This is a genomic window from Winogradskyella sp. A2 (assembly GCF_046762865.1).
In the GTDB taxonomy this organism is placed as follows: domain Bacteria; phylum Bacteroidota; class Bacteroidia; order Flavobacteriales; family Flavobacteriaceae; genus Winogradskyella.
This window is the reverse complement of the sequence record NZ_JBKQXM010000002.1, coordinates 1-57,671: the sequence shown is the minus strand read 5'-3', so window position 1 is coordinate 57,671 and position 57,671 is coordinate 1. Positions and strand designations below refer to the sequence as shown.

The following is a 57,671-nucleotide window of genomic DNA, read 5'->3' as shown; positions in this document are numbered from 1 at the left end:
TTAATCGTGGATTTTCAAATAAGCGTTTTTCTAACATTAGTTCAGAAATTTTATCCTTCCAAATCACATAATCTTTTTCACCTTCATTTAAAGGGTCATTTTCTACTACGGTTTTAGAAATACCTTCGTAAAAAACATTAATGGTTTTTAATTTTTCGCCTTCTAAGGTTATTTGCTTAATAATATTGCTATAACCATTAATGGCGATATAATAAAACACAAATGAAAATGCAATATAGTGCCAGAATTGACTACCGAATTCGCCCCAATCTGGGTTTAGTATAAAGAATAGAACACGAAGAACAAGAATGCCTAAAAAAGCAATCATAAAATTTCGAATCCATTTAAACAACAACGTATCGGCATAACTTACAGTATCAAAAAGGAGTTTCTTATAATTAGAATAATACTTAAGACTTAAGACTAAATAAAATGCCATAGATAACAACCCAGTAGCTTGATACCAATTGGCTAAATCCTTATCTCTGCCATCGGCATAAAAATAGTATTCATCTAAAATCAATTTATCTGTTATAAAAACAACTAAACTGTAAATTGCATATAGTATTGAAGGTATAAAATGGATATAATCTTTTTTTGCAAGTTTAAAGTTTGTGTTCAACAAGCTTTTAGTGTAAAAAAAGACCACTGGGCCAATTAATAATACTTGCATAAAAGGAATAAAAAATAAAATATCTGCCGTTAACTTGTCGGAATACCAATTTGCATAGCCCAGCATGTATGGTGTAATGTACATTGCATAAAGAAACAAAAGTAGACTTAACCATTTACTTGCCTTATTATTATTAATTAGACCTTTACGCAATACCAAAAATGAGAATACTATTCCATGAAAAAAGAATATTAAAAGTAAAGAGCTTTTTTGCCCAAAGCTAAATGGAAAGTCAAATATTGAATTGAAGAATCTCAACATAAATTATATTACTTAAATGTAATATTATTTTCTATTTTCAAGGTATGGCACAACACAATGATCTTGGTAAAAAGGGAGAACAATTAGCGGTAGATTTTTTAATTAAAAACGGCTATGACATCTTAGAACGCAATTACCGTTTTGATAGAGCAGAAGTAGACATTATTGCAAGAAAAGAAGGAATTCTATCAATTATTGAAGTTAAGACTAGAACGACTGTAGATTTTGGTAATCCACAAGATTTTGTGAAACCTAAACAGATTAAGAACTTAGTAAAGGCCGTGAATGAATATATAACAGAAGATCAATTAGATTTAGAGGTTAGGTTTGATATTATCGCAATTGTACAGGAAAATCAATCTTTTAAATTAGAACATCTTAAAGATGCTTTTTATCATTTCTGATTTGTTAAATTAAACTGCATTACAACGAATAAATTAGCATATTATCGACATTTTACTTATTCTTGATAGTAATTAACCCCAAATTTCTCATGATTATGAAACCTAACACAACTTTATTACTTATTTGTATAATTTCAATTTTCTATTTTTCTTGCGATAAAAGTGAATTAAATTATTCATCAAACGAACAAAGCTTTTTTATAATTAAAGAATCTACAAAAAAGAATAGTATAGCTAAAAGATCATCATTGGATGAACCATGTATAAGTGTAGATTTGGTTGCAGGACAAAATGAAGTAGTTGGTTCTGTATCAATTGATAGAAATGAAACACATTTAATACTAACATACTCCACAATTGAAGATTGGGACATAGATTTAACTCATATGAGTATTGGTGACTGTAATGAACAATGGGCGCCTCAAACAGGTTCAGGTAACCCCAAAATAGGTCGCTTTGAACATACAGAGCCACATACACAGAATATTAGCGAAGTGGTATATTTTGTAGATTTAAATGCATTACCTGATTATACAGATACCTATTGTTTTGCGGCTCATGCAGAGGTAAGCGGACCTAATGGTGGCGAAACAGCTTGGGCAGGTCAAGTAGGTGGGCAAGTTGCCAACTTAGATTCAAGCTCTGGAGAGTATACTGTTAAAGATTTTGAAGGGAATAGTTGGGCAATGTATGTTGAGGCCTCTAAAACATCATGTGATGTCGTTGATATCGATACACCTGAAGATGATGGAGGTGTAAGGTAAAGTATCTTGATTAATAAATATTTTGAAAAGGACAACCATAAAAAGTTGTCCTTTTATTTATAGTAATAAAATTGAACTCATAATGTCTTAGGAAGACATAATAACATCAAAATACTAGATTACACTTTTAAATTTTAGAAGTATATGTTGGTAACAACGAATAAAAGACTGTAGAATAAAACATTCACTACCTTATCTTTTAATTCTAATGTTTTAAACCTCTTAAATTCTGACTTTAAAATATCAAAAGATAAAACAGAAACGACAAAAACAACACTCAATCCAATAAACCAATATAGGGACTTAGGATAAGGCAATGTTATATTGGTTATAAAGAAGATAATAATCAATACACTCGATATAATTAACCTTTTCTCACTTTTAGCATTTAAATTGTTTCTTACAGAAATGCTTCTTGTTTTATTGAGAATAAAGGCAGAAAGTATAGATAAAATGGTTATGGATAATATCATATTTTCAAATCAGATTTTGCTTAAATAAAAATAATTAATACGGAGAACAAATTGAAATTTAATCGAATTTTAACAAAGAATTATTTATAAAAATTCATTTCGTCTATATAATGCCACACTTTATCGGGGAGCATTGGCCTGACGTTATTCCCAGCCTTAATATTTCTCCTTATAAACGTAGAAGATAGTTCCATTATTGGAGCAGAAACGTTAAAAATTTTTGGGTGATCTTTAAATCGGTTTTCAATATTACCTGAGGAGAGTCTTGGGTAAATTAAAATGTTGTGATTTTCAAGAATTTGTTCGTAATTCTTCCATTTATGAAAACTTTTCAGATTGTCTTCACCCATAATTAATGAAAATTCATGTTGAGGAAATTTTTCAAACAAATATGTTAATGTATCAATTGTATAATTAGGTTGTTTTAAACCAAATTCAATATCGCTAGGGCGCAGTTTATCATAATCTTTAGTTGCCAAATATACCATCTCCAAGCGCTGATGGTCATCTAATAAACTGCTCTTCTTCTTAAATGGGCTTTGAGGAGTGACAACAAACCACACTTGATCCAAATCACTATGTTCTACTAAATAATTAGCTATAATTAAATGCCCAACGTGTATTGGGTTAAACGTACCAAAGTATAATCCAATCTTCATTTTTATTGATCTAAAAATTCTGAAACTTTATCATATGCATTTTCTAATGCCTCTTCTAAGTTAGAATTGACCACAATTGTATCAAAAAGAGGAGCAGTGGCGAGTTCTGCAGGTGCTTTTGCAACTCGCATACTTATTTTCTCAGGACTTTCTTCACCGCGATCTTTTAATCGTCTTACCAGTTCATTTAGATCTGGTGGTTTAACAAATACAGCTAGTGTTTGCTCAGGGAATTTACGTTTTATTCTTAAGCCACCAGAGACATCAATATCAAAAATCACATGCTTCCCTTTGGCCCAAATTCGTTCTACTTCTTCTTTTAATGTACCATAAAAATTATCTCTGTAGACTTCTTCCCACTCTAAAAATTCGTCATTTTTAATTTTGTTTTTAAACTCTTTTAAGGAGAGGTAATAATAATCTTTCCCGTTTACTTCGTTACCTCGTTTTTCTCGAGATGTTGCAGAGATAGAAAATTCTAGATTTAATTCAGGTCGTTTCAACAAATGTCTAACAATTGTTGTTTTACCCGATCCTGAAGGCGCTGAGAATACAATTAATTTACCTTGTTTTACTTTATCTGCCACAATTATTTCTTAAGATTAAAGTACATTCAATAATTGTTCCTTTATTTTTTCTAACTCGTCTTTCATTTGCACCACAAGTTTTTGCATTGGTGCATAATTAGATTTTGAGCCAATGGTATTTATTTCTCGTCCAATTTCCTGAGTTATAAAACCAAGTTTTTTACCATTAGAATCATCAGAATTTAATGCCTTTGTGAAATAATCTAAATGGTTGTCTAATCTTACTTTTTCTTCAGTGATATCAAATTTTTCGATATAGTAGACTAGCTCTTGCTCAAACCTATTTTCATCTACCTTTTCCTTTATTTCAGAAATACCCTTCTCCAATCTTGCTCTAACACCATAAATACGGTCTGGATCCATTTTTATAACTTGATTAAGAAGCTCTCCAAGAGTTGATATTCTTTTAGCAAAATCTTCCTTTAAAATTGTACCTTCATCCCTTCTGTAGCTTACTATTTTAGTAATGGCTTCATTAATTCCATCTTCAATTGAAGACCATTCTTCTTCATCAATATCATCGCGCTCGGTTGTGACAGCATCTGGTAATCTAACAGCCATTTTAAGCAGCTCGGTAGAGTCTCCATCAACAACTTCCTTGAGTTGTTTTATATATTCTTTTACTACAGTTTTGTTGATTTTAGAACTTGTGTCTTCTCCTGTAATTTCAACAAAAAGAGAAAAATCTACCTTGCCACGTACAAGATGTTTTGCAATTAGTTTTCTAATGCCCAATTCTTTTGCTCTATAGGCAGATGGCATACGAGCGTTAACATCTAGGTTTTTACTATTTAAAGATTTTAATTCTATAGATATTTTTTTGGTTGGGAGTTGCAAGACTGTTTTCCCATAACCGGTCATGGATTGTATCATTAAAACGACATAATTAAAGTTGCGCTAAGGTACAAAATAGAATGGTTTTGAATTTCTTTTAATTCTACATTAAATGAACTAAATGTACTGTTAGACTTTTATAACTTTACATTCTTAAAAAATGAAATTACCAATGTATAAAAAGAAGTTTGAAATTAGGTGGAGTGATGTTGATGCTAATGGTCATTTAGCCAATTCTGCATACACTAATTTTATGAGTCATGCACGAATGTCTTTTTTTAACGACCAAGGTTTTTCTATGTCAGAAATTAGAAAACACAATGTCGGACCTGTAGTGTTTTACGAACATATGTACTATTTCAAAGAATCCTTTCTTGGCGCTCCTATTACTGTTACTATTGAAGTTTCTGGTCTTAGTGAAGATGGTATGCTGTTTAAATTCGAACACAACTTTTATAATCAAAAAGGTGAAAACCTAGCATATTGTGAGATGCAAGGTGCTTGGATAGACTTGAAAGAACGAAAGCTTACTCAATTGCCAGAAGCATTACTTGTCTTGGCGCAAAAATTCCCTAAATCTGAAAGTTTTAAAACCCTTACTAAAGAAGATACACGGAAATACGGAATAAGGCCTAAAAATATAGAACTATAGAATAATTATTTAAACGGTTGATGTTGTTTAAAAGATTTTATTTGAACGTTCTTTATAAAGGGTTTTAGTATTTGATTTGGCAAATAGTGTTTATGTTTACAATAGCAGGTTAATTTTTTTGGTATTGCACCCAAAGTACTTTTAATTTCTGAAGCCGTTCTCCCAAGGTTTATTTGATCTGATTTGGTTGATATACCAAGTCTCACATAATCATTTAAAATACGAGGATAGATGGCATATTCTTTGTTTTTTGAATAATCTATACCAATAAAGTGGGCATCTAAATGGGTTTGATTTTGCATGGCAGAAAGAAAACCAACCAGCTTACCATCTAAAAAATAACCTTTAACCATGAACTTTTCCTTAAATGTAGATTTAAGATTTAGATAAGTATCTAGATTTAATATTTGAGCATTAAAATCTGCATTGTCAATAGTGTTTTGATATAACGATTGTAGCTCAGATTTATATTTGATTAAATCTTCAGTGTCTAAAAACTTAGACACCAATGCCTCACTTTTTTTATCAGCTCTATTGGCTTTTACCCTATACTTTGATTTTAAAGCATTTTTATAAGTTTCAAAAGAACTCCATTCAGGTTTTAAATATATGATCATATTAGATTCTACTTGCATAGAGGCATAATCAAATGATTTTAAATGATCCGTTATATAAAGTGATTCGTTTTCAAAATCTTTAACAAAAATAGTATGAAGTCGTTTAGTTCTTTTATAGAGTTTTTTTACTCCATTAGCTATAGCTTTGAAAGTCTCAATTTTATCTTCTCCTTCTTTTAAAAAGGTACCATACTCTCCACTAAGAAATACATTGCCACAAAAGAGAACACGCAAATGATTGTTGCAAAAAAGTTTGTTTATAAATCGTCTCAAAGCTGAAGACATTCTAATATTTTTGGTTATTGTTTCAATACCAATTGTAACGATTTGCGTATTTGCAAATGCAACTGCTTTGTTATCTTTTATTATAAAAATGTAGTTAAAATCAATGTCTGAATTTGCCAATTCAAAAGCACTTAAAAACTCTGGTGAATAATAAATGTTAGTACAACAATTTAAACTATCCCAATAGGATTTAGGGATATTGTTGATTGACTTAAATATTTTTGATTCTAATGACAAATTAAGTTACGTTTTTCGGCTTTTTGGTAACTAAATAGACTCCTGAAAATATTAATACCATAGCAGAGACTTTTAGCATATCAATGAAATCTGCACCAATATATAAGGCAAACAGACCTGCTATAACGGGTTGAAGATAAATAAATATACCAACAGTAGATGCTTTTAATTTATTGAGAGCCAAAGGATTTAGTAGATAAGTACCAAAAGTTGCTCCTATAATGACAAATAGAACAGAATATGTAATATAAGGTGTAAATGACTCCCATTGTACTTCGTTCAATTCATTATATCCAAATGGTATCAGAATTATTAGTCCAAACAAAAACAACCATTTAATAAATGAAAACGGATGATATTTTGCAGTTAGCTTTTTAATTAATATAACATATATGCTATATGAAATAGCATTAAGAAATATCAGCAAATTACCAAGTGGGACATTATCACCTACTCTTGCAGATTTGCCATAAATGGTTAGAATTAATGCGCCAATTAATCCTAATACAACCCCTATTATTTTTAGTGTCGTTATTTTTTCTCCTAAGGTATATGCCGACAAAACAAGTATTATTATTGGTGTAATAGTCATTATCGCGGATGCGTGAATAGGAGAGGTGAATTCTAACCCTTTAAAAAAGAATAACATATTAATTACAACACCAAATAAGGCCGCTATAAAAAGTTTAAAAAAGTCTTTTTTCTCAATTTTTTCTTGCGGTACAATTAGACTTACTAGCCAGAATAAAAGTGTGGCACCTGTAACCCTTAACAGAACAAAGCCAAATGGTTTTATGTAATTACCATTCATTACCAATTTGGCAATTGTGTAATTAAGACCATATAATAGTTGCACCATAAACAATGCAAAAATAGCAAAGCCTCTACTGCTCATGTATAGCTTTTTTAGTAGCCTCTACTACTTTTTTTGAATTGCCAATAAAGATTTGATTATTAATAATTGTAACAGGGCGTTTTAGGAATGTATAATGTTCAAGAATATATTTTTTATAGTCAACATCAGAAAGATTTTTTTCTTTTAGACCAAGTTCTTTATATAACCTCGCGCGTTTACTGAATAGACTTTCATAGCTGTCAGTTAGATTTTTCATTTCTTCTAACTGCTCTTCGGTTATGCTTTCTGTTTTAATATCTTGAAGAATGAATTCATCACTAAGATTCAATTCATTAATTATTCTCATACAAGTATTACAGGTGCTGAGGTAGTACATTTTTTTCATTATGGACAAGTCTATATTTTTAGCAATGCAAAGTAACCGTATTTCATTTTAAAAATAATTACATTTAAGAAAAATATAATTCTATGGATTGGGCTTTTGATATAACCATTAAAAACAGAAAACTATTAAAAAGTTTTATCGAAAATTTATCATTATCAGAATTGAACAAAGTGCCAGAAGGGTATAGTAATAATATCATCTGGAACATTGCACATGTAATTGTTACACAGCAATTATTAGTCTATAATTTATCAGGTTTACCAACTATTGTCTCCAAAGAAATGATTGATGCTTATAGGAAAGGGACAAAACCCGAACGAGATTTAAATCAGGCCGAAGTAGATGTCATCAAGAATCTTTTGTTTTCTGTAATAGAAAAAACGAAAGAAGACTACGAGTCCAAATTATTTCAAACCTATAATCAGTATACAGTAACAACTAAAAACACAATTAGTAATGTAGAGGAAGCAATTGAATTTAATAATTTTCATGAAGGTATACATTTAGGTTATATTTTAGCGCTAAGAAAATCACTCTAAGATTATGGAATATTACTCAATAGCAACAATTTTAATTGTTATTTCAGCTATTTTCGGATATATAAATGTGAGGTTTATAAAGTTGCCAATCACCATTGGGTTAATGCTAATAACAATAGTTTTTACAATTGGTCTTGTAATAATTGGCCAATTTGATGATTCGTTATTATTGAGGGAAAGGGACTTTATCAACAGCATAGATTTTGAAACCGTATTGCTCGATATAATGTTGAGTTTCTTACTTTTTGCAGGAGCATTGCATACTAACTTTGATCAATTAAAAGTGCAGCGAGGGCCAATTTTGGCATTTGCTACACTGGGTGTTATGGTTTCTACTTTTTTAGTTGGTACCATTATGTATTATGTTTTAGGTTGGATTGGAATAGAGGTATCCTTTATTTATTGTTTATTATTTGGTGCATTAATATCACCTACAGATCCAATTGCTGTTTTGGGTATTTTGAAAAAAGCAGGTGCACCAAAAAAATTAGAAACAAAGATTGTTGGAGAATCTCTTTTTAATGACGGTGTCGGAGTAGTTGTTTTTCTTACCATTTTTGCTATTGCAGCAAAACCTAATGCTAAGATTGAATTTTCTGATATAGCGACGCTTTTTGGACAGGAGGTTATTGGTGGTATTGGTTTAGGCCTATTATTGGGTTGGATTACCTATAAATTAATGAAATCTATTGATAACTATGAAATAGAGGTTATTCTCACTATTTCAGCTGTAATGGGTGGTACGATGTTAGCTCATAAACTTCATTTATCAGCGCCATTGGCTATGGTTACTGCAGGTTTAATTGTTGGTAACGATACAATTAGAACTTCTGCAATGTCAGAGACAACAGAGGCTTATGTAGATAAATTTTGGGAATTGATAGATGTACTTTTAAATACAATTCTTTTTGTTATGATTGGTATGGAGATGTTGGTATTAACCTTAGAAGGCAAATACATATATGCTGGATTATTGGCAATACCAATAATATTATTGTGCCGTTATTTATCACTTTGGTTACCAGTTAAGTTTTTTGCAAAGCGGTTAGATTTTGTCCCAAAAACAAACCTAATAATGACTTGGGGAGGACTTAGAGGAGGTATCTCTATTGCTTTGGCATTAAGTTTAACGGCAGAAATGCATAGAGAATTATTTCTTGTAATTACGTATATAGTAGTAGTAGTTTCAATTGTCGGTCAAGGATTAACAGTAGAGCCAATAATTAAGAAATTAACAGGTAAAACAGCCTAATTAAAGCCGATTATAGAATTCACCTCTTCAAATGGAATCACAAACTCTGTGTAACCCTGAGCATAGCTGGCTATTTCATAAGTATTATAAAGCATAATAAGTCCATCTTCACTATAGCCGATATTTTCTGGTAGTTGAAATGGATTGCCATAGAAGTAATCTTCCATTTTTAAATCCGCATCTTGAGATTCTAGGTCTTTAATAAAATAAGATTTAGCTATTTTTTTTAAAGCAACAGAATCATTGACTAGCTGATTATTCTCAATAACATCACCTGATTTAGCGTTGAGGTTTAAAAATTTGATTTTGTCATTACCATGTGCACCACCTTTAAATTCGTAGGTACTTATAGCTATCGATATGATTTCATCAGATTGATAGGTTTTTTCAGTTTCGATATAAAGTTCCCATTTAGGGTCAGTTTCATCTGGAAACTGTGTTTTAAAATCTAAATATTCAGTATTAAATTCATCTAATATAGATTTCAAATTTTGATTCTCTATTTCTGGATTTACTGATTTAATTATGGTGTTTTCAATATTTGAATTAATAATTTTAGCTAAATCATTGTTCCCAAAAGCCTTGTTATAGTTAAGTGAAATATCTGCATCATAATTACTTTCTAAACTAATTATTTTAAACGAAGCAGGTTTAAATTCGGTTTCACAACTAAAAACTAAAAACATTAATAAAATGAAAGCTGTAAATGATTTCAAGATTACATGATTTTGTTAAACATTAAATAAAGGTATTGCATTGATTTCAATAGAACGAATTATGAAGTAAATTTGTTGCGCCTCTCAAAAAGATTATTGTTAAGTAACACCATTAGATAAGTCTAATGAAATCTAAATTAAAATTCACATGAAGTTTAACACGAAAACTATACATGGTGGCCAAGAACATGACCCAGCATACGGTTCTGTAATGCCACCAATTTACCAAACTTCAACTTATGCACAATCTACTCCAGGAGGCCATAAGGGATATGAGTATTCTAGAACACACAACCCAACTAGAAATGCATTAGAAAACTCTTTTGCGAGTATAGAAAATGGTAAATACGGACTAGCTTTTGGCTCGGGTTTAGCAGCAATAGACGCTGTAATAAAATTATTGCAGCCTGGAGACGAAGTCATATCTACAAACGATTTATATGGTGGTTCCTATAGGCTATTTACTAAAATCTATGAGGATTTTGGTATAAAATTTCACTTTATCGGCATGGAAAATGCTCATAGAATTGAAGACTATATTAATGACAACACTAAACTGATATGGGTAGAAACACCAACAAACCCAATGATGAACATTATTGATATTGTCGTCGCTTCCAAAATTTCGAAAAAACACAATGTGTTATTAGCAGTTGATAATACATTTGCCACTCCTTATTTACAGCAACCCCTTAACTTAGGAGCAGATATTGTAATGCACTCAGCTACTAAATATCTTGGCGGACATAGCGATGTTGTGATGGGAGCTTTGGTTGTAAAAGATGAAAAATTAGCTGAAAGATTATACTTTATACAAAATGCAAGTGGGGCAGTTTGTGGTCCTCAAGATTCATTTCTGGTATTAAGAGGTATAAAAACACTGCACATCAGAATGCAGCGCCACTGTGAGAACGGTAGGGCAGTTGCTGAATATTTAAATAGTCATCCAAAAATTGAGAAAGTATATTGGCCAGGATTCGAAAATCATCCAAATCACAACATTGCAAAGTCTCAAATGAATGACTTTGGTGGAATGGTATCTTTTACAGCAAAAAGCAACAACTATGAAGAAGCAATTAAAATAGTTGAGAAACTCAAAGTTTTCACTTTGGCTGAATCGCTTGGTGGTGTTGAATCATTGGCTGGACATCCTGCTAGTATGACCCATGCCAGTATTCCTAAAGAAGAACGCGAAAAAACAGGTGTTGTAGATTCTTTAATAAGATTGAGTGTAGGCATTGAAGATGAAGAAGATTTAATTAATGATCTAAAACAAGCTATCGGATAGAATCTGATCTGCCGTATTATAAAAAAAGACCAAGTAATTTTACTTGGTCTTTTAATTTATAAATATCTTATGCTTTAGTCTAAATAATAGATATAGCCAAAATTTAACCATAAGTTCCAATCATTAGCTTTGTTAGAATCTAATTTGTGATCCAAACCATCAATAAAATCATCAAAATAATATTGCCACCTTAATTCTACAAATAAGTCCGAAAGAACGGTTAATTTATATCTTGTGCCAGCACTTGCAACAACCGACCAGGTTGAGCCACTTTCATCACTAATAAAAGGATCACCACCCGAGTTTGCATTCCAAGGATTATAAAAGTTATCTAAATTATTAATACCACCTGGCAAACCATATGATGTTTCAACACTTGGGTTAAATGAAACAAAATGTGCTCCCACGGCTGCAAAAGGAGCAAATGAATAAGCACCTGCAGAAAAAGCTCTAACACTTTTTGGGAAAAATTCTAACTGCATACCAATATCCCAATTTTGTGATTCACCTGAATGCGCTCTTAATTGATCTGCTTCAGGAGTGGTTCTGTCATTATCCACCCATTTACCAAAATGCTCTAGTTTAGTTTTATTCCAAGATATCTCAGTTCTTAATTTGAAATGATCGTTAAAGTATGTATCTGTAGAATAACAATTACAATCTGCTTTGTATGAAAAGTTAATGTAATGAACTATACCAATTGCAATACCGGTATTTCCAGAATTGGTTTCAAAATCACTCCTAACACCAAAATCCGATTGAAAGGCAATAGGACCAAAAAAAGCTCCAATTTCATGAGCGAAGCCTAATTGGGCATAAATCGATTGCATCGAAAGCATCAATACAATCAGTAGCGTAAGTTTTCTTAAGTCTTTAGCCATAATGGTTTTAAAAGTTGAGGCACCTGCCGAACAAATATATAAAAACTCGATTAACTACAAAATAAAACGGACAAAATGCAGAATTATTCTGTTTTATCAGAATTCGTTGACACTATAAATATTTTAACAATTATTGAGAATATCAAAAAAATATAGGCCTATTTTTAAAGATAATGTATATTTGTACCCTGTAAATCACAATTTATTAACAATATTTTATATGAAAAATAAAATAGATGCTTTTATGGACCTCGTTAAAGAACGAAATGGTCATGAACCAGAGTTTTTACAAGCTGTTCAAGAAGTAGCAGAAACGGTTATTCCGTATATCGTTAAGCACGATATTTACCACGGAAAAAATATCCTTTTAAGAATGGTTGAACCAGAAAGATTACTATCATTTAGAGTAAGCTGGGTCGATGATTCAGGAGAAATTCAAGTTAATAGAGGCTATAGAGTTCAGATGAATTCAGCAATTGGGCCTTATAAAGGTGGACTTAGATTCCATCCAACGGTTAATGCAAGTATTTTAAAGTTTCTAGCTTTTGAGCAAGTATTTAAGAATAGTCTAACCACGCTACCTATGGGTGGAGGAAAAGGTGGTTCAGATTTTGACCCAAAGGGTAAATCAGACAATGAGATAATGCGATTTTGTCATGCTTTTATGACAGAATTATATAGACATATAGGTCATAATACGGATGTACCGGCAGGTGATATTGGAGTAGGTGCTAGAGAGATTGGATTTATGTTTGGTATGTATAAAAAATTGAATAACACATTTACTGGAGTACTTACTGGTAAAGGACAATCTTGGGGAGGATCTTTAATTAGACCTGAGGCAACAGGATATGGGAACGTTTATTTTGCGGATAATATGCTTAAAATAAAGAATGATTCTTTTGAGGGTAAAAAAGTAGTTATTTCAGGTTCTGGAAATGTTGCACAGTTTGCTGCAGAAAAAGCAATTGAACTTGGCGCAAAGGTTTTAACCTTCTCAGATTCAGGCGGATATATTTATGATGAAGAAGGTATTGGGACTGAAAAACTAAAGTTTGTAATGCAACTAAAGAATGAGAAACGAGGAAGAATTAGTGAATATGTAGATAAATATCCTAATTCGAAGTACTTTGCTGGGGAAAGACCTTGGTCGGTTAAATGTGATATTGCACTGCCATGTGCTACTCAAAATGAGTTAAATGGTGAGGAAGCAAAACAATTAATTGAAAATGGTTGTATTTGTGTGTCTGAAGGTGCAAATATGCCTTCAACACCTGAGGCAATACATGAATTCCAAAAAGCCAAGATATTGTTTGCACCAGGTAAAGCTTCAAACGCTGGTGGAGTTGCAACATCTGGGTTAGAAATGAGTCAGAACTCACTTCGTTTAAGTTGGACAAGAAAAGAAGTAGATGAAAGACTTAAAGATATTATGGAAGATATTCACGATTCTTGTGTTGAGTATGGGAAGAATGAAGACGGTTCTATAGATTACATTAGAGGTGCAAATATTGCAGGTTTTGTTAAAGTTGCTGATGCAATGTTAGCCCAAGGTGTGGTTTAGTAAGATAAAAACAATATAAGCATGAAGCCTCTAACACTTGTGTAGAGGCTTTTTTTATTTCTATTCATATTATAAACCTATTTATTTCGTTTGTAATAAATATATTTGAACAAAAGAAAGATTTGATGAATAGAATTGTGATAAGGGTTTTTTTAATAGTGATTTTCTTTTCAAACTATATCTATGCTCAAGAATTTTCTTCACTCTGGGAATCACACTTTTCTTATAATAAAATTGTTGATGTAGTAGCTGGTGAAAATGCTATTTATGCTGCTGCTGAGAATGCTGTTTTTATTTATAATCCTCAAACTACTGAACTTTCAACCATTACCACTGTTGAGGGGTTATCTGGAAGGGATATAACTTCCATTTACTATAGTGATAATTTTCAATACTTATTGATTGGCTACGAAACAGGATTAATAGAGATATATTCAACAATAGACCAAACGGTATTATCGATAGTAGATATTTTAGATAAAGAAAATATTACACCTGAGAGAAAACAAATAAATCATTTCTATGAGCATGAAGGGCTTGTTTATATTTCTACCAATTTTGGTGTTTCTGTCTATGATTTAGAACGTTTAGAATTCGGTGACACATATTTTATTGGGAATGGTGGTACCCAGATAAGGGTTAATCAAGTTTCAGTTTTAGACAATTATGTTTACGTTGCATGTTTGGATGGTAATGGCTTAAAAAGGGCAGATTTAAATAACCCTAATCTTAATGATTTTCAACAGTGGGAAACTGCTTTGGCAGGTAATTTTAGAACTGTCAATACATTGGCTGATAAGGTATATGCTACACGAATGAATAGATTTTTGATTGAGATTGATATAGACGGTTTCACAGATTTGTTTCAATTTGACACATTGCCAATAGATAGTAAGGTAGAAAGCGACAATATTGTATTTACTATGAATAATGAGGTACTTCTCTATGATAGTAATATACAATTGATAAATATTTATCAACCTTCAATAGATTACACATCAAATTTTTCCTCATCAATAATTTTAGGAGATAATATTTATATCGGAACTAATGATTTTGGAGTTATAAGCACTAATATCCAAGATGGGATTAACTATCTTCAATATTTACCAAACGGCCCATCTGAAAACAATATATTTAGATTAAATGCAACTACTGGATCTGTCTGGGCTACATACGGAGAATTTACAGAAGCCTTAAATCCTTTTCCGCTAACATCAAAAGGTATAAGTTATTTATATGACAGTGATTGGTTTAATATTCCATTTGACAGTGTTTTGGGAACTAGAGAATTGAATGAAATTACTCCAAATATCTTTAATCAAAATCAAGTTTTCATAAGTTCTTATATAGATGGAATATTGGAATTGAATGATTTTGCACCGACTATATTGTTGGACGAATCAAATAGTGGTCTAGAAACAATCGTAATTCCTAACAATCCAAACGCCAGTGATATTAGAGTGTCCGCATCTGAATTCGATAATAATGGTTTACTTTGGTCTGTTACTAGTAGAGTAGATAGAGCCTTGAAATCGTATGATCCTGTATCTGGGAATTGGCAAGGATATAGTTTCACAGATTTAATAAATAACGCATTGTCTGATGAAGTTGGATTTTTCGATATGGAAATTGATATTAACGGAACAAAATGGATTGGTGCATACAATAATGGATTATTAGCGTACAACGAGAATATTGGTAGCAATCCATTACGCAATATCAACTCGGAACCACAGAATGTATTGCCTTTCACCAGGTTCACAGCATTGGCATTAGATAACAGAAATCAGTTATGGGTGGGAACGACAAAAGGACTAAGAGTGTTATTTAATACACTAGGATTTTATGATGACCCAAACCCTTCTTTACGATCAATTATCATTCTTGAAGATGGTATCCCTAAAGAATTGCTAGCAGATCAAACTATCACTGACATTAAAGTTGATGGCTCAAATAATAAATGGGTGGGTACGGCAGATTCAGGTGTGTTTTATTTTTCACCTGACGGTCAAAATACAATATATCATTTCACAACAGACAATTCACCCTTACCCTCAAATACGATAAATGATATATCAATTGATTCTGATAATGGAATTATTTATTTTGCTACAACAAGAGGGTTAGTTGCTTTTACCTCGGGAGGATCAGCAACCAAAGAAGATTTGGAGGGAGCATATGTTTATCCAAATCCGGTAAGGCCAGAATATAATATACTTGGCTCTAATGACCTTAATGACATTAATAATGGCATTAAAATTACTGGATTAACTGAACGTGTAAATATAAAAATTACTGATGTTGAAGGTAATTTAGTTGCGGAGGCACAATCAAATGTAAATTTAAGATCATCTCAGGCAAATTATAATTTTGCAATTGATGGCGGAACTGCTATTTGGAATGGTAAAAATCTAGCAAACTCCATAGTTCAGACTGGTGTTTATTTAATTATGATTTCAGATTTAGAATCTTTCGAAACTAAAGTTCTTAAGGTTCTTATTGTTAGATAAAATGCTTAGATCAAATAATTGTATTGTTCTTTCAAAACTAAAGTATCGTGATTACGATTTAATAGTAAAGTGCTATACTGAAGAACACGGTGTAACAAGTTACATTCTAAAAGGGGTTCTAAAGACTAAAAAGAGTCAATCAAAAACTATTTATTTCCAGCCTTTATCTTTACTTCAAGTAGAGGAAAATTATAGACCCAATCAATCTTTACATTTTATAAAAGAAGTTAAGTTTAACTACGTTTTTAAAACTTTGCATACCAATGTTTTTAAAAGCTCAATAGTTTTATTTCTGTCTGAGATATTATCAAATGTATTGAGGGAGGAAGAACAAAATAAAGTTCTTTACAATTATATTTCAATTGCATTTCAGTATTTGGATACAGAAGAAAATTATTCAAATTTTCATTTGTTATTTTTAATTAAGCTAACCAGATATTTAGGTTTTTATCCAGAAAAAACAAATAAAGATTATCCATATTTTAATTTAGACTCAGGAGTTTTTGAAAAATCAGATAAGGGAAAACATTCTATTTCTGGTGAAAATTTAATACTTCTTAAACGTCTTTTGGGCATAAATTTTGATGACCTTAATATGGTGAAAATAAATGCAAAACAAAGACGTGAGTTTTTAAATATGTTATTGCGTTATTTTGAATTACATTTGGAAGGTTTTAAAAAACCTAAGTCATTGCAGGTGCTTAACGACGTATTTCATTAAGCCAAATATTGAAACGATTTAATGCTGATGCTTCTAAAATTGAAATACAATTTTCTAGTTACTCTTATCCTAGTGCTATTTCTTCAAACAATTTCGGCACAAACAATTACAGTTGTTGAAAAAACATCTAATGAGCCTGTTCCTGGTATAGCACTTTATAATTTAAAGAAAACCAAATCCCTCGTAACCGATATAAATGGAAAGGTAGCAGTCGATATTTTTGATATTAATGAGGTGATATTTTTTCAGAATTTTCTTTATGAAAAATTACAAATTAGGAAATCAGAAATAATAGAGAATAACAATATTGTATATATCATTCCCAAAGTTGAAAATTTAAACCAGATTGTTATTTCAGCAACTAAATTTGAACAAGAAAGGAGCGATATTCCACAAACCATTGTAAGTATAGGCGCTGAAGAGGTTGCTTTAGTAAACCCGCAAACAAGTGCGGACTTATTGGAAAATACAGGTAATATATTTATTCAAAAAAGTCAAATGGGTGGTGGTAGCCCAATGATTAGAGGTTTTTCAACTAACAGATTGCTAATAACTGTAGATGGTGTTAGAATGAATAATGCCATTTTTAGAGGAGGTAACGTTCAAAATGTAATTTCAATAGATCCATTGTCAATTAAAAATACCGAAGTTACCTTAGGAGCTGGGTCAGTTGTATACGGTAGTGATGCCATTGGAGGTGTAATGAGTTTCTATACCAAAAAGCCTCAATTATCTTATAAAGATGAAACCTATATTAATGGTAACGCACTTATTAGGTTTGCAAGTGCAAATGACGAAAAAACAGGACATTTTGACTTTAACTTGGGTTATAAAAAATGGGCTTTTTTAACAAATGTGAGCTATACAATTTTTGATGACCTTAGAATGGGAAGCAGAGGACCTAATGAGTATTTAAGAAACCAATATGTCGTTAGAGAGAATGGTGAAGACCTATTAATTAATAACTCAGATCCTCAAATACAAATACCCACAGGGTACAATCAAATTAATCTAATGCAAAAGGTGCGTTATGAACCATCCGATAACTTAAACTTTGATTTTGGTCTATATTTTACAACAACATCAGATTATCCGAGGTATGATCGATTATTAAGACCTTCTGAAGATGGACTTTATTCAGCTGAGTGGGATTATGGTCCTCAACAGTGGTTTATGACCAACTTTCAACTAACCAAAACAAGCAGTAGCTCTAATCTATATGATAAAATACAAACCACTCTGGCTTATCAGAATTTTAAAGAAAGTCGTAAAGTAAGAGATTTTCAATCTTCACTAAGGGAAATACGAGAAGAGGATGTAGACGTTATCTCTTTTAATTTAGACTTAGAAAAATCACTTAGTTCAAAGACTTCGCTGTATTACGGATTAGAATACTTGTTTAATACTATAGGTTCAATCGGTAAAGAAGATAACATAGATACCAATACCAGTGTAAATAATGTTACCCGTTACCCAAACGGATCAACCTGGCAGTCCATTGCAAGTTACGCGAGCTTAAAATATAAACCCAATAGAAAGTTTGTTTTTCAAACAGGATTAAGATTCAACCATGTTATAGCAAAAGCTGATTATACAGAGAATAATGAGTTTTTAAACTTGCCATTTAATGATGCTGAGGTCAATACTGGTGCATTAACTGGTACGGCTGGTATTACATGGTCTCCAAGTAATTTAATTCAGTGGAAATTAAATGCCTCTACCGCGTTTAGAGCACCAAATATTGACGATATAGGCAAGGTATTTGATTCGGAACCAGGCTCGGTTGTTGTCCCGAACAATGATTTAAAAGCTGAATATGCTTATGGTGGTGAGCTTGGTCTAAAACTGAATATTGAGGATAAGGTAATATTAGATTTGGCCACCTATTATACATTTTTGGATAATGCACTTATAAGGAGAGATTTTGATATTAATGGAGAAACAGAAATTATTTATGATGGTGAATCAAGTAATGTTCAGGCTATTCAAAATGCCTCAAAGGCGTGGATTTATGGTTTTGAAGCTGGTTTAGAAGTTAATTTTTCAGAAACTTTAAAATTGAGATCTCAGTATAACGTAATTGGTGGAACCGAAGATAATGAAGGTATTGAAGTACCAGTTAGACATGTTGCACCAAACTTTGGTAGAACACACTTAATATGGAAAAACAATAAACTCCTACTTGATGGTTTTTTGGTTTATAATGGAGCTTTATCATTTGATCAATTAGCACCATCTGAATATTCTAAGGCCTATTTATATGCGGTTGATGAAAATGGCAACCCTTATTCACCTTCTTGGCATACAATTAATTTAAGAGCCCAATATCAGTGGAATAAGAATATAAGTATAACTGCAAGTCTAGAGAATATTACAGACCAAAGATATAGACCTTATTCTTCGGGTATAACAGCACCTGGTAGAAATCTTATTTTAGCATTGAGATATATGCTATAAAAAAAGCCCCATTTTCAAAATGGGGCTTTTTCTTTTTTTTAATATTTCTATAATCTCTTAATAGCTTTCTTCGATATTGTTTGTCCGTTAGACAATGTTACTCTAGCTATATAAACTGATTTATCTAAATTATCTAGATTATAAGTTTCAGATGAATCCTCACCCTTAAGATTATAAACAGTTCTGCCAACTAGGTCTATAATTTGAACATTTGTAATGAAATGATTTGAATTGACTGAAAACCGAACATTGCCGTTTGACAACTCAGTAATTAACAGTGCATTTTCATCAATAATATTTTCGTTTAGAGATAAAGCATCGGCACTAAAAACAATTTTGAATCTATCATTAAATTCACCGATTTCAGAAGTAAATGTATAATCAGATTCCTTAAGGTTGTGAATGTTGCTCAATAAATTATCTATTAAGTAGATGTTGTTATCTGCATAAAATTCACCTTCGAACTGGGCAATTGAAATAGTGAATAATGTCGGTGAATCAATACTTGTATTAAAACCAAGATCAATTATTTCATTTATATCTAAACTATTATAGTTTTTACCTTGAATTACAAACTCATCTTCGCTATTTTCTATAGTAGAATATAAACGTGCATAACTTTGAGATGATGCATTACGTTTTACGTCATAAAAAGTACCATCGTTTCCGTCTGTTGCACCAATCAAGTGCGCAACTGCAATTTGATTAAATACACCGTTATCCGAGGTTAGATTTACCCAAATCACATCTCTATTTGATGACGTTGAACTTGGATTAGTTGTTCGAAAAAATTGAGTATTATTACCAATATCGCGCATTGAATTATTAAAGGTAACGTTTGTTCCACCTAATGCTTCAACAAAAAATCCTTGGCCTGATGGAATATAATCGTTAGGAATTACACCAGAACCACCAGCTGTATTTACTCCACTGGCTGAAATTACGGCGTAGTCTGCACCAGAAAAATTAAATCCTTCATTACCTTGTGCATTTGCATTTAATGGTGTGGCTTGGCTCCATAAATAGATATTATCCACTATACCAGCATTTGTTGAAAAGAATTTATTGGTATCAATCGCACTTGGATATGGATTCCCAATAAAGTTCCAATCATTATAAGCACCACCAGAATTATTTACAATTGCAGGTTGGTAAACTCCGTTATTTAATGGTCCTACGAAAGTAAATTGTTGAGCTGCAGGGAATGGGCCGAATGGACTTGGTGTAGCTGCGTAACCTACTCCAGGTGTCATTACTCCAGAAGCCAGTTGCCATGCGTTGGCATCATCATCTATATCATCTTGCCCAGGGTTATATACTCCTGTATTATCAACTTCTTCAAGTATGTCTATAAAATTATTCGCAACAAAATAGTATCGTCTATTGTTTGGAACTATGGCAAATGCATTTTCGATGGTTTCACCAGTTACGGGAGAACTCCAATAGGTGTAGTCTAGTGAGCCATTTAAAATAGAAGTTTCTTTTTGTACGGTTATAGTACCAGTCGTGGCATTAACACTAGCATCATTTTTTTGAACTATTGCACCTTGAGATTCAAGGATTATGTCTCCATCGGTTGTAATTTCATTTTTTACATTGACAAAAGAGTTATCCGTAATTCTTAGAGTGTTCCCAGCATTTATGGTTAAATCGCAAGCGGTTATGTTACCAAATGCAGTTGTATTATAATCAAAGTCCAAAATGACAGAAGTATTAATGTCTGGCGCACCATTATCCCAACCAGTATTGGTCCATGTGGTCGTTGTAGAACATGCAGAGTAGGTTCCCCAAATTTCAATATTGTCAATTGCGATATCTTCATCGCCTGCATTCATGTTAAAAACAATTTCAATATCTAATAAAGAGCCAGTTAAAGCAATTGATTTGGTAAATTGAGTGAATGTGTCTGTTATTTCAGTTCCATCACCAACATTATTAAAGTCAGTGTCTTCAAATAGTGGGCGATTGAAACCTGTTGCTTGATCAGATTCTAACCAGAGAAGATTAGTATATGTACCTGAATTATCCATATCATAATTAAAATGAATGTATTCATTACTATCCCAGTCTTCATTTCCATCATTTGCGTCATCTTCTGCTAAGTAAACTCTGAATTCTAAATTTTCAAAGCCACTTATATCAATATCATCAATATCTAAGGTGAATGGAGGAGTAGCACCTTCACCATCAATATCTTGAGCTGCAAAATAATAGTTGCCTTGAATGTTATTAAAGTTGACTGATGTACCTATATCAGAACCATTTGTTCTAAGGAAGTAGTCAAATCCAGTACTTGGAACTATATCTGTAAATTCAGTAATACTTGTTGTATAACCTCCTGGGACTTCAAAATTGACTTCTGCAATTTTAACTTGTCCAAATGTAATTCCGAATAGAATTAAGGAAAATGCGAGGGATAGGTAATTTTTTAACATGAGGGTGATATTTAAATTTGGGTACTATAGTATTTATATACCATTGTAAATATGCAAATTAAATTATAAAAATGGCTTATTTTTAAGGTTTGAATCTACAAAAAACATATTCGGTCGACGAAGCGCAGAAAAAGATGGAGAATTTTTGCGCATATCAAGAACGTTGCCACAAGGAAGTAAGATCTAAATTAGTGTCAATGAATATGATACCTCAAGTAATTGACACTATAATTGTACATTTAATTGAGCACAATTATTTAAATGAAGAACGTTTTGCAAAGACCTTTGTAAGAGGTAAATTTAGGATTAAAAAGTGGGGTAAAAATAGATTGAAACGAGAACTGAAATTTAGAGAAATTTCAAAATATAGTATAGATATAGCGCTTAAAGAAATTAATGAAGATGATTATCGTAATACTCTTGATGCACTTGTGAAAAAGCGAATAGCACAAGTTAAAGAAAATAATAAGTACAAAAAACGAAAAAAAGTAGCCGATTATCTCTTGTATCGTGGATGGGAATCTCATCTTATCTATGAAAAGCTTAATGAATATGTATAAAAAAGCCTTTTCAAAATTTTGAAAAGGCTTTTTAAATTTTTATAAATTCATTTTACAAGTTGAAAGAAGCTCCGATGTTAATCGTGAATTGATTATGTAACTCTTCTGCAGGAGTTAAGTCGTCAGTGCTATATTTAGCAAATGGTGTATTTAATTCAGTATATAAACCAAAACCATCTGTAAAGAAATAGCGCATACCTAAATGGCCACCAAAATTTTTAAGACCAAAGCTTAAACCAGGGTAAACATCAAAATTTTCATCGATTGCTAGTACATTTCCAATGTTAGCATTAAAACGTGCTCTAACATCAAAACGATCTTTAAAGTCTGCATCTAATTTATCTTCAACACCTAGTAAATAGGTAGAAGAAAGTCCAAGAGAAATGTTTTCACCAATTCCGTAATCATAAGAAGCATTTAAACCTGTTCCATTGCTCTGAAAGTTTGCGCCAACTTGAAATTTACTGTCATCTTTGCCTTTGAAAGCTTGAGAATTTCCGAATCCGAATGAGATAAGTGCAATTATTAAAACTATTTTTTTCATAAGTAAGTTATTTTAAATCGTTGGCAAATATACAAATCCCTATGAATTAGCATATTAATTGCTAAATAAAACGATTTGTATTTTCAATCGCTTTTTCGTTTTTCCAATCAATCCATTTTTGTCCTTTAAAACGACGCATAACATTATCATAATTACGCATCAAAAAGACGTTGTAGAGTGCTTTACCTAGATTTTTTGGATTCCTGGCAATAGCCCTTAGACTCATTGAGAATCCTGGTGTTATATAACGCATATAGTGCCAGTAACCTTCGGGCATATATAGGACTTCACCATGCTTAAGATCACAAATATAGCCCTCAACATTTTTTAATGCAGGCCATTTTTCAAAATCAGGATTGGCCCAGTCAATATCTTCTCGTGTTATTAATGAATGAGGAATTTTATATAAATATTTATTCTGACTTTGATTAAATAATATGCATTGTTTTTTTCCTTCAAAATGAAAATGAAAAATGTTGGCCAAATCAATATCGTAGTGCATAAAAGTAAAGGAGTCTGTACCACCAAAAAAAAGCATTGGTAAACCTTTCATTAATCGAAGTCCAAAATCTGGAAATTTAAAATCTTTTTGAAGTTGTGGTACTTCCTTTAAAATATTCCAAAGGAAGATTCTAAATTTAGTCGGTTCTCGCTTTAATAGATCAATATATTCACTCATTTTCATAGTAGCATGAGCTTCATTAAAACCATCATTGTAATCTACAGGTCTATCATCATATAATGGAACAGTTTTTTCTCCAGCCACTTCCTTCATGTAGTCTAAACTCCATTTAGAATATGCTGGCCAATCTTCTATGAAACGCTCAATAACCACTGGTTTTTGTGGTTTGAAGTAGTTTTTCAAAAAATCCTCTTTGGAAATGGTTTCAACACGAGGAATTTGTTGTAGGTCTAATTTCAACTTTGAACACATTTAAAAATCAAAGTTAATAAAACGTTCCTAAAACTATAATATTACATTTTCGAATTTTATTGCTTAAAGCCATTTTGATTCTCTTTCTGTAGCGTCAAGAATACCAATATTGAGAAAATTGGCTATTTCATGTGCTTTTTTAAAAGCATCTTCTTTGACATAGGTAGAATAAGCTTCAATTTTCTTGTTTGTATCATAGAATAAATTGAGTCTTATAATTTCTTTAGACACATTGGCTTCTGCAGTTCTAGATCGTAAGGTGGTGTTTTCGTTTGTTTTAAATACGGATACATATTCAATTTCGGGAATAGGTTTCCATGAACCTAAAGAAACACCTAATATTGATTTTGTTTTTCTGTATAATCCCTTTTTAAAATCAAATTCTGACCCTTCAGTCAGCAGAATAAACACACCCATTCCAATTAACAAGAATCCTTTAAAACTAGAAAACAATGAAATAACACCTAATACTAGTGCAAGACTTCCAAGAATAATTTTCCAGATTGGGAGCTTTCGGCTTAGTATAATTTTTTCCATGTGTCGAATATAACTAGATATACCAACTGACTATTGTGGATTTTAATGGGAGGTTAATTAAAATTATACCTAAACCCAAACAAAACATTACTTGGTGGCATAGGTACAAAACCAGTCTCAATATAGTCTGCATTAAATATATTACTCGCCGTAACAGTGAATTCCATTTGTCTTAATCGCATTACTAAAGAGGCATCCCAAACATTATAAGTTTGCCCTGTGGTACGTTCTGCGTATTTGTAAACTATATTTTGACGCACGTTTTTAAATAGTTGTGTACTTAATCTTGTAATATATTGATGTTTTAAGGTATTTAATGAGTAACGTGATAATTCAGGATTTTGGTCTAAAATATCATCTTCTAAAAACGAATATCCAAATGCCAGTGTTTGATTAAATCCATTTAATTTAAAATTGTATGATGCGTCAAATTCCACACCTTTTGTATTTACTTCTCTAATATTTGTGGCTGTAAAAACACCATCCGTTGTATTAGGCCTTATATAATCAATTAAGTTGTCCGCATCTCTATTAAAAACTGCTACAGAAGCTGAGAATTTTGACGAAAAGTACTTAAGACCCAATTCTTGAGCAAAAGCTTCTTCTGGTTCTAAATCTGGATTACCAGAAGTTGCAGGATCACTATAGTATAAATCTGTATAAGTTGGTATTCTGTATGTATAACCAATATTTCCGTATAACCTTAAGTCATCGGATATAGAGTAACCAATGTCAATCCCAGGAAATGCGTTAAAATCAAAATCCGAGAAGTAAGTCATCGCAACACCTGGTGTTATATCTAATTTGTTATCTGCTAGATTGAATTTATGCTCTAAGAAAACTGTCGCCATAAATCTGTTTCTGTTGCCTAAATTATTACTCCGTAAATATATTTTTGATATATCAACACCAAAGCCCGTGACACCTAATTTTGAATTATAGGAAGCATTTGCTTCTGCACCGATTTTATCAGAAATATGAAAATTTCTATAGAATTCAGGTTCAAAACGTCTTAATAAGAATATATCCTGATTACGCTTCCAATAAATTCTAGGCCGAATTTTAAAATTGTTCTTTCTAAAAGTGGTTGTAAATGCAATTAAGCTATTTTGAGTTTCCTCATATTCGTTAAAAGTAGAGTTGGTAGTGTAGAAATTTTCAGCACCAAACTTTCGTTCCATAAAGGTAGCAATCATTTCTATGGCTTGCTTGTCTTTATTAAAGGTACTTTTTACAAAATAATTTGAATTATCGTAGTCAGAATTATTTCTATATCCTGCTGAAGTTACCCTTCCGAAGTGTACAATATGAGACGCATTATCTTGCTCTAAACCAACGGTAACATTCCCGTTAAGTTGACCAAATGAACCAGCTTCTACGTTAGTTGATACCGTATTGTCTAATTTTTTCTTAGTAACAATATTAATGGCTCCAGTAAAGGCATTTTGGCCAAACACTCTAGCGGCTGGGCCTTTTATAATTTCAATACGTTCAATCACTTCTATTGGTAAAGCCGCATTCATTGTATGGTGTCCAGTCTGTGCATCGTCCATTTTAATACCATCTATTAAAAGTAGAGTTTGGTCAAAACCACCACCTCTTATAAATAAATCGGCTTGGCTACCTCCTGTACCACGTCTTCTTATATCTACTCCAGCTACTTGTTGAAGTAAATCAGCAACATTTACTGCGGCACTATTTTTAATGTCTGCTGAAGTTATGATATTTACTGTTCTGGAATTTTCTTTAAAAGGAATATCAATTCTAGTAGAGGTTAAGGTAATAGAATCAAGATCTTGTTGTGGTATTGTTTGTGCATCAATATTATAAATTGCCGAGAGTGCTAATACTACCAGTAATAGTTTCTTATTTAAGCCCATTTTATTAGTTAGTTTGTTGCCGCAAAGGTAGAATTATTTTACAGGAAAACTAGTTTCACAAGCCTCACATTTGTATTGATATCTTGCAGTAAATGGTAATGTGCCTGAGACAAAACCAATTATAAATGAAATCAAGGATTTGAAATCTGAAATGGTAGAATATAATCCTACTTGTTTGGTATGACAATTTGGGCATTTTACAAGATTGCCATCGTCGTCTAAAGAATATGATTTAATAGATTCGAGTATTTCTCGAGCCACTTTTTCATCTTTTGCCAGTACTTTTAGTTTAACACCTCCAATGGCTTGACTTACTAGTGGATCAGTGTCTATAGTAATATTATCTCTTAAGAATACCTCAATGCCATCTGCTTCAAGGCGTCCTTTTATGATTTGGGCTTCAGAAGAGTATTGGTAACGAGCTATAGTTACAAAGGTGTCTTTCATAGTACAAAGATAATATTTGTATTACAGTAAAAATTCAAAAAAATTATTGTTTATCAATAATTATTGTATATTTGTTATCGTAAAACAATAATTTATGAAAGATAATACAACATTATTAACAGTTATAACCTATGCTGTTTTACTAGGTGCAATTTCGGTTCTTTTAAACGATATGCGTGAATTTGATTTTAACCAATTTGAAAGATTTCAAAATTGGGCAAAAACAGCCGATAAAAATGAATCTTGGTTTACATCTAAAAATGCAATTGAATGGAGCTATTATGCTATAAGTGCGGCACTTTTCTTTTGGAGAGGTTATTTAATTTACGCTTTCAGTTATTTCTTATCCATATTAAAAGAAGTTGAAAGTGGTAATTATTTTAGTGATTTGAACATACAGTACTTCAGAAAGATTGGAAATATTTTCATATGGTACACTGTAAATATTCTTATACTAAGGTATTTATTAGCCTCAATTGGAGGTACTACATTTAACTTTCTTAATGAGCTCAAGACAGAATTTACATTTTTAATTCCTGCTGGTTTGGCCTTCTATATATTAGCAGAAATTTTTGAAAAGGGTAAACAAGTAGAAGAAGAAAACGATTTAACCATATAACCATGCCTATAGTTGTAAACTTAGATAAAATGCTTGTTAAGCGTGGTATGAAGAGTAAAGAACTTGCTGAGATTATTGGTATCACTACAGCTAATATGTCAATCTTAAAATCTGGTAAAGCCAAGGCTATTCGGTTTTCGACATTAGAAGCAATCTGTAAGGCCTTAGACTGTCAGCCAAGTGATATTTTAGAATATATTGAGGTTTAATCAAAAAAGGGTGTCCTTTTGCACAGGCTGTACAATATAAGGTTGGTTAGTGTCTATATTCCTTTTGTATAAATCACTACTTACAGGATGTGCGGAAAATGGTTTACTGGTCCTACCAACTGCCATGAGTTCATTTACTTCTGGTATACTCAAACCTTCATCTAACCAGTCTTCAAAATAGTGAGGGTCTAAAACTAATGGCATACGCTTACCTTTATTATGTACTTCCATGAAAAAATCGTTAGCGTCTGTTGTGAGTATGGTTGCGCTTAATGTGGTTTCGTCTATTTCATTATAAAGTCCAGCAAAAAGAAACACATCACCTTTAGGATTTTCATTTGAGGGTTGGTAGCAGAAATAAGGTATCGCTTTACCGTTTTCGTGATGAGGTTCGTAAAACCCATCTGCTAATATTAAACAACGTTTATCTTCTGCGCTATTTCTAAATGATGCTTTATCAAAAATAGATTCTGAACGTGCATTCAAAGTGTTGCTCTTTTTTCTAAACGCTTCAGGGTCGTGTAATGCCCAATCTGGTATAATTCCCCAACTTGCGTCATGGATGGTATTGGGTTCATCCATTTTTATGATTTGAAGATTTCCGTGTGTAAACCCATTAAGATGGTAATAAGGTTTATAGGTTGAGCTTGGATCAAATTTCACAGTAATTTGATTGTGCAGTTCCTTTTCAATCTTTTCACGTTCTTTTCGTAAAGCCGTAGAGTAACACATGATTCTAAGATAGTAATTTTCCTAATTATTGATGCCTATTTGCTAATAGAGGTGGTGGCTCACCTGTAAAAGGATTCCAACGGCTAATGGTTTTAGCTTCCATACCTGCAGCGCTCATTACGGCTCTATCGCCATAGCGCTCGCGCATTTTATCCATAGCTTTACTGAGGTTAAGTTGCATCTCATTGTCTTCAAATATATTTATTTGATGACCACCTTCTACCAAGTGGCTAAAACGTACGCCTATTAAACGTACTAATAATCTACGATTATATAGTTTATTAAATAGGTCCAAAACAACAGGAATAATGTTGTGGTCCATAGCACTATATGGTATACGCTTTTGCTGTGTGTAGGTCTGAAAATCGGAATACCGAATCTTAAACGTAACACAAGCGGTTAATTTATTACCACGACGTAATTGATAGGCTAAATTTTCTGCCATGGCAATAACCAAGCCTTTTAGTTTGTGAACATTGGTTGTATCTTGCCCAAAAGTACGTTCTGTAGATATGGATTTACGTTCGTGATATTGTATCACAGGACTGTTGTCTATGCCATTGGCTTTTTTCCAGATGGATAAACCATTTTTGCCCAACACCTTATGCATTAATTCCATAGGCATGTCTTGTACGGTTTTAATACGTTTTACACCTAGATCGCATAATGCTTTGTAGGTAACATTACCAACCATTGGGATTTTTTTTACTGATAGTGGTGCCAAAAATGGTTTTTCGGTACCTGAAAGAATTCTAATTTCATTGTTAGGTTTTGCTTCACCTGTTGCAATTTTTGAAACGGTTTTATTAAGCGATAAACCAAAAGAAATAGGTAATCCTGTTTCTTTAATAATGCGTTGGCGCAACTCTGAAGCTAGTTTGTGGCAACCAAAAAACTTATCCATTCCGGTGAGGTCTATATAAAACTCATCAACAGAGGTTTTTTCGTAAAGCGGTACGCTTTCTTTAATTACTTCAGTAACATTTTGAGAAAACTTGGTATAAATACCAGAGTTGCCTCTAAGTATAATAGCTTCTGGGCATAGTTGTCTTGCCATACGCATTGGCATTGCAGAGTGTATACCAAATTTTCGTGCTTCGTAACTACAAGACGCTACAACACCTCTGTCACTAGTGCCACCAATGAGTACAGGCTTTCCGTTTAGGCTACTATCTAATAAGCGTTCGCAAGACACAAAAAAAGTGTCTAAATCCATATGTACTATAGAGCGATTAGTGTTCATATTGTGCTTTTAGATCTTTAAAACTTTTCTTTCGTTGAAATGTTGGGTTAGATGAATTTATTGAATAGCGCGGATCTTCAATAACAGCTAAGCGTTCAAACTTGGAAACTTCAATAGATACACAATCAAACTCTATCATTACCTTACCAGTAATTTCATAAACACCTTTTCCTCTAAAAGGATATTTACTGGCAATAGGCGGAAAATGAACGGTATCTATAAAATCACCATCTCTGTCTAAAAATGTACCGAAATACATACGTTTACCCTTTGATGTACTTGTATTTTTAGTGGTGACCAGATAACCTTCAATTTTCACATATTTACCTTCAAGTTGTTCTAAATGTTTGGCGCGTAGTTTACTTGTTGATGGTACTTCTAACAAATGAAATGGATTGCACAATGGAAAACCCAACAGTTCAATTTCATCAAAAGCGTTTTCTAATGCTGTACTTGGTAATTCTGGTGTATTATAGTTAATACGTCTTGTTTTAAACAAGGTAACAACATGTTCTTGTATTACAGTTTTGCTAATCTTTAGGTGTGCTTCCCATAAGAGTTCTCGCTTATTAATATTTGTAAATCGAAACGCGTTGATCTTTATCAAGATGCTAATCTGTTCTATGGAAATAGGAACCCGTTCTATAAAATCGTCAAGGGATTTAAACTTACCATTATGTTTGCGTTCTATAAGGATTCGCTCTGTAGTTCTAGACTCAAAAGATTGTAAAAACATAAATCCTAGATAAATAGTATTGCCTCTAATTATAGCTTGATTGTAAGAGTTGTTAATACATGGCGATTCAATACTGCCATTATGCATTCTGGCTTCATGAACATAGAGTTCTGTACTGTAAAATCCACCAAAATTATTAATGGTAGCTGTCATGTATTCCAGCGGATAGTAGGCTTTTAAAAAGAGACTTTGATAGCTTTCTACAGCGTAAGATGCTGAGTGCCCTTTGGCAAAAGCATAACCAGCAAAACTTTCAATCTGTCGCCATATTTCTGCAGTAAGTTCTAAAGATTTGCCATCGTTTTTACAATTGTCGAAAAACTGCTGTTTTACTTTTAAGAATTCTGCTCTAGATCTAAACTTACCAGACATACCACGACGCAACATATCTGCTTCGCCAAGTGTGAGTCCGCCAAAATAATGCGCTACTTTAATTACATCTTCCTGATACACCATAACACCATAGGTTTCTGGCATAATATCTAATAATACAGCAGGTGCATCCTTTCTTTTTTCTGGGTGACGACAGCGCAAAATGTACTGGCGCATCATACCAGATTTTGAAACACCAGGTCTAATCACAGAACTTGCGGCCACTAAACCAAGGTAATCGTCTACGCGAAGTTTTTTTAAAAGCATACGCATAGCAGGTGATTCCACATAAAAGCAACCGATGGCTTTGGCATTTTTGAGTAAGTATTTTATGCGTTCGTCTTCTTTGAAACGTTTAATATCATGAATATCTACAGGTGGTTGGTTCTGATAGTTTTCATTAATAATTTCTACAGTGTCTTTTATTTTGCCTAGACCGCGTTGACTTAAAATATCGAACTTATACAGGCCAATATCTTCTGCCACAACCATATCAAATTGTGTGGTAGGAAACCCTTTTGGTGGCATAAACGTAGCACCATAATAGTGAATAGGTTTTTCGGAAATTAAAATACCGCCTGCATGTATACCCAAATAGTTAGGGAATCCTTCAATATATTGGCTGTATTTAAGCACAAATAATGATAATCTATCAAGCTGTTTGATATTAAATCTTCCTCTTGTTAGCATATCCATTTCAGACTTTGGTAATCCAAATACCTTTCCTAATTCTCTAACAGAAGCTCTAAACTTAAAGGTGTTGTACACTGTTATAAGTGCTGTATACTTAAAGGTTTTAAAGATGAATCTGGTGATATCGTCTCTATCTTTCCATGAGAAATCAATATCAAAATCTGGTGGGTTTTGTCTAAATAGATTAATAAAGCGCTCAAAGTACAAGTCGAGCTCAATAGGGTCTACATCTGTAATGCGCAGTAAGTATGCGATGATACTATTAGCGCCACTACCACGACCCACATAGTAATAGTCTTTACTACGCGCATATTCTAAGATCTTCCAGTTGATTAAAAAGTAAGACACAAAGCCTTTTTGCTTTATGATACTCAACTCTTTTTCTATACGGTTATATATTTTAGAATCCACACTGTTTCCATAGCGGTAGGGAATACCTTCATAGGTTAGTTTTTCTAAAAGCTGATAATCAGAATCGGCATTTTCTGAGAGGAACCGTTGATTTTTTGGAATAGGATTTTCAAAATCAAATGAAATTGAGCAATCATCAAGTAATTGTTCTGTGTTGCTGATGAGACTAGGAAATTCATTATACATTCCACATAGTTCATCATAAGGCAACATTTTGTCGTCTTCATTACCTTCTTCAGATTTAGGAAGCTTACTCAATAAAGTATTATTATCAATAGCACGCAATAAACGATGTGTGTTAAACCCTTTTTTATTTTGAAAAGACACTGTTTTAAGGACCACTAATTTTTCGCGATGCTTATTCCATTTAGAGAATTTTAGTTGGTTGAGGTCTTTGGGTGCAATGCCTAAAAACTCATTAGGTTTTAGCTTAAAATCTTTCCCTTTTTGGTAAGGGTATACTACAAAACAATCCTTTAAAATAACTTCGGGCCGTTCAGGGATTTTTAAATCGTGATTATGTAGAAATTTAGACAGATAATCATTTATATTCTGAAAACCTTGGTTGTTTTTTGCAATTAAAATAAACTCTTGATATGCCTTGTTTCTAAAGTCTACACCAAGAACCGGTTTTACCTTATATTTTTTAGATAAACGAACAATATCTAAACAAGCTGAGGTGGTATTAATATCTGTAAGCGCTAAAGTTTGCACGCCATTTTCTGAAGCAATGGCAAGTAGTTGTTCAGGTTTTATGGTGCCGTAACGCAGGCTGTAATATGTGTGACAGTTTAAATACATGGGATTAACAAAATTAGCTACTATTTGTAGTATATATTGCTTATATTTGTAGCAAATGATGTTAAAATTGCCTTGAATGAAACCTATACAATCTAATATTAAGCACCTCAGAGCTTTAAAGAAATTGTCTCAAGAACACTTTGCAGACGACTTGGGATGGTCACGTTCTATGGTTGGGTCTTATGAAGAGGGAAGAAGCGAACCACCTATTGAGCGCTTAATAGATCTATCTAACTATTTTAATATTCCTATAGATATTTTGGTGCGTAAAGATTTGCGTAAAGCGAAGGATACCTCATTTATAGAAGTAGGGAATAAGCGTGTGTTATTTCCTGTAACCGTAAATGAAGATAATGAAGACCTCATTGAAATTATTCCGGCAAAAGCTTCAGCAGGCTATTTATCTGGTTATGACGATCCGGAATATATAGAACAACTTCAAAAAATTAAGTTACCGTTTCTACCCACAGGAACGCACAGAGCATTTCCTATTAAAGGAGATTCTATGTTGCCTGTTAAAGATGGCGCGTTTATAGTCGCAAAGTTTGTTGAAGACATTAATGATGTTAAAAATGGCAGAACTTACATTGTTTTAACCAAGGATGATGGTTTAGTCTATAAACGTGTCTACAATACTGATGATAACAATGCACTATTGCTAAGTTCAGATAATAAAGCTTATAAACCATATTTAGTTTTTAAAGAGAGTATATTAGAGCTTTGGGAATTTACCTGCTGTATCAATACCCAAGAGTATGATGAAAAGGAATTGAAGCTTAGTAGTATAATGACCATGTTTCAAGAGCTTAAAGTGGAGTTAGAAGCCGTAAAACAGCTATAATATGAAGCAAGCAGTAAAATGGGGAATTATAGGCTGTGGTGATGTTACCGAAATAAAGAGTGGTCCAGCCTACAAAATGACTGAAGGTTTTGATCTAGTCGCCGTAATGCGAAGAAGCTTAGAGTTAGCTAAAGACTATGCTGAACGACATGGCGTACCACGTTTTTACAATGATGCCGATAGGTTGATTAATGACACTGAAGTTGATGCCGTTTATATAGCTACACCACCTGACACACATCATTATTATGCCTTAAAAGTAGCAGAAGCCAGGAAAATATGTTGCATTGAAAAACCAATGGCGCCAACCCATCTAGAGTGTCAAGAAATACAAGCCGTATTTGAAAAACAAAACCTACCGTTATTTGTAGCGTATTACCGTAGGTCATTACCTAGATTCAATAAAGTAAAGTCACTTTTAGAAGAGCAAGTAATTGGTGATGTAAGGCATGTCAGTTGGTATTTAAGTCGTACACCTAGCGATATGGATAAATCTGAAGTTTATAATTGGAGGACTGATGCTAAAATAGCATCTGCTGGTTATTTCGACGATTTAGCAAGTCACGGCTTAGACTTATTTATATATTTATTGGGCGTTATAAAAAGTGCAAATGGGATATCAGCAAATCAACAAAATTTGTACAGTGCAAAAGATGTTATTTCAGGATCGTGGGAACATGAGTCCGGAGTTCTAGGAACTGGTATGTGGAGTTTTGGAACTTATAGTAGAGAAGATAGTGTTAGGATTATTGGTAGTAAGGGTGAAATTTCCTTCTCTGTTTTTGGTGAAGATCCAATTAGTATAATAACTAAAGATGAATTAGAACAAGTAGTTATTGAGAACCCAAAGCATATTCAACAGTATCATGTTGAAAATATGGCAAAGCATTTAAATTCAGATTTTCAACATCCTTCAACAGGTGCAACTGCAACTGATACAGCTTGGGTAATGGATAAAATTTTAGGTAAATTATAGTATCAAAAAGTTGGTTTTAATCTGAAATATCACAATCTTAATTAGTTAAAAAGTACTTAACTTCGTGATTTATGAACTTGTAATGAGAGACAACAGATACTTCATATTCTTTTTAATCCTCTGTCTTAATTGTAAGGAGAACATACTTCCTTATAATGATGAGACAAATACCTTGTTTACTACAATACCGTCAAGTCACTCAAATGTTGATTTTATCAACAAGGTTAAAGAAACTGTTGATTTTAATTTTTTAAACTACAGTTACATCTATAATGGCGGAGGAGTTGCCGTGGGAGACATAAATAATGATGGCTTTGAGGATATTTATTTTACTTCTAATCAAGAATCAAATAAGCTGTATTTAAACAAAGGAAATTTTGTGTTTGAAGATATTACTGAAGACGCAGGAGTTACAGATGATGAAGGTTGGTCTACTGGAGTTACAATGATAGACATAAATAATGACGGTTGGTTAGATATTTATGTCTGTAAATCAGGTTCTATTCAAAACAGAAAGGCAAGACAAAACAAGTTATTTATTAATCAAAAGAACAACACGTTTAAAGAAGAGGCCCTAAAATTTGGCCTTAAGGACTACAGTTTTTCAACCCAAGCCTATTTTTTAGATTATGATAAAGATGGTGACTTAGATATGTATCTTGTTAATCACAGTCTTGATGCTAACAAAGATCTGTACTTAGAGCCACAGAATTTACCTAATATAACTAAAGATGATATTGATCGCTTATTTCAAAATAATAATGGTATTTATAAAGATGTCACAAAATCAGCCGGGATTTCTCAACAAAAAGCTTGGGGATTAAGTGCTTCCATTGGAGACTTTAATAATGATACATGGCCAGATATCTATGTAGCCAATGATTTTTTTGAACCAGACTTTCTATACATCAATAACCAAGATGGAACTTTTACCAATTCAGTCTTAGACGCCTTTAAACATATTTCTAATAACAGCATGGGCTCAGACTTTGCAGATATCAATAATGATTTATTACCTGATCTTATAGTTTTAGACATGTTAGCATCAGACAGAAAACGTGGAAAAGAAAATATGGCATCAATGGACATAGACAGGTTTAACCGCATGGTTAACCAAGGCTATCATCATCAATATATGTCTAATATGCTACAGTTGAATAATGGAGATAATACCTTTAGTGAAATTGGTCAACTTTCCGGAATAGCAAAAACAGACTGGAGTTGGGCACCTCTAATTGCAGATTTTGATAACGATGGTTATAATGATGTGTTCATTACAAACGGAATTGAAAAGGATATTGCTAATCAGGATTTCAGAAGGACAATGTTGCAAAAAGATCTTAGAAATAACAAAGAAGAAAGATTTAGAGAAGCCCAAGAGCTAATACCTTCAGCTAAATTGTCTAATTATATCTTTACAAATAATAGAGATTATACCTTTAGTGATAGATCTTCTGAATATGGTTTTAGTGCAAAATTGAATTCCAATGGTGCCACTTATACCGACTTAGATAATGATGGTGATTTGGATTTGGTATTGAACAATCAATCTGATGAAGCGTCTATTTATCGTAATAATTCTAATTCTAACTATCTAAATATTGACTTAAGAGGACCTGAAAATAATATCAATGGAATTGGGGCTAGAATAGAACTTTATGCAAAAGACACCAAGCAATTCAGAGAGATTTTTGTAACGAGAGGCTACCAGTCCTCGGTGAGTTATGATGCGAATTTTGGACTTGGTGAGTCTCAATATATTGACAGCCTTAAAGTTATATGGCCAGATAATAAATCTCAAACTCAAACTAATATAGATTCTAACCAAAAGTTGACACTAGACTATTCAGATGCCATTGAAATTAAAAAATTTAAGACTAACAAAATCAAATTGTTTAAGTCTATTTCACCTATGGAATTGGGAATTGATTATATGCATAGGTCAGTTGATTTTAATGATTATGATCTACAATTGTTATTACCGCAAAAACAATCTACAATAGATAATGCTCTTGCAGTTGCAGATGTTAATAATGATGGATTAGATGATTTTTTTGTAGGAAATACTATGGGTTACCCTGCTCATATGTACATACAAAATAGAGAAGGTATGTTTGATAAAAGCAATCAGAAATTATTTGAAAGCGATAAAGCCTATAATGATAATAATGCTATATTTTTAGATGCCGATAACGACAATGATTTAGATTTATACGTAGCTTCAGGCAATTATGGCCAGGACGGAAATAGTAGCTTACTACAAGATAGACTGTATATGAACGACGGAAAAGGAAACTTTACAAAAGGAAAGCTTCCTAAAATGTTAACCGTAACAAAAGCAATAGCGGTATCTGATATAGATAAGGATGGTGATATGGATTTGTTTATTGGTGGCCGAGTGGTTTCAGGTAAATATCCAGAAGCACCAAATTCCTTTTTATTAGAGAATAGAAATGGAAATTTTATTGATGTGACATCAAAATATGCAGAAGAATCGAATAATCTTGGATTAGTTAATGATGCTGTGTTTTCAGATTACGATAATGATGGAGATCAAGACCTAATTGTGGTAGGGGAGTGGTTACCAATAACTTTTTTCGCTAATAGAGAAGGTGTTTTTAATAAGGTTAAAATGGCATCAAACACAAAATCGGGTTGGTTTCAAACCATCAAAGCCATAGATTATGATAATGATGGTGACGACGATTATTTTGTTGGTAATTATGGTGAGAATAATAAATTCCACCCAACAGAAGATAAACCATTGCACATTTATGCTAATTATTTCGACGATAATGAAAGCTACGATATAGCATTGAGTAAAGAATATAATGGTGAATTATTTCCTGTTAGAGGGAAGGAATGTTCATCGCAACAAACCCCATTTCTAAATGAAAAAATAGGCACTTATATGGAATTTGCCAATTCGAACATTATAGATGTATATGGTAAAGATAATATAGAGACTGCCTTGCATCTTGAAGCCTCAACCTTCAGTTCTTATTACCTAAAAAACAACGGTGAGGGTAATTTTGAATTTATACCATTACCTGTTGAAGCACAGTTTGGCCCAACCTTGGATTATGGATTTGTTGATTTAAACAATGATAATAGTCCTGAAGTTATAGGACTAGGTGATATATATGATGCAGAGGTTGAAACTGTGCGATACGATGCTTCTAAAGGTTATATTTTAACTCAGAATGGTGATAGTATTTTTACTTATAGTGACTTAATAAATATTAGCGATAATGAAGCGAAAGCTATTGAAATCATCATTATTAATGGCAAGAACCATCTCTTAATACTATGTACTGATCGAAACCTTAGTGTTTTAGAAATTAAATAAAATACATCCATACTAGTTTTGAAGATCTATAAAAAATCTAAAATTCATTTAGGATCTATACTGTGTTTTTATAATTACAGATGCCATTAAGTTCTGTAAGAAAATTCTAAATAATTGAAAATCAAATAAATAAATTTACAAAAGTTAAGAAAAAGTTAAATAAAATTATTATATTGTAGCAACTAACCAATCAATTATTTTCATGGGAGCATTAAATCAGGATTTCCGGTACCCAAAGTCTTTTCAATTTTTTATAGCATTAATATTTACGTTATTCTTAACTTTTTTTGTATATACAGTTGCCTCGGTGATTGGTGTATTTGACACAGAAATCTATTCTTATACGGTATCTGATATTGCATCTGTACCTCGGTATTAAAAAAGGTAAGACTGTTAAATAAAAAATGCGAAGTGTTCACTTCGCATTTTTTAATTTATATAAACTACTAATTATTCTTAATCAGCTAGAACAATTAGTTTATTATCTTTCATTTCTATTGTCCCAGAATTGATCGCTAACCAAACACCTCTATCAGATTTTGTGAATTTGTCTTCAACTTCTTCTTCCAATTGAATGTTACTGCCAGCAACCTTTACATGCCCTTCTTTAAGAATGGATACTATAGGTGCGTGATCTTTTAACATTTCAAACTCACCATTAACACCAGGAACAGTAACAGAATCTACTTCTCCACTAAAAAGTGTTGCTTCAGGTGATACAATTTCTAAATACATAATTCTGAAAGTTTATGTTAAGCTTCAGCGAGCATTTTTTCACCAGCTTCTATAGCTTCTTCAATAGAACCTTTAAGGTTAAATGCTGCTTCTGGTAAGTGATCTAATTCACCATCCATAATCATGTTAAAACCTTTGATAGTTTCTTTAATATCTACTAACACACCTGGTATACCTGTAAACTGCTCTGCTACGTGGAATGGTTGTGATAAGAAACGCTGAACTCGTCTTGCTCTACCCACGGCTAGTTTATCTTCTTCAGATAATTCTTCCATACCAAGGATAGCAATAATATCTTGTAATTCTTTATAACGCTGTAATAACTCTTTTACACGTTGGGCGCAATCATAATGATCATCTCCAAGAATGTCAGCCGTTAAAATTCTTGATGTAGAATCTAATGGATCCACCGCAGGATAAATACCTAACTCGGCAATCTTACGAGATAATACTGTTGTTGCATCTAAGTGAGCAAAAGTTGTCGCAGGAGCAGGATCCGTTAAATCATCCGCAGGTACATATACCGCTTGTACAGATGTAATAGAACCTTTTTTAGTTGAAGTAATACGCTCTTGCATAGCACCCATCTCAGTTGCTAACGTAGGTTGGTAACCTACCGCAGATGGCATACGACCTAGTAATGCAGATACCTCAGAACCAGCTTGTGTAAAACGGAAGATATTATCTACGAAGAATAATACATCTTTTCCTTGTCCGTCACCAGCACCATCTCGGAAATATTCTGCTATAGTTAAACCAGATAAGGCTACACGCGCACGCGCTCCAGGAGGCTCATTCATCTGACCGAAAACGAATGTTGCTTTTGATTCTTTCATAGCAGCCTTGTCAACCTTCTTAAGATCCCATCCACCTTCTTCCATAGAATGCATGAAATCATCACCGTATTTGATAATACCAGATTCTAACATCTCACGAAGTAAATCGTTACCTTCACGTGTTCTTTCACCAACACCTGCAAATACAGAAAGACCACCATGACCTTTTGCAATATTGTTAATCAACTCCTGAATTAATACTGTTTTACCTACACCAGCACCACCGAATAGACCAATTTTACCACCTTTAGCGTATGGCTCAATCAAGTCAATTACTTTAATACCTGTAAATAAAACCTCAGTTGAAGTTGATAAATCTTCAAATTTTGGAGCCTGTCTATGAATAGGAAGCCCATCTTTTTCAGTTTTTGGTAAATCACCTAATCCATCAATAGCATCACCAATAACATTGAACAGACGTCCATATACATCTTCTCCAATTGGCATTTGGATTGGTACACCAGTTGCAACAACTTCTGTTCCTCTACTTAAACCATCTGAAGAATCCATCGCTATAGTTCTTACTGTATCTTCACCAATGTGAGATTGTACCTCTAAGACTAGAGTAGAACCATCTGGTCTTGCTATTTCTAATGAATCATAAATCTTTGGAAGTTCTGAACCAGTAGCGAATTCAACATCGATAACCGGACCTACAATTTGTGCAACTTTACCTGTAACTTTTGACATTACTTAACTGTTTTTGTTATGCTTTAATTTAATTCTGAAAAATATTGTGTTTTTCGCGCTGCAAAGATATAGTTTTATTTAAAAAAACAGTTCAATTTTATATAAAAAAAACACGCTATGATTTAGCGTGTTTTTAAGAATTTATGTCATATCAATTTTACTGAAGCAGAGGCGAATAATTTGTTACAAAATCATCTGCTTTTGCAAGATTACCCGAAGCTTCAAAATTTGATCCATATGTGTCATCTATAGCTTGTAAGAACGCATTTGCCATAAAAGCATAACCCCTTGATGTAAGGTGAATACCGTCTAAGCTCACTAATCCACCAAATACTAAATCTGTATTGTGAATAAAATCATCAAATTCTACACCAGTTGTAGCCGCCTCTTCTAATATTGAATTTAAATCTACTAAAGCCAAACCATTTGAACTTGCTACAGAAGAAATTGTAGCATTATATGCGTCGGTAGCTATAGCTATCTCAGCTTGTTCTTCTGGTAATAATGACCATTTATCTTCTAAAGGCAAAGTAACACCCTCAACCGCAAATTGATTTGCAGTAGCTGCAGGTAAACCTTGTGATTGCAAGAATAATGAAAAGTTAGAATTAACTGTTCCAATTACAGAAGCACTAGGTAGTACAAACAAATCATCAGCAGTAGCCTGTCTCGCTTGTCCATATACTAAACCAAGTAATCCTGCAACTTGTGGTGCCGCTGCAGGTGGTAAACCAAATTGAGCAATAAATGCTGGGAATGCTGGATTTCCTAACAAAGTTTGTGTAATTAAGGTTGAAATGTTATCAAGGTTTTCATCTACAATGACCATTGCGCTTGCTTCAGAATCAGAAAACATTACAGTACGAGTAGCAGCATCATCAATTGCTCCTTGGAATTGTAAAAATGCATAAACATCATTCAATGCACCAAATAAGGTGTTCAATGTCGGGATTAATGGTCCGAATGCAGGGTTAGATGGTTCTAATGGATTGTGAGTTACTGTTGTAAAGTGTGATAAACTTGTAATGTCTGGTAGATTTCCAATTACTCCTTTAGCACCATTAGCAGTCATACCGCCAACGATTGCATTAAGAGAAGCATCGAAGGTTGCCGTGTCTGTTATAGGGTTTGTTCCATCGCCACCAGTAGTAGCATATCCTAATACATCGTTACCTCCAATTTCGGAAATTGAAAAGAATGAAGGATTTTGCGCTAATGCTAATTCTAGAATTGTTGCATTAGGTGCATTACCTGTTACTCTTACGGCATAAGGATTTGCAGCAGCGGGGAAATTAGAAATGTTTCCATAGCCTGGTGCAACTAAATGAAAACTTTTTGCACCTGGTATCCCAAGATTATTAAATGGACCTACTGGGTTGTTCAAAACAATATCTGTACCTACCGTTACAGGACCAATAACAGATTCTAAACCAACTGGACCAGCACCTCCAAAAACTAATCGTGGACCTGCGATTCTAGCACCTCCAGCAGCTAAACCACCAAAATTATCACTTACTAATGGTTGTGTAAAAACACCTCCACCAGCATTTGCAAATTTATCTGCCATTATTTTGGGAAATGAATTTTCTTGTGCGGCAAGAAAAACAGTTCCATCACTTAAACCCGCTGTGAATGAAGCCCCAAGCGCAACATAATTAGAAAAATCTGCACTACCAGCTGTTAGTTCTGGTAATGGCTCAGTATCAGTATTGCCTCTATTTCTTAGGTCGTCTAGTGTATCATTTTCACACGCTAAAAATCCAATAGCCAGAAATGATAGTATTATATATTTTAAATTTTTCATTGTCAATTTTATTATAGGTTATTGATAGTTATAGATGCGTAATACATTGAGCCAATGAAACCAGTTCCAAAGGCGGTAAAGTACTCATCTTGCAATAGGTTAGTAGCACCGAGTTTTAATGTAGTTTTTAAGCTTGGTATTCTGTAATTGATTTGTGCATCTAAAACACTATATGCAGGCACTTCTCCGTCACCAAAAGAGGCTTCCCAGAAGAAATTATCACTCCATCTCCAAGATGTATTAAAACCAAAGTTTTTAAATAACTCAGTTTTACCAAATGATAACTTAACCTTGTGCTCGGGTGTGTTAAAGTTTGTTCTAAAATCTGGATTTGCTTCAGTATCAAAATCTAACTTAGCGTATGTATAGTTTGCACTTATATCAAAACCATCAAGCACTTTAGTTGATACTTGTATAGCAGCACCATATGAATTTACATCTTCATCAGCATTTGTGTATGTTTGATAAGCTTCGAAATCACCATTTGCAATTGCAGCTACCGCTAAAGGAGTACCGTTAGGTAATGTTTGTGTTAACTGAACATCACCATAAAATGGTGATATTACAGTTTCGTTAGCTAAGAAATCTTGATATTGATTATAATAAGCCGATGCATCAATAATTACACCATCTAATTTACCTCGATATCCTAATTCAAATGAAGTCACTTGCTCTGGTTGAGCTAAATTAGAATTTGCTATTTCTAAGGCTGCAGGGTTTCCTGTCGCAGCAAATGCGCCAACAGAGTTTGCGAAGAAAGAGTTGTTATAAGCTCCAGTTCCATCAACATCTAAATTAGTCTGTCCAGTAATAGCAGTACCAGTAGTACTTAAATCATAATTTCTTATATCTCTAGCAGGGTTGTCTTCTGCACCACCGACTAAAATAGCACGACCAACGTCTAGACCAATATATAAATCTTGAGTGGTTGGGTTTCTAAATCCTGTTTGATATGATGCTCTAATATTATGATTTTTATTAATTGTAAATCCTGCCGACAATCTTGGCGAGAAGAACCCATCGAACAGTTCAGATTTATCATAACGTAAAGAACCTGTTAATTTAAGCTCCACACTCTCTGATAATTCTAATGATCTTTGTAACTGTGTATAGAAACCAACTTCAGAATAATTGATTGGGCCATCAATATCAGTATAAATAGTTCCGAAAGAATTTAAGCTGTAAGTTCTATATGACGCACCAACTTGAATTTCTGCAAAATCAACTAAATCGCCAAAATTGTAGTTGGCATCACCATGATAAATTTTAGAGTTATCTTGGAACCTTGAACCAGTAGTTAAGTCAGGGTCGTTTGTAATTCTGTCGAATGTACGTTGAAATTCTGGTGTGCCAGGAATTAAACGTCCAGTATCAGCTTGTGCACGAGCTATATCATGCGCTGCATCATTGGTTGCACCACCTAAAGTAGCACCAATATACCCTGCTACATATTCACCGAACCATGTATTATTGTCCTTCCACGCACTATTTATATTAATACCAGTGAAAACCATATCGTAAGAGTCACCAGCTTTATCCTCAGTAATGTAACCTCTAACAAAGAAATTATCGTTTCTTATTTCTAATTTATGTTGTTGTAAAAAGAAATTTTTAATGTTGTAACGGTTAGCACCTTGGTAAATGGTATTACCTGAACCGATTTTACCAACATATTGTATTTCGAAATCATCTTCCCAAGGGCGATAATATAATCCCCAATCTGCTTTAATACTTTCAGCATTATAGTTGGTAAGATCTCTTTCATTATATCCAGTTCTACTTACATCCACTGAAGGAACTAGTCCCGATGATCCAGCCGGTGCTAATCCTAAACTCTCAAGTGTTTGTGCTACACCATTGATATCAGTGCTAACTTCATCACCATAGACATTAATACCATCATAATCTATATCTGCTCTAGTTAAACCACGATTTAATTTATCTGCTTCGTTTTCTGCTGCCCAGTCCGTACCTTTTAGATATCCAAAATTCACTTTTGCAGCGAATTTTTCACTGAACTTATAAGCCATTCTAATTCCCAAATCGGTATATTCATTATCACCAGCAGCTTCTTGAGAAGTAATACCTTTTTTAATGTAACCACTTATACCTTGGAAATCAAATGGGTTTTTACTTCGCATAAAAAGAATACCATTAAATGCATTTGCTCCATAAAGCGCAGATGCAGCACCTGGAAGTAGCTCTACACTTAGAATGTCAGTTTCTGTCATACCAAGTAGATTACCCAAAGGGAAATTAAGTGCAGGTGCAGAATTATCCATTCCATCTACCAATTGCATAAAACGTGTATTTGCAAATGTTGCAAAACCTCTTGTGTTAATAGATTTAAATGTTAAACTGTTCGTATTGATATCAACACCTTTAAGATTTTCTAAACCATCATAAAAATCAACAGATGCTGTATTTTTAATTTCTTTTAGACCGAAACGTTCTACTGTTACGGGAGATTCGAATATACGTTCTGGAGTACGTGAAGCAGATACAACGACTTCGTCCAGTTCATTTCCTTCGACCATTGTGACATCAATAGTCTGGTTATTTGATGTAACTTCAATAGTTTGATCTTGAAACCCTGTGTAAGTTACACGGATAGAAAATGGAGGTTCTTGGTCAACCGTCAGAGTATAATTACCATCAAAATCTGATGACGTACCTGATGATGTCCCTACTACTATGACATTTGCTCCAGGTAAGGGTAATCCGGAATTGTCTGTAATTTTACCTTTTATTGTGGTTTGTGCAAACGACACCACGCAAAAAAGCATTGCTAAAAGCTTTAAAGTTGTCTTCATTTTAGAGAATTAGTTATTTATTTAGAGTAATATGTGAGCAATTTAAATAAATATATGAAAACTCAGTGAGAAATTCTCAAAAATGTATGCGCGCGCAGTATGTTTTGAAAAAATAAAGGCCTTAAAATTGCAAGATTCTCAATTTTAAGGCCCGTTAGGTTATAATAGTAATCTATTCAGCTTATTCTACAGTAACTGATTTTGCTAAATTTCTAGGTTGATCTACGTTTTTATCTAGCATCACAGCAATATGGTATGATAGTAACTGAAGAGGAATTGTGGTTAATAAAGGAGTAAAGCATTCTAATGTCTCAGGTACTTCAATTACATGATCTGCTAATTCTTTAACACTTTTGTCTCCTTTGGTAACAATACCAATAATTTTACCCTTTCTTGATTTAATTTCTTGTATGTTACTTACTACCTTTTCATAGTGTCCTTTTTTAGTAGCTATAACTACTACGGGCATCTGCTCATCTATTAATGCAATTGGACCATGCTTCATTTCTGCAGCAGGATAACCTTCAGCATGTATATAAGAAATCTCCTTCAACTTTAGGGCCCCTTCAAGAGCGACAGGGAAATTAAACCCTCTCCCCAAATAGAGGAAATTAGTTGCATCTTTGTAGATGTCAGCGATTGTTTGAACATATCCATCAGACTTTAAAGCTTCTTCAACTTTAGCCGGAATTGATTCTAATTCTATCAAATGATGTCTGAATTCTGAACTTGTAATTGTTCCTTTTGCTCTTGCTAGTCTTAACGCCATTAAACTTAGTACAGTAATTTGAGTAGTAAAAGCTTTTGTGGAAGCAACTCCAATTTCTGGACCTGCATGTGTATAAGCTCCAGCATTTGTTTCTCTCGCAATAGAAGAGCCAACTACATTACATACCCCAAAAACAAAAGCTCCTTTGGATTTGGCTAATTTTATAGCCGCCAAAGTGTCCGCCGTTTCACCAGATTGAGAAATAGCAATAACAATATCTTTTTCTGTGATTACGGGATTACGATATCTGAATTCAGAGGCATATTCTACCTCTACAGGTATTCGTGCTAAATCTTCAAATATGTATTCTGAAACTAATCCAGCATGCCATGAAGTCCCACATGCTACAATGATAATCCGATCGGCGGCCAAAAACTTTTTCATATTGTCTTCAACACCTGCTAATTTTATCATTGCTTGGTTCGTTCTGAGCCTTCCTCTAAAAGTATCTCTAATAGCTTCTGGTTGCTCATAAATTTCTTTAAGCATGAAGTGATCAAATCCGCCTTTTTCAATTTGTTCAAGGTTTAGTTGCAATTCTTGCATGTATGGATCAACCAATGCGTCATCTTTGATTTTTCTAACTTTAACTCCTTTATTTCTTCGAATTATCGCCATTTCTTCATCTTCTAAGTAAATAGCGTTTTTTGTGTATTCAATAAAGGGAGAAGCATCACTAGCAATAAAAAACTCATCTTCGCCAATACCAATGGCCAATGGACTACCCAATCTAGCAACGACTATTTCATTTGGTTTATTTTTGTCAAATACTGCAATCGCATAGGCTCCAACTACTTGGTTTAAAGCAATTTGAACTGCCTTCCCAAGTTTAATGTCTTCATTCTTTTTAACATCTTCAATAAGATTTACTAATACTTCAGTATCGGTGTCTGATTTAAAGGTATAGCCACGCTTGATCAACTCTTTCTTTAAGGCATCGTAATTTTCGATAATACCATTATGAATAATTACTAAGTCACCAGAATTGGAATAATGAGGGTGGGAATTAACATCATTTGGAACTCCATGAGTTGCCCAACGCGTATGCCCAATACCAAGACTACCTCTTGTGGAGATTTCATCTTCTAATTTGTTTTTCAAATCAGAGACTTTTCCCTTGGTTTTTGATAATTTAATGTTTGTTCCGTCATATAGTGCTATACCAGCACTGTCATAGCCACGATATTCCAATCGTTGAAGGCCTTTAATAATTATGGGATAGGCTTCTCTATGGCCAATGTACCCTACAATTCCACACATAGGTTAAAGATTTAGTTATTTGGTTCTGTGTAATATATTTCTAAATACACTTTTTTGGTTTCATTTTCAGTATTATTACCATGCAAAATAGTACCACGCGGTGTAAGAATTGAACTTAGAGGTGATGTTAAATCTTCATCTGTTGAGATTACTTCTCGTTGAGCAAAATTTTCTTCTAGATTGACATTTAAAGAGGCGGATAATCCTAATTCTATATTAGTCGAATCTCTTAAAAGTAAATTATTAATATGCTCAGTAATTTCTAATTTGTATTTAACACCATCTCCATCAGGTTCATCATCTACACGTTCAAGCGGACCTAAATGATTAATTACTGATAATGAAGGTATTGAATTTATTATTCCATCTAAAAAATAATCTACCAACGGTCTCTTATTCTCTATATCATACAAATAAATGCGATTTGGTTCATTCCCATCGACTTGATCCTGATCTACGTAAAAAACTAAATTAGCTTCATTTACTAATCTTTTAGATTTAACAAATTTTCCTTCTTCATCAGTTTCAACAAAATCGTTTTTCCATGCTTCAAATGCATTAAAAGTATCATTATCATCGTCTAAATCTGTTCCTTCAAAAAATTTCAATTTGGCAATTGATCCTTCTCCACCTTTTAGATATATTCTGCTATCTCCATTAAATTCATCTCCATCTGTTATTGCTAAGTTGAAGTCGTTCTGTAAGAAGTTTACCCTATTTGGTCCAAAGGTCAATTGGAAAGTTGCTTGTTCCGTTGTCTCCTCATCTTCTTCAGTTGCATCTTCGTTATCCCTTGTATAATGCAATGTGATATTAGAAGCTACAGTACCTACATTTAAAATCAGGAAACTACCATCGTCATCAACAGGTTCAGCTTTAAAATATAAACCTCTAAAATATTCAGCCAAATTATTTTGGCTACTTAAAACAGATTCACCTTCCTGATCTAATATTTTTTCTTGCCAAAAATCTGGTTTTAGAATAAGTCTAATGCCAGGCAGTAACGTTTGAATAACTTGTGGGTCTTCATCTTCATCATCTTCTGTGTCAGGTTCTGTAAGAGTGTAGACCTCATTTGAAATGGTTATAATGTTTTCAGTATTAACTGTGCCATCTTCATTAAGATATTCAATAGGTGTTCCTTCTAAAAGCCCTTCTGAAATTGGTGAAGAATCTGCCAAAGTTTTGTTAGAGAAATAAGATTCTGTTTCATTAAATTCTCCATCAGGAACAAAATCCCTCAAAAAAAAGTTACTTTCAAAAATACTAAGCTTAAACGGTTTATCATTAATAACAGAGTCTAAAGAATAAATAAGCTCTCCTTCGTCATCGAATTCGGTTGCGCTTGAGAAAAATGGTATGTACATTACTACTGAATCTAATACCACATTCTCACCAAAGGATGGAGGAAAAGATGAAATTGAAACTTGGGATACGAAACTAGCTGTTGTTCTACCATATACGTCATCGTAAATTCCTACAGTATTTAATCCTAGTCCATCTGTCTGAACAGGTCCGAGGAGTTTTGTGTAAGTAGTAATGTCAAAACTATCTTTCTTTATATCAAAATTTGTAGCATTGTCTGAATTTAGGACATCTGAATCTATATTTGCAAAATCCTTATCACAAGCAATAAATGATATAAATATTAAACTAAACGTAAATAAATGAAGGGCGACTTTATTCTTTTTCATAAGTATATTAACTATTGAGAATAGTGTTTGTGTAAAATTCTGTATATGGGTCAGCAAATTCTTCAATAGAATGGTATTCTAATACTGGTTTTTCTAATCCGTTCAAATAATCATCTAAATCAGATGGTAGCTCTTCAGAACCTCTAATTATTGCATCAGAATTATCAATTGCAACTTTCATTAAACTCACATAATCTGGATTGCTTAGTGGTTTTATAGCATCAGCATTTAACCCATCAAAATTTACTTTTTTAATCATGTCTTTGTTTAACGTGCCTTCAAAGTTTTGATTGTATACCGATGTAACTATTTTACTTTCTGTAAATAATGGTTCAGTTTTATAAAACTCTCTTAAATACAGAGGTAGTAATGAAGCCAACCAACCATTAACATGAATAATATCTGGTGCCCAGTTAAGTTTTTTAACAGTTTCAATTACACCTTTTGCAAAGAATATTGCACGTTCGTCATTGTCAGGAAAAAGATTCCCATCTTCATCCGTTAATGTTGCCTTGCGTTTAAAATACTCTTCGTTATCAATAAAATAAACTTGAATACGTTCTTTTGGAATCGATGCTACTTTAATAATCAAGGGCATATCTAAATCGTTAATCACTAGATTTATTCCAGATAGCCTTATTACCTCATGTAATTGATGCCTTCTTTCATTTATATTACCAAAGCGAGGCATAAATATTCGTATTTGACCTCCCTGCTTATTAACCATTCTTGGTGCTTCAAAAGACATTGAAGAAATTTCCGTTTCTGGTAAATATGGAACTACTTCCGAGGAGACATACAATATTCGCTTATCTTTCATAAATCTGTTGCTTTTAAAAATTAAAAGTAAAAAACATGCAAAATTACAAAATTTTGTGCAGATTGCCAGTAAAATATTAAGTTTGCACGCGTTAAATTTTACTAACACAATTGAAAATTTATCATAAAAAAAACAAATTGTCAATCTATGTTGACGGGTTAAAAGAACAGGGTAAGACTTTTGGATTAGTCCCTACTATGGGTGCGCTTCATGAAGGTCACCTTTCGTTGGTGGAAATGGCATTGAGTCAAAATGACATGGTTGTTGTTTCGATTTTTGTCAATCCAACCCAGTTTGATAATGAAGAGGACCTTGTAAAATATCCCAGAACGTTGAACCAAGATGTTACGCTATTGAGCAAGGTAAGCGAAAAAACAATTGTCGTTTATGCACCAAATGCTGAAGATATTTATGATCAAGTTGTAAAGTCTGAGTCATTTTTGTTTGATGGTCTTGAATTTGAAATGGAAGGAGCCTTTAGAGATGGACATTTTGATGGCGTAGGCACGATAGTTAAGCGTTTGTTCGAGATCGTAAAACCTCACAGGGCTTATTTTGGTGAGAAAGATTTTCAGCAACTTCAGATTATTAAAAAATTAGTGGAATTGCACGATATTGATGTTAAAGTAATTGGATGTCCAATTCATAGGGCTGTGGATGGTTTGGCAATGAGTTCTAGAAATACAAGATTAACAGAACAACATAGAGAAGTAGCACCATTTATATACAAGACCTTAAAATCTGCCAAAACTAAGTTTGGCACAAAAAGTGCTAAAAAAGTAAAGGAATGGGTTGAGAAACAATTTAAATTGCAACCTTTGTTAAAATTAGAATATTTTACAATTGCTGATACTTCAACCTTAAAACCAGTTAAAAGAAAGTCAAAGAATAAAACGTATAGAGCGTTTATTGCAGTTTATGCTGGCGATATAAGACTAATAGATAATATCGCATTAATTTAATTATTTTTGCCTCATGCAAATTCAAGTTGTAAAATCTAAAATTCATCGTATAAAATGCACAGGTGCAGATCTTAACTATATTGGTAGTATAACTATCGATGAAGATTTAATGGATGCCGCAAATATTATTCAAGGAGAAAAGGTCCAAATTGTTAATAATAACAATGGCGAGAGATTAGAAACCTATTGTATACCCGGACCTCGTAAAAGTGGTGAAATTACATTAAACGGTGCGGCAGCAAGAAAAGTTGCTGTTGGTGATGTTTTAATTCTTATCACATACGCCTTTATGGATATAGAAAAAGCCAAAGTTTTTAAACCATCTTTGGTATTTCCGGATGAAGAAACGAATCTTCTAAAATAATCTTTTGAGTAAGACTAAGCCAATTCTAAAAATTGTATTGCCACTTTTGTTGGGTATTGTTTTAGTTGTGTACTCACTGTCTCAAATATCTGTTTCTACATTGGTTCAATACTTTAGAAATGCTAATTATTTCTGGATAGCACTAGGTATTTTTTTAGGTATTCTTAGTCATACTTCACGCGCATATAGATGGCTATTTATGGCCGAACCTTTAGGGTATAAGCCAAGACTTGCTAACAGTTTTATGGCTGTATATTCTGCTTATCTAATAAATTTTACTATACCAAGGGCAGGAGAAATAGCACGAGCATCCATATTAACAAATTATGAAGGTGTTCCATTTGAAAAGGGTTTTGGAACGATTGTTGCAGAGCGCGTAGCTGACACAATTATGTTATTGATAATTATTGCTGTTGCTCTTTTTTTAGAGTTTGAATTTATTTTTAATTTTTTCAATGAGAAATTTCAACCTCAAACACTGGTCTTAGGTGGATTAATTTTCTTGGTCATAATATCCTCGATTTTTCTTTTAGTAATAAGAAGCAGATCAAAATTTGCCACTAGAGTAAAGTACTTTTTAAAAGGTTTAGTTGAAGGAGCCTTGAGTATTTTTAAAATGAAACAAAAGTGGGCTTTTATTTTTCACACTGTTTTTATATGGGTGATGTATCTTTCGATGTTCTATGTTACTACCCTCGCATTACCAGAATTACAGCGAATCTCACTTGCACCAGTGTTAATTGGATTTATCCTAGCTAGCTTCAGTATCGCTGCCACAAATGGTGGAATTGGTTCATTCCCAGAAGCCATTGTAATTGCATTTTTACTCTTTAGTTTACCTGAAGATCCGAGTAGGGCTTTTGGTTGGATTATGTGGTCTTCACAAACATTGATTATAATTATTTTGGGTGGATTTTCTTTGTTATATCTACCAATCTTCAATAGAAATAAATCCTCTATTTAGAATTATTTTTTACCTTGCTTTAACTTTTTAAGTCAATCTACCAATGAAGCATATTTCTACTTTCATTTTTATTATTTTTTCAACCTGCTTAATTAATTCGCAAGCAATTTATAAAACTATTGATTCAAAAAAGTTGGATGCTGTCAGAGAATTAAAGATACAGTTACCAAGAAATTATGATCCAGAAAATAAGAGAACCTATCCATTGGTAATTGTACTCGATGGTGATTATCTTTTTGAACCGGTTGCTGGTAATATAGATTATCAAGCCTATTGGGAGGATATTCCCGATTGTATAGTAGTAGGGGTAAAACAGGCAGATTTTAGAGAGGATGACTTCTATTATGACGAGGATAATTATTTACCTATTGCTGAGGGCGCTAATTATTACGAATTTTTAGCATCAGAATTAATTCCATTTATAGAAGAGAATTATACAGCCTCTAATTTTAGAATAATTGCTGGACATGATCTTGGAGCCAATTTTATCAATTATTATTTATTTAAGGATAAACCAATTTTTAGAGCTTTCATTGCATTGAGTCCTGATCTAGCCCCAAAAATGGCAGACAGAATAAAAGAACGTTTGGCAAGAATTGAGCGAGAAACTTTCTACTATATGGCAACAGCAGATGCGGATATTAGATTTCTTCGTCAATCAATTATTGAATGTGATGCAAAATTAAAAGTGATAGAAAACGAAAAACTACAGTATAAATTTGATGATTTTGAAGATGCAAATCACTATTCTTTAGTTGGTAGAGGCATCCCTAAGGCTTTAAATGAAATATTTGCTTTATATAAACCTATAAATGGCAAGGAGTACACGGAAAAAATCATACCGTTTGAAGGGTCTCCTTTTAATTATTTGATGAAAAAATACGAGGATATCGAGTATTTCTATGGATTTGAAAAACAATTAATAGAAAACGATATAAGAGCTATCGCTTCAGCATCTAACAAGAAAAATGACCTAGAATCTCTTGAAAATTTAGCTAAGTTAGTAAAGAAAGAATTTCCAAATTCAATGCTAAGTGCTTATTATATGGGTATGTTCCATGAGAAAGAAGGGAATTATAAAAGAGCATTATTACGCTATAAGGCTGGGTTGTTGTTAGAACCTTCTCAATACATCGATAAGGAGATAATGCTTGATAAAATGTATGAAGCACAAGACGCATTAAAAAATTAATGCATTTCATCGAAAAAAATTTACAATTTACCGATAAATTAGTATGTTTGGTTGACCAAACCTAAACCTACTTATTAATGAAGAAGACTATTCTCATAGTTTTAATGAATGCCTTTTTTTGTCAACTCTTTGCTCAAATCACTTATGACGAAATTGCATCTTCAAAACTTAATGCTGTAAGACAGTTAAAAATTAAACTTCCAAACGACTACAATCCAGATTCCGAATTAATACATCCACTTATTATAGTATTTGATGGAGATTATTTATTTGAACCAGTAGTAGGTCAACTTCAATTTCAAACTTATTTTGATGATATGCCAAGTTCAATTGTTGTAGGTGTTGTACAGGCAAATGAACGTTTTTATGATGGTTATTGCGATGAGGTTACGGGTTTACCAAAAGAATCCGGTTTGAGATTTTATGAGTTTGTAGCAGAAGAGCTAATCCCGTATCTGGATAAAAAATATAAAACAAGTAAGTTCAAAGTTGCAGTAGGTCATGATCTAATGGGAAATTTCATAAATTCTTATTTATTTAAAGAAGATCCTTTATTCAACGCATATGTGTGTTTAAGTCCTGATTTGTCTGGTACAGTTAAAGATTATTTGGGTGAACGTCTAGAATTTTTCAAAGATGATATTTTCTATTACATGGCAACTTCAGACAAAGATTTGCCAGGTATAAGAAATGCTGTTATTGATGCAGACAATCAAATATCACAGGTCAAAAATCAGTATTTAACATATTATTTTGATGATTTTAAGAATGACACACATTACACGTTAGTAACAAGTGCTATTGCAAGATCTTTTGACAAAATATTTGAAATATACAAACCACTAAGGGAAAAGGAACTTGAAGAGAAAGTTCTACCTTATGAAGGCACCTTAGATGAATACCTTGTAGATAGATATAAACGAATAGAAGATTTATTCGGAATTAAAAAACTAATTACTGAGGAAGAATTTGAGAAAGTAGTTAAAATAGCTGAAAAACGCGAAGATATAGAGTCTCTTGAGAAAATAGGGAAACTAGCTAAAAAATTAGATCCAGAATCTCTATTAGGAACATATTATCTAGCACAATATGCAGAGAAGTTGGGTAAAACTAAAAAAGCAAAAAAACTTTACGAATCTGCACTAACACTAAATGATGTCAGTCACATTAATAGAGATTTTATTTTTTCAAAAATTGATGAGTTAACGGTTGTAGATACTGATAATGAAAATGGAGAGGAGGCTGACGATGAGGACAACTAAAAAAAGAACACCGTCTACAGACTATTTTTTTGAAGCTGTATATAATAAAGTAAAACGACTTTTCAACACAAAACTGTCATCAAAATTAGCCACCTTAAAAATTCTCGCAATTATAAATTGGTTTAAAGACATCAGCTAAATTTATCTTAATTTAGCCAAGCTTTAATTTTAAGCGAATTTCATTTATTAATAGTAATGGCTAAAGTAAAAACTACCTTTTTTTGTCAAAATTGTGGCAGTCAATATGCAAAATGGCAAGGACAATGTACATCTTGTAAAGAGTGGAATACTATTGCAGAAGAGGTTATACAAAAACCTGAAAAAAGTAATTGGAAATCAGAAAGTTCAATTAGCATTAGAACTTCAAAGCCATTAAAAATAAATGAAATTGATACCTCACAAGAAGCAAGATTAGATTTACAAGATAATGAGTTTAATAGAGTTTTAGGAGGTGGCATGGTAAAAGGATCGTTGACCTTGTTAGGAGGAGAACCAGGTATCGGTAAGAGTACATTATTGCTTCAAATCGCTTTGCAGATTAAAAACAAAGTACTTTATGTTTCTGGGGAAGAAAGCCAGAAACAAATAAAAATGCGGGCAGAACGCATAAATCCAAATAGTAATAATTGCTATATCCTAACAGAAACAAAAACACAAAATATTTTTAAGCAGATTGAAAGTTTACAACCGGAGATTGTAATTATTGATTCTATACAAACATTGCACAGTGATTATATTGAGTCTTCAGCGGGTAGCATTTCACAAATTAAAGATTGTACAACGGAGCTTATTAAATTTGCTAAGGAAACAGCTACTCCAGTTTTATTAATTGGTCATATCACTAAAGATGGTCACATTGCAGGCCCAAAGATTTTAGAGCATATGGTAGACACTGTATTACAGTTTGAAGGTGATCGCAATCATGTTTTCAGAATTTTAAGGGCCAAGAAAAATAGATTTGGATCAACAAATGAGTTAGGAATATATGAAATGCAAGGTTCCGGACTTCGGGAAGTTTCAAATCCTTCCGAAATATTAATTTCTGAAAAGGATGGAGAGTTGTCGGGAAATGCGGTCGCTGCAACTTTAGAGGGTTTAAGACCATTAATGATTGAAGTTCAGGCATTAGTCAGCACTGCGGTTTATGGTACACCACAAAGGTCAGCTACAGGCTTCAACGCAAAGCGGTTAAATATGTTGCTGGCAGTATTAGAGAAACGTGCTGGTTTCAGATTAGGTGCAAAGGATGTGTTTTTGAATATTACTGGTGGCATAACTGTAGATGATCCAGCAATAGACTTAGCTGTTACGGCAGCCATACTTTCAAGCAATGCAGATGAAGCTTTGCCAAGTGATTACTGCTTTGCTGCTGAAGTTGGTTTATCAGGAGAGATTAGACCTGTTCAGCGTGTAGAGCAACGTATATTAGAAGCTGAAAAATTAGGTTTTAGCACAATTTTTGTTTCAAAGTATAGCAAAATTTCACTAAAGGAATCATCTATAGTAATAAAGAAAGTATCAAAAATTGAAGATATTGTAGAGCATTTAACCTGAAAAGCTTAAAAACACTGGGTTTTTCAACGATTTTTTCATGCATTTCAACTTTCTAATAACACACTTTGTCGTATAAATAATACGTTTTATCGAAAAAAAATAGCACTTTCCTTGCTCGCCAAATTACATTTTGTTACTATTGTATATATAAGTCGTTGTTTTAAAGAAACTTAAATAACGTCTTTTTTCCCTCTCGCTATTATACTCCATTGACAAAGAAACAATTTTAGTTCATCATGTTAGATGTGACTCATGCGTATTATATGTGTCTTATAATTACCCGTGAATCTCTTTATTTGAATAATTATGAAAACAAAAATTGTTTTATCTCTACTGATTTCGTTTAGTGTTTTGTTTATGCTTAATGCACAGAGATCTCCTGTGGAAATTATTGTTAAATGGGGTGCTGAATCGTTTAGTGAAAAAGTTGAAGTATATAACCCAGCTAATGATTTAATTGCAACAATATGCGACGATAATCATTGCTACACAGGAAGTCAAGTAGGTGTTACAGATCAATATGGTTCTAAATATGATTTAGGTTGTGTTACAAATGGAAATAACTATTATATCAAACTTTTTGACTTTAGAAATGATGGTTGGAGTTCAGGGCAAATAATTGTGAGTGTTGGCGGTGTGGATATTATTAATGATAATGGTGCCTTGGCTAGTGATACCGGATATCAGATAAATTTTAATGTGGCTGGGGGAGATGCGAGCTGCAGTTCACAATTAGATACTGACCAAGATGGTTTAGCAGATTATTTGGATTATGATGATGATGGTGATGGTATCAGTGATGGAACAGAAAATCTCGGTGAAGATAGATTTAATTGTACCTTACCAGAATTAGCATTTGAAAATGGTGCATATGACCCAGGTGCAAGTACTGCTGGTTATGGTTTAGTAGGTTCTGTATACAGATTTGGTAATGCAATACAAGGGTATGATGTTCTCATGGAAATAACTGAGATGACTGGAGCCTCTATTTCAAATATAGATAACGATACTGTTGATAATCCAACGTATTTACAAACTGAAGTTACATTTACTGGTACTGGTACACCTGGAATTACATTTCAATTTACTATAGTTAATGCTGGTACAACAACACCATCTACAGAAATTTACAGGATTAATGGAATTACTTGGGATTGTGATGGAGGTGGTAGTTTGAAAGAATCTGTTATGTACTATAATCCTGTAGCTTATGGTACGGAAAACCCAACTTCTCTCGAAACAACTGTTATTGGGAGTGATGTACAAATTAGTGCTTCAGGTTTACAAGAAGGACCTGGATTTTCAACTTTAAAAGTTCTTAGAGCATATTATCAGTTTATTGGTAATTCGTTTAGCATGAGAATGCAAGCCCTAAAAACATCTACAAGTACAAGAACTCGACAATTTGGTATGTCATTTACACAATGTGAATTCTTAGACTTTAATGCAGATGCATTGGTTATTGTTAGTGGTGAAGATTTTGATGGTGATGGAAAATTTAATCATCTAGATATAGATAGCGATAATGACGGCATACCTGATAATGTTGAAGCTCAAACTTCATTAGGGTATGTTTTTCCTAGTGGTACGAACGATAGCAAAAGTGGTATTGACTTAGTATATGGTAACGGATTAACACTTGTTGATACAGATGGTGATAATATACCAGATATATTAGATTTAGATTCAGACAATGACGGTCTAGATGATATCGAAGAAAACGGTATGGCTGATTCTATAGTATTATTTTCAGATTCAGATAATGACGGTTTAGATGATAATTTTGAAGGCAGCAACATCAATGATCCACTGGACGTCAACGACGAGATCAACAACCCAAGTTCATCTGTATTGCCAGATGTAGATGGCGATCTTTTATCTGGCGGGGATTTAGATTATAGAGACCTAATGGATATGTCAAAAGTACAAGCCACCCTTGACTTCGACGGCGTTGACGATTATCTTTACGGTGGCAGTATTCTGGACGGCGAGGGCGAGCTGACCATGATGTCGTG

Annotated in this window: 48 protein-coding genes and 1 pseudogene (1 of these 49 running past the window's edge); 23 read left to right on the top strand and 26 right to left on the bottom strand. The window is 33.0% G+C overall.

From position 1 onward, the window contains the following. On the bottom strand, positions 1–934 hold the 5' portion of the coding sequence (locus ACFWV9_RS03420) for a helix-turn-helix domain-containing protein (protein ID WP_411893835.1). The gene continues 269 nt to the left of window position 1, outside the view; 934 of the gene's 1,203 nt are visible here — the first part of the coding sequence; the start codon lies at positions 932–934; its stop codon lies beyond the left edge, outside the window. 44 nt (positions 935–978) lie between these two features. Between ACFWV9_RS03420 and ACFWV9_RS03415 the strand changes: the two genes are divergently transcribed. Further along, positions 979–1,338 carry a YraN family protein gene (locus ACFWV9_RS03415; RefSeq protein ID WP_411893834.1) on the top strand — a complete coding sequence of 120 codons (360 nt, stop codon included), beginning with the start codon at positions 979–981 and terminating at the stop codon, positions 1,336–1,338. Positions 1,339–1,433: 95 nt separating this feature from the next. After that, the gene (locus ACFWV9_RS03410; protein WP_411893833.1) at positions 1,434–2,102 is read left to right on the top strand and encodes a hypothetical protein; all 669 of its coding nucleotides are present in this window, start codon (positions 1,434–1,436) and stop codon (positions 2,100–2,102) included. Positions 2,103–2,236: 134 nt separating this feature from the next. Here ACFWV9_RS03410 and ACFWV9_RS03405 read toward each other — a convergent pair whose 3' ends face one another. The 4 genes from ACFWV9_RS03405 to ACFWV9_RS03390 form a co-directional block, all read right to left on the bottom strand. Continuing rightward, positions 2,237–2,575, bottom strand: coding sequence for a hypothetical protein (locus ACFWV9_RS03405; RefSeq protein WP_411893832.1), 339 nt, complete (start codon positions 2,573–2,575; stop codon positions 2,237–2,239). An 80-nt stretch (positions 2,576–2,655) separates the two neighbouring features. Continuing rightward, a complete protein-coding gene (gene nadD / locus ACFWV9_RS03400) occupies positions 2,656–3,234 on the bottom strand; it encodes a nicotinate (nicotinamide) nucleotide adenylyltransferase (RefSeq protein ID WP_411893831.1) in 579 nt (192 codons plus the stop codon). 2 nt (positions 3,235–3,236) lie between these two features. Next, complete coding sequence (gene gmk / locus ACFWV9_RS03395) at positions 3,237–3,821, bottom strand: guanylate kinase (protein ID WP_411893830.1); 585 nt, start codon at positions 3,819–3,821, stop codon at positions 3,237–3,239. Between the two features lie 15 nt (positions 3,822–3,836). Continuing rightward, entirely contained in the window at positions 3,837–4,694 is an 858-nt protein-coding gene (locus ACFWV9_RS03390; RefSeq protein ID WP_411893829.1) for a YicC/YloC family endoribonuclease, read from the bottom strand. 133 nt (positions 4,695–4,827) lie between these two features. Here ACFWV9_RS03390 and ACFWV9_RS03385 point away from each other — a divergent pair, with 133 nt between their 5' ends. Further along, positions 4,828–5,307, top strand: coding sequence for an acyl-CoA thioesterase (locus tag ACFWV9_RS03385; RefSeq protein ID WP_411894318.1), 480 nt, complete (start codon positions 4,828–4,830; stop codon positions 5,305–5,307). Positions 5,308–5,312: 5 nt separating this feature from the next. Here the strand turns inward: ACFWV9_RS03385 and ACFWV9_RS03380 are convergent, their stop codons facing one another. Genes ACFWV9_RS03380 through ACFWV9_RS03370 form a run of 3 tightly spaced genes read right to left on the bottom strand, consistent with a single transcriptional unit; the run spans position 5,313 to position 7,687 of the window. Further along, positions 5,313–6,446 (bottom strand): hypothetical protein, encoded by a 1,134-nt coding sequence (locus ACFWV9_RS03380; protein WP_411893828.1) that lies wholly within the window; start codon positions 6,444–6,446, stop codon positions 5,313–5,315. Between the two features lies 1 nt (position 6,447). After that, positions 6,448–7,341, bottom strand: coding sequence for a DMT family transporter (locus ACFWV9_RS03375; protein ID WP_411893827.1), 894 nt, complete (start codon positions 7,339–7,341; stop codon positions 6,448–6,450). After that, a complete protein-coding gene (locus ACFWV9_RS03370) occupies positions 7,331–7,687 on the bottom strand; it encodes an arsenate reductase family protein (RefSeq protein WP_411893826.1) in 357 nt (118 codons plus the stop codon). Before ACFWV9_RS03370 ends, ACFWV9_RS03375 begins: the two co-directional genes overlap by 11 nt. A gap of 83 nt (positions 7,688–7,770) precedes the next feature. On the opposite strand from ACFWV9_RS03370, the gene ACFWV9_RS03365 reads away from it, so the two are divergent. Further along, on the top strand, positions 7,771–8,226 hold the full coding sequence (locus tag ACFWV9_RS03365) for a DinB family protein (RefSeq protein ID WP_411893825.1): 456 nt from the start codon (positions 7,771–7,773) through the stop codon (positions 8,224–8,226). Positions 8,227–8,230: 4 nt separating this feature from the next. Then, positions 8,231–9,478, top strand: a complete 1,248-nt coding sequence (locus ACFWV9_RS03360; RefSeq protein ID WP_411893824.1) for a cation:proton antiporter — start codon at positions 8,231–8,233, stop codon at positions 9,476–9,478. On the opposite strand, the gene ACFWV9_RS03355 is transcribed toward ACFWV9_RS03360, so the two are convergent. Further along, a complete protein-coding gene (locus ACFWV9_RS03355; protein WP_411893823.1) occupies positions 9,475–10,194 on the bottom strand; it encodes a DUF3298 domain-containing protein in 720 nt (239 codons plus the stop codon). The two genes, ACFWV9_RS03360 and ACFWV9_RS03355, sit on opposite strands and share 4 nt — an antisense overlap. A gap of 148 nt (positions 10,195–10,342) precedes the next feature. On the opposite strand from ACFWV9_RS03355, the gene ACFWV9_RS03350 reads away from it, so the two are divergent. After that, complete coding sequence (locus ACFWV9_RS03350; RefSeq protein ID WP_411893822.1) at positions 10,343–11,482, top strand: cystathionine gamma-synthase; 1,140 nt, start codon at positions 10,343–10,345, stop codon at positions 11,480–11,482. Between the two features lie 74 nt (positions 11,483–11,556). Here the strand turns inward: ACFWV9_RS03350 and ACFWV9_RS03345 are convergent, their stop codons facing one another. Continuing rightward, a complete protein-coding gene (locus ACFWV9_RS03345; protein ID WP_411893821.1) occupies positions 11,557–12,363 on the bottom strand; it encodes a THC0290_0291 family protein in 807 nt (268 codons plus the stop codon). A gap of 220 nt (positions 12,364–12,583) precedes the next feature. Here ACFWV9_RS03345 and gdhA point away from each other — a divergent pair, with 220 nt between their 5' ends. The 4 genes from gdhA (at position 12,584) to ACFWV9_RS03325 (ending at position 19,618) form a co-directional block, all read left to right on the top strand. Beyond that, positions 12,584–13,927 carry an NADP-specific glutamate dehydrogenase gene (gene gdhA / locus ACFWV9_RS03340; RefSeq protein ID WP_411893820.1) on the top strand — a complete coding sequence of 448 codons (1,344 nt, stop codon included), beginning with the start codon at positions 12,584–12,586 and terminating at the stop codon, positions 13,925–13,927. A gap of 125 nt (positions 13,928–14,052) precedes the next feature. Next, positions 14,053–16,440 (top strand): ABC transporter substrate-binding protein, encoded by a 2,388-nt coding sequence (locus ACFWV9_RS03335; RefSeq protein ID WP_411893819.1) that lies wholly within the window; start codon positions 14,053–14,055, stop codon positions 16,438–16,440. Between the two features lies 1 nt (position 16,441). Further along, on the top strand, positions 16,442–17,161 hold the full coding sequence (recO, locus tag ACFWV9_RS03330) for a DNA repair protein RecO (RefSeq protein ID WP_411893818.1): 720 nt from the start codon (positions 16,442–16,444) through the stop codon (positions 17,159–17,161). Positions 17,162–17,188: 27 nt separating this feature from the next. Further along, a complete protein-coding gene (locus ACFWV9_RS03325; RefSeq protein ID WP_411894317.1) occupies positions 17,189–19,618 on the top strand; it encodes a TonB-dependent receptor plug domain-containing protein in 2,430 nt (809 codons plus the stop codon). 47 nt (positions 19,619–19,665) lie between these two features. On the opposite strand, the gene ACFWV9_RS03320 is transcribed toward ACFWV9_RS03325, so the two are convergent. Continuing rightward, positions 19,666–22,053 carry a T9SS type A sorting domain-containing protein gene (locus ACFWV9_RS03320; RefSeq protein WP_411893817.1) on the bottom strand — a complete coding sequence of 796 codons (2,388 nt, stop codon included), beginning with the start codon at positions 22,051–22,053 and terminating at the stop codon, positions 19,666–19,668. Between the two features lie 134 nt (positions 22,054–22,187). Between ACFWV9_RS03320 and ACFWV9_RS03315 the strand changes: the two genes are divergently transcribed. After that, positions 22,188–22,613 carry a regulatory protein RecX gene (locus tag ACFWV9_RS03315; RefSeq protein ID WP_411893816.1) on the top strand — a complete coding sequence of 142 codons (426 nt, stop codon included), beginning with the start codon at positions 22,188–22,190 and terminating at the stop codon, positions 22,611–22,613. 52 nt (positions 22,614–22,665) lie between these two features. Here the strand turns inward: ACFWV9_RS03315 and ACFWV9_RS03310 are convergent, their stop codons facing one another. From ACFWV9_RS03310 to ACFWV9_RS03290, 5 genes are all read right to left on the bottom strand, one after another. Then, complete coding sequence (locus tag ACFWV9_RS03310; protein ID WP_411893815.1) at positions 22,666–23,157, bottom strand: DUF6646 family protein; 492 nt, start codon at positions 23,155–23,157, stop codon at positions 22,666–22,668. 61 nt (positions 23,158–23,218) lie between these two features. After that, entirely contained in the window at positions 23,219–24,079 is an 861-nt protein-coding gene (locus ACFWV9_RS03305; protein WP_411893814.1) for a cupin-like domain-containing protein, read from the bottom strand. A gap of 75 nt (positions 24,080–24,154) precedes the next feature. Beyond that, complete coding sequence (locus ACFWV9_RS03300; RefSeq protein ID WP_411893813.1) at positions 24,155–24,628, bottom strand: hypothetical protein; 474 nt, start codon at positions 24,626–24,628, stop codon at positions 24,155–24,157. A 53-nt stretch (positions 24,629–24,681) separates the two neighbouring features. Beyond that, a complete protein-coding gene (locus ACFWV9_RS03295) occupies positions 24,682–26,508 on the bottom strand; it encodes a TonB-dependent receptor plug domain-containing protein (RefSeq protein WP_411893812.1) in 1,827 nt (608 codons plus the stop codon). A 33-nt stretch (positions 26,509–26,541) separates the two neighbouring features. Then, the gene (locus ACFWV9_RS03290) at positions 26,542–26,955 is read right to left on the bottom strand and encodes a DUF2007 domain-containing protein (RefSeq protein WP_411893811.1); all 414 of its coding nucleotides are present in this window, start codon (positions 26,953–26,955) and stop codon (positions 26,542–26,544) included. Positions 26,956–27,049: 94 nt separating this feature from the next. Between ACFWV9_RS03290 and ACFWV9_RS03285 the strand changes: the two genes are divergently transcribed. Both ACFWV9_RS03285 and ACFWV9_RS03280 read left to right on the top strand, forming a co-directional pair. Continuing rightward, on the top strand, positions 27,050–27,574 hold the full coding sequence (locus tag ACFWV9_RS03285) for a DUF2975 domain-containing protein (RefSeq protein WP_411893810.1): 525 nt from the start codon (positions 27,050–27,052) through the stop codon (positions 27,572–27,574). Between the two features lie 2 nt (positions 27,575–27,576). Further along, positions 27,577–27,783, top strand: coding sequence for a helix-turn-helix domain-containing protein (locus ACFWV9_RS03280; RefSeq protein ID WP_411893809.1), 207 nt, complete (start codon positions 27,577–27,579; stop codon positions 27,781–27,783). Here ACFWV9_RS03280 and ACFWV9_RS03275 read toward each other — a convergent pair whose 3' ends face one another. The 3 genes from ACFWV9_RS03275 to ACFWV9_RS03265 are packed head-to-tail and all read right to left on the bottom strand — an operon-like array spanning position 27,784 to position 32,771. Then, on the bottom strand, positions 27,784–28,515 hold the full coding sequence (locus ACFWV9_RS03275) for an SOS response-associated peptidase (protein WP_411893808.1): 732 nt from the start codon (positions 28,513–28,515) through the stop codon (positions 27,784–27,786). A gap of 25 nt (positions 28,516–28,540) precedes the next feature. Continuing rightward, positions 28,541–29,758: a DNA polymerase IV gene (dinB, locus tag ACFWV9_RS03270; RefSeq protein ID WP_411893807.1), complete on the bottom strand. Its 1,218-nt coding sequence runs from the start codon at positions 29,756–29,758 to the stop codon at positions 28,541–28,543. Next, positions 29,748–32,771 carry a DNA polymerase III subunit alpha gene (locus tag ACFWV9_RS03265; protein WP_411893806.1) on the bottom strand — a complete coding sequence of 1,008 codons (3,024 nt, stop codon included), beginning with the start codon at positions 32,769–32,771 and terminating at the stop codon, positions 29,748–29,750. Before ACFWV9_RS03265 ends, dinB begins: the two co-directional genes overlap by 11 nt. A 76-nt stretch (positions 32,772–32,847) precedes the next feature. Between ACFWV9_RS03265 and ACFWV9_RS03260 the strand changes: the two genes are divergently transcribed. From ACFWV9_RS03260 to ACFWV9_RS03250, 3 genes are all read left to right on the top strand, one after another. After that, complete coding sequence (locus tag ACFWV9_RS03260; RefSeq protein ID WP_411893805.1) at positions 32,848–33,612, top strand: XRE family transcriptional regulator; 765 nt, start codon at positions 32,848–32,850, stop codon at positions 33,610–33,612. Between the two features lies 1 nt (position 33,613). Further along, positions 33,614–34,588 carry a Gfo/Idh/MocA family protein gene (locus ACFWV9_RS03255; RefSeq protein WP_411893804.1) on the top strand — a complete coding sequence of 325 codons (975 nt, stop codon included), beginning with the start codon at positions 33,614–33,616 and terminating at the stop codon, positions 34,586–34,588. An 82-nt stretch (positions 34,589–34,670) separates the two neighbouring features. Then, entirely contained in the window at positions 34,671–37,937 is a 3,267-nt protein-coding gene (locus tag ACFWV9_RS03250; protein ID WP_411893803.1) for a VCBS repeat-containing protein, read from the top strand. A gap of 456 nt (positions 37,938–38,393) precedes the next feature. Here ACFWV9_RS03250 and ACFWV9_RS03245 read toward each other — a convergent pair whose 3' ends face one another. The 7 genes from ACFWV9_RS03245 to ACFWV9_RS03215 form a co-directional block, all read right to left on the bottom strand. After that, positions 38,394–38,672 carry a F0F1 ATP synthase subunit epsilon gene (locus tag ACFWV9_RS03245; protein ID WP_411893802.1) on the bottom strand — a complete coding sequence of 93 codons (279 nt, stop codon included), beginning with the start codon at positions 38,670–38,672 and terminating at the stop codon, positions 38,394–38,396. Positions 38,673–38,689: 17 nt separating this feature from the next. Further along, entirely contained in the window at positions 38,690–40,198 is a 1,509-nt protein-coding gene (gene atpD, locus ACFWV9_RS03240; RefSeq protein WP_411893801.1) for a F0F1 ATP synthase subunit beta, read from the bottom strand. Between the two features lie 157 nt (positions 40,199–40,355). Further along, the gene (locus tag ACFWV9_RS03235; RefSeq protein WP_411893800.1) at positions 40,356–42,002 is read right to left on the bottom strand and encodes a G-D-S-L family lipolytic protein; all 1,647 of its coding nucleotides are present in this window, start codon (positions 42,000–42,002) and stop codon (positions 40,356–40,358) included. A gap of 11 nt (positions 42,003–42,013) precedes the next feature. Further along, entirely contained in the window at positions 42,014–44,815 is a 2,802-nt protein-coding gene (locus ACFWV9_RS03230) for a TonB-dependent receptor (RefSeq protein WP_411893799.1), read from the bottom strand. Positions 44,816–44,996: 181 nt separating this feature from the next. Further along, on the bottom strand, positions 44,997–46,844 hold the full coding sequence (gene glmS / locus ACFWV9_RS03225; RefSeq protein WP_411893798.1) for a glutamine--fructose-6-phosphate transaminase (isomerizing): 1,848 nt from the start codon (positions 46,842–46,844) through the stop codon (positions 44,997–44,999). Between the two features lie 11 nt (positions 46,845–46,855). Then, positions 46,856–48,538 (bottom strand): DUF4270 domain-containing protein, encoded by a 1,683-nt coding sequence (locus tag ACFWV9_RS03220; protein ID WP_411893797.1) that lies wholly within the window; start codon positions 48,536–48,538, stop codon positions 46,856–46,858. 7 nt (positions 48,539–48,545) lie between these two features. Then, a complete protein-coding gene (locus ACFWV9_RS03215; protein WP_411893796.1) occupies positions 48,546–49,358 on the bottom strand; it encodes a glycogen/starch synthase in 813 nt (270 codons plus the stop codon). A gap of 137 nt (positions 49,359–49,495) precedes the next feature. Here ACFWV9_RS03215 and panC point away from each other — a divergent pair, with 137 nt between their 5' ends. The 7 genes and pseudogenes from panC to ACFWV9_RS03180 form a co-directional block, all read left to right on the top strand. Next, positions 49,496–50,320 carry a pantoate--beta-alanine ligase gene (panC, locus tag ACFWV9_RS03210; protein ID WP_411893795.1) on the top strand — a complete coding sequence of 275 codons (825 nt, stop codon included), beginning with the start codon at positions 49,496–49,498 and terminating at the stop codon, positions 50,318–50,320. Positions 50,321–50,333: 13 nt separating this feature from the next. Continuing rightward, positions 50,334–50,684 carry an aspartate 1-decarboxylase gene (gene panD / locus ACFWV9_RS03205; protein ID WP_411893794.1) on the top strand — a complete coding sequence of 117 codons (351 nt, stop codon included), beginning with the start codon at positions 50,334–50,336 and terminating at the stop codon, positions 50,682–50,684. A gap of 4 nt (positions 50,685–50,688) precedes the next feature. Then, positions 50,689–51,648: a lysylphosphatidylglycerol synthase transmembrane domain-containing protein gene (locus tag ACFWV9_RS03200; protein ID WP_411893793.1), complete on the top strand. Its 960-nt coding sequence runs from the start codon at positions 50,689–50,691 to the stop codon at positions 51,646–51,648. Between the two features lie 43 nt (positions 51,649–51,691). Further along, positions 51,692–52,840, top strand: a complete 1,149-nt coding sequence (locus tag ACFWV9_RS03195) for an alpha/beta hydrolase (protein WP_411893792.1) — start codon at positions 51,692–51,694, stop codon at positions 52,838–52,840. A 77-nt stretch (positions 52,841–52,917) separates the two neighbouring features. Continuing rightward, a complete protein-coding gene (locus tag ACFWV9_RS03190; RefSeq protein WP_411893791.1) occupies positions 52,918–54,102 on the top strand; it encodes an alpha/beta hydrolase in 1,185 nt (394 codons plus the stop codon). 195 nt (positions 54,103–54,297) lie between these two features. Next, a complete protein-coding gene (gene radA, locus ACFWV9_RS03185) occupies positions 54,298–55,656 on the top strand; it encodes a DNA repair protein RadA (RefSeq protein ID WP_411893790.1) in 1,359 nt (452 codons plus the stop codon). Positions 55,657–55,962: 306 nt separating this feature from the next. After that, positions 55,963–57,671, top strand: a pseudogene (locus tag ACFWV9_RS03180) (hypothetical protein); the annotation flags it as partial.

Coding starts and splice junctions, on each gene's coding strand:
- radA (WP_411893790.1), top strand. CDS start 54,298: ATGGCTAAAGTAAAAACTACCTTTTTTTGTCAAAATTGTGGCAGTCAA.
- ACFWV9_RS03215 (WP_411893796.1), bottom strand. CDS start 49,358: ATGAAAGATAAGCGAATATTGTATGTCTCCTCGGAAGTAGTTCCATAT.
- ACFWV9_RS03315 (WP_411893816.1), top strand. CDS start 22,188: ATGGAGAATTTTTGCGCATATCAAGAACGTTGCCACAAGGAAGTAAGA.
- ACFWV9_RS03255 (WP_411893804.1), top strand. CDS start 33,614: ATGAAGCAAGCAGTAAAATGGGGAATTATAGGCTGTGGTGATGTTACC.
- ACFWV9_RS03390 (WP_411893829.1), bottom strand. CDS start 4,694: ATGATACAATCCATGACCGGTTATGGGAAAACAGTCTTGCAACTCCCA.
- ACFWV9_RS03385 (WP_411894318.1), top strand. CDS start 4,828: ATGTATAAAAAGAAGTTTGAAATTAGGTGGAGTGATGTTGATGCTAAT.
- ACFWV9_RS03310 (WP_411893815.1), bottom strand. CDS start 23,157: ATGAAAAAAATAGTTTTAATAATTGCACTTATCTCATTCGGATTCGGA.
- ACFWV9_RS03360 (WP_411893824.1), top strand. CDS start 8,231: ATGGAATATTACTCAATAGCAACAATTTTAATTGTTATTTCAGCTATT.
- ACFWV9_RS03260 (WP_411893805.1), top strand. CDS start 32,848: ATGAAACCTATACAATCTAATATTAAGCACCTCAGAGCTTTAAAGAAA.
- ACFWV9_RS03190 (WP_411893791.1), top strand. CDS start 52,918: ATGAAGAAGACTATTCTCATAGTTTTAATGAATGCCTTTTTTTGTCAA.
- atpD (WP_411893801.1), bottom strand. CDS start 40,198: ATGTCAAAAGTTACAGGTAAAGTTGCACAAATTGTAGGTCCGGTTATC.
- ACFWV9_RS03285 (WP_411893810.1), top strand. CDS start 27,050: ATGAAAGATAATACAACATTATTAACAGTTATAACCTATGCTGTTTTA.
- ACFWV9_RS03405 (WP_411893832.1), bottom strand. CDS start 2,575: ATGATATTATCCATAACCATTTTATCTATACTTTCTGCCTTTATTCTC.
- ACFWV9_RS03320 (WP_411893817.1), bottom strand. CDS start 22,053: ATGTTAAAAAATTACCTATCCCTCGCATTTTCCTTAATTCTATTCGGA.
- gdhA (WP_411893820.1), top strand. CDS start 12,584: ATGAAAAATAAAATAGATGCTTTTATGGACCTCGTTAAAGAACGAAAT.
- ACFWV9_RS03230 (WP_411893799.1), bottom strand. CDS start 44,815: ATGAAGACAACTTTAAAGCTTTTAGCAATGCTTTTTTGCGTGGTGTCG.
- glmS (WP_411893798.1), bottom strand. CDS start 46,844: ATGTGTGGAATTGTAGGGTACATTGGCCATAGAGAAGCCTATCCCATA.
- nadD (WP_411893831.1), bottom strand. CDS start 3,234: ATGAAGATTGGATTATACTTTGGTACGTTTAACCCAATACACGTTGGG.
- ACFWV9_RS03370 (WP_411893826.1), bottom strand. CDS start 7,687: ATGAAAAAAATGTACTACCTCAGCACCTGTAATACTTGTATGAGAATA.
- ACFWV9_RS03415 (WP_411893834.1), top strand. CDS start 979: ATGGCACAACACAATGATCTTGGTAAAAAGGGAGAACAATTAGCGGTA.
- ACFWV9_RS03280 (WP_411893809.1), top strand. CDS start 27,577: ATGCCTATAGTTGTAAACTTAGATAAAATGCTTGTTAAGCGTGGTATG.
- ACFWV9_RS03345 (WP_411893821.1), bottom strand. CDS start 12,363: ATGGCTAAAGACTTAAGAAAACTTACGCTACTGATTGTATTGATGCTT.
- ACFWV9_RS03300 (WP_411893813.1), bottom strand. CDS start 24,628: ATGGAAAAAATTATACTAAGCCGAAAGCTCCCAATCTGGAAAATTATT.
- ACFWV9_RS03365 (WP_411893825.1), top strand. CDS start 7,771: ATGGATTGGGCTTTTGATATAACCATTAAAAACAGAAAACTATTAAAA.
- ACFWV9_RS03290 (WP_411893811.1), bottom strand. CDS start 26,955: ATGAAAGACACCTTTGTAACTATAGCTCGTTACCAATACTCTTCTGAA.
- ACFWV9_RS03275 (WP_411893808.1), bottom strand. CDS start 28,515: ATGTGTTACTCTACGGCTTTACGAAAAGAACGTGAAAAGATTGAAAAG.
- ACFWV9_RS03250 (WP_411893803.1), top strand. CDS start 34,671: ATGAGAGACAACAGATACTTCATATTCTTTTTAATCCTCTGTCTTAAT.
- ACFWV9_RS03195 (WP_411893792.1), top strand. CDS start 51,692: ATGAAGCATATTTCTACTTTCATTTTTATTATTTTTTCAACCTGCTTA.
- ACFWV9_RS03220 (WP_411893797.1), bottom strand. CDS start 48,538: ATGAAAAAGAATAAAGTCGCCCTTCATTTATTTACGTTTAGTTTAATA.
- recO (WP_411893818.1), top strand. CDS start 16,442: ATGCTTAGATCAAATAATTGTATTGTTCTTTCAAAACTAAAGTATCGT.
- ACFWV9_RS03375 (WP_411893827.1), bottom strand. CDS start 7,341: ATGAGCAGTAGAGGCTTTGCTATTTTTGCATTGTTTATGGTGCAACTA.
- ACFWV9_RS03410 (WP_411893833.1), top strand. CDS start 1,434: ATGAAACCTAACACAACTTTATTACTTATTTGTATAATTTCAATTTTC.
- dinB (WP_411893807.1), bottom strand. CDS start 29,758: ATGAACACTAATCGCTCTATAGTACATATGGATTTAGACACTTTTTTT.
- ACFWV9_RS03350 (WP_411893822.1), top strand. CDS start 10,343: ATGAAGTTTAACACGAAAACTATACATGGTGGCCAAGAACATGACCCA.
- panD (WP_411893794.1), top strand. CDS start 50,334: ATGCAAATTCAAGTTGTAAAATCTAAAATTCATCGTATAAAATGCACA.
- ACFWV9_RS03335 (WP_411893819.1), top strand. CDS start 14,053: ATGAATAGAATTGTGATAAGGGTTTTTTTAATAGTGATTTTCTTTTCA.
- ACFWV9_RS03295 (WP_411893812.1), bottom strand. CDS start 26,508: ATGGGCTTAAATAAGAAACTATTACTGGTAGTATTAGCACTCTCGGCA.
- ACFWV9_RS03325 (WP_411894317.1), top strand. CDS start 17,189: ATGCTTCTAAAATTGAAATACAATTTTCTAGTTACTCTTATCCTAGTG.
- ACFWV9_RS03245 (WP_411893802.1), bottom strand. CDS start 38,672: ATGTATTTAGAAATTGTATCACCTGAAGCAACACTTTTTAGTGGAGAA.
- ACFWV9_RS03235 (WP_411893800.1), bottom strand. CDS start 42,002: ATGAAAAATTTAAAATATATAATACTATCATTTCTGGCTATTGGATTT.
- ACFWV9_RS03265 (WP_411893806.1), bottom strand. CDS start 32,771: ATGTATTTAAACTGTCACACATATTACAGCCTGCGTTACGGCACCATA.